The following is a 56366-nucleotide window of genomic DNA, read 5'->3' on the forward strand; positions in this document are numbered from 1 at the left end:
CCGCCATGCCTGCCCCCCGCCGCCCTTCCGCCCGCGCTCCGATCGACCGGACCGCACGCCGCCTGCGTCAGTGGCTGGCGATCGGCTGCGTGGCCCTGGCCGCCGCGCTGCCGGCGGCCGCGAATGCGGTCGAGATCGAGGGCGTGCGGCTCGACGAGGCGACGCGGCTCGGCGGCAAGGAGCTGCAGCTCAACGGCGCGGGCCTGCGCTCGGTGTTCATCGTCAAGGGCTATGTGGCCGCGCTGTATCTGCCCGAAAAGGTGCGCAACGCCGCGGTGGTGCTGGGCGCCAAGGGTCCGAAGCGGCTGCAGATCCGGCCGCTGCGCGAGGTGGAATCGAGCACCTTCGTCAAGGCGCTGAACGAAGGCATGCGCGAGAACCACAACGAGGCGCAGCTGGAGAAGTTCGCCGATCGCCTGCAACAGCTGGAGCAGGCCATGAACCAGGTCGGCACGGCGCGCAAGGGCGACGTGATCGACTTCGACTACACGCCGGACAGCGGCACGGTGATTGCCGTCAATGGCACGCCGCGCGGCAAGCCCATCCCCGGCGAGGATTTCTACCAGGCCGTGCTGCGTATCTTCCTGGGCGAACGCCCGGTCGATCGCGATCTGAAGCGCGGCCTGCTCGGCGGCTGATCGGGCCGCCGATGCATCGCGCCGGCGCGGACGGCCCTACCGGGCCCCTGGCCGGCATTTTCAGTTCTGGACGGACACTCTCCGTCCGGCTTCACGACGGGAGACACGATCTCATGCAAACCAAGCACATTGCCCTGGCCCTGGGTCTGGCCGCCTGCGCCTCGCTGGCACAGGCACAGAACAACTATCCGAACAAGCCGATCAAGCTGATCATTCCGTTCGCCCCGGGCGGCACCACCGACATCGTCGGCCGCGGCGCGGCGGACCAGATGAGCAAGATCCTCGGCCAGCCGGTGGTCGTCGAGAACCGCGCTGGCGGCGGCGGCTCCATCGGCGCCGACGCGATCGCCAAGGCGGCGCCGGACGGCTACACGATCGGCATCTCGACGGTGTCGACGATGGCGGTCAACCCCGCCTGCAATCCGAAGCTGTCGTACGACCCTATCAAGGACTTCAAGCCCATCACCAACCTGGCCAACGTCGCCAACGTGATCGCGGTCAACCCGAATTTCCCGGCCAAGGACTACAAGGAATTCCTGGCCACGCTGAAGGCCAACCCGGGCAAGTACTCGTACGCGTCGTCGGGCACCTGCGGCTTCGGCCATATGCTGGGCGAGCAGTTCAAGGTCTCGACCAAGACCTTCATGGTCCATATCCCCTACCGTGGCGCTGGCCCGGCGCTGAACGACGTGCTGGCCGGCCAGGTGCCGATCATGGTCGACAACCTGCCCTCGTCGATGCCGCATATCAAGGCCGGCAAGCTGCGCCCGATCGTGGTGGCCGCCGAGAAGCGCCTGGACTCGCTGCCCAACGTGCCGACCTTCGGCGAAATGGGCCTGAAGGAGCCGAACGATCCGGCCTGGTACGGCCTGGTGGCACCGGCCGGCACGCCCGACGACATCATCAAGAAGCTCAACGATGCCGCCGTCAAGGCGCTGCAGGACAAGGGCTTCCGCGAACGCCTGATCGCCGCCGGCGCCGAGCCGTCGGGCAACTCGCCGGCCCAGCACGCCGCCGAGATCAAGAAGGAGTTCGACAAGATGCGCAACCTGGTCAAGGTGCAGAACATCAAGCTCGAGCAGTGATGGGACGGTAGTTTGCCCGAGTAGTACTCCCCTCTCCCGCTCGCGGGAGAGGGGTTGGGGGAGAGGGCCCGGCGGTCGATGCACCGCCATCGATTTAACGAGCCCCGGCCCTCTCCCGCAAGCGGGAGAGGGAGCATCCCGGAACGATCACCAACGTCAGCCGCGCACTCGTCGCGGTTTTTTTTGGTCCTCGCGCCCGACGCACTAGAATCCGGTATCCGGATCGACCGTTGTCACGCCATGCATTCCCATCCGAATCCGTCCACGGATTCCCCGCCAGCGCCGCGCACCGACCACGACAGCAGTGCCGAGCTTCGCGACGCCAGGCTCGCCGCCCGCTTCGATGCCATCCTGGCCGCGCCGTTCGGCCGCATCGGCGTGCGTGCCGATGTGCAGTGCATCCACGCGATCCACTTCCTGCCCGAGCGTTTCGCGCTGCGCGAGTCCCACCTGCCGCCGATCCGGCAGCTGGCGGCGCAGCTCGAGGCCTACTACGCCGATCCCGACGCGCCGCTCGACGTGCCGCTCGCCGGCACGGGGACGGACTTCCAGCGCCGTGTCTGGCAGGCGATCCGCGCCGTGCGGTGCGGCCGCACCGCGACCTATGGCGAACTGGCGGCCAATATCGGCGGCACAGCGCGCGCGGTAGGCCAGGCCTGCGGCGACAACCCGTTTCCGCTGGTCGTACCCTGCCATCGTGTGGTCGGGGCCAAAGGCCTGGGCGGCTTCGCCCATCACGGCGAGGACGGCTTCCATCTCGAGGTCAAACGCTGGCTGCTGCGCCACGAACGGGTGATGCTGCTGTGAACGCGGGGCACGACACCACGGCGGCGCTCGCGGACCAGTCCGCGCCGCTTGACGACCGCACCGATGACGGCGAAGCGCAGCGCGAAGCCGGCATCGCCGCCGACCTGACGCTGGTCGACCGCTTCTGCGACGCCCTGTGGCTCGAAGACGGACTCGCGCGCAACACCATCGACGCCTACCGCCGTGACCTGGCGCTGCTGGCGCGCTGGCTGCGCGGCGAGCGCGGCGTGGCGCTGCTGGCCGCCGACGACGGCGCGCTGTCCGGCTACTTTGCCGCGCGCCATCCGGACACGCGCGCCTCGTCCGCCAACCGGCGGCTGGCGGTATTCCGGCGCTTCTACCGCTGGGCGCTGCGCGAGCATCTGGTCCAGGCCGACCCCTGCCTGCTGCTGCGCGCCGCCAAGCAGCCGCCGCGCTTTCCGAAGACGCTGAGCGAGGCCCAGGTCGAGGCGCTGCTGCAGGCGCCGGACATCGACACGCCGCTGGGCCTGCGCGATCGCACCATGCTCGAACTGATGTACGCCAGCGGCCTGCGCGTGTCCGAGCTGACGCAGATGAAAACGATCGAGGTCGGCCTGAACGAGGGCGTGGCGCGCGTGGTCAGCGGCAAGGGCAACAAGGAGCGGCTGGTGCCGTTCGGCGCCGAAGCCGGCGTCTGGCTGCGCCGCTATCTGGCCAGCGCCCGTCCCGCCCTGCTGGGCCAGCGCGGCAGCGACGCGCTGTTCGTGACCCAGCGCGGCGAGGCGATGACGCGCCAGGCCTTCTGGTATCTGATCAAGCGCTATGCGCGCCAGGCCGAAATCCACGCCCCGCTGTCGCCGCATACGCTGCGCCACGCGTTTGCCACGCATCTGCTGAACCACGGCGCGGATCTGCGCGTGGTGCAGCTGCTGCTCGGCCATGCCGACATCTCGACCACGCAGATCTACACGCACGTCGCGCGCGAACGGCTGCGCGTCCTGCATCAGCAGCATCATCCGCGCGGCTAGCCGCTCGAACGAACCACATGGGAAAGACCAAACACATCTCCGAAACCCCGGCCACGCAGATGCTGCGCCAGCACGGCATCGCCTTCGGCGAGCACCCCTACGACTATGTCGAGCACGGCGGCACCGAGGAATCGGCACGGCAGCTCGGCGTCGACGAGCATCACGTGGTCAAGACGCTGGTGATGGAAGACGACAAGGCGCAGCCGTTGATCGTGCTGATGCACGGCGACCGCACCGTCTCGACCAAGAACCTGGCGCGGCAGATCGGCCGCAAGAGCGTGCAGCCGTGCAAGCCCGAGGTGGCACAGCGCCACAGCGGCTATATGGTCGGCGGCACCTCGCCGTTCGGCACGCGCAAGCGGATGCCGGTCTATGTCGAGGAAGGCGTGCTGGCGCTCGAGCGCATCTATATCAATGGCGGCCGGCGCGGCTATCTGGTCAGCATCGATCCGGCCGTGCTGATCGCGCTGCTCGATGCCAGGCCGGTGCAATGCGGGCTGGCGGAAGGCTGAGCGCGCCTGCGCCCTGAGCCGGTGCGCACGCTCATGCCGGGTAATCACGCTCGTGAGCGCCACGCCGGCGCGCTACAATCGCGCCAGTTTTTTTGCTCCCGTTTCGGTTGTTCCCTCGCCTTTACCGCAGGCTCTTTCCCCGGATTCCTTCCCCGCCCATGGCCAATCTCGCCAATCTCGCCAATCTCGTCTTTGCCCTGCTCGCCTATCTGATCGGTTCGATCTCCTTCGCTGTCGTCGTCAGCAAGACGATGGGGCTGCCCGACCCGCATTCCTACGGCTCGGGCAATCCTGGCGCCACCAACGTGCTGCGCACCGGCAACAAGAAGGCGGCGCTGCTGACGCTGCTGGGCGACGGGCTCAAGGGATGGCTGGCGGTCTGGCTGGCGCAGCGCTTGGGGCCGGACTACGGCGTCGACCAGACCGGCATCGCGCTGGTCGCGGTGGCGGTGTTCCTCGGCCATCTGTTCCCGGTGTTCCACCGCTTCGCGGGCGGCAAGGGCGTGGCGACCGCCGCCGGCATCCTGTTCGCGATCCATCCGTGGCTGGGACTGGGCACGCTGGCGACCTGGCTGATCATCGCCTTCTTCTTCCGCTACTCGTCGCTGGCCGCGCTGGTATCGGCGATCTTCGCGCCATTCTTCTATGTGCTGATGTTCGGCACCGACGTGGTGGCCGTGGCGATCCTGGCGATCAGCGCGCTGCTGATCCTGCGCCATCGCCAGAACATCGCGAAGCTGCTGTCGGGGCAGGAAAGCCGGATCGGGGAAAAGAAAAAGCCGCAGCAGTAAGCTGCGGCTTCAACAACAGCCAGGTCACCGGCCCCCGCGTGCGCGGGGACGGCGAATAACTCAGGCCGCCTTGGCCAGCTGCGCGAACGGGAACACCATCTCGACGCGCAGGCCGCCCTCGGGCCGGTTGCCCAGGATCAGGCGGCCACCGGACTGGCGCACCAGCCGGTCGACGATGGCCAGCCCCAGGCCCGAATGCGCATTGCCGCCGCGCGCCGGGTCGAGCCGCACGAACGGCAGCGTGACCTTGTCGAAGGCATCTTCCGGAATGCCGCCACCCGCATCCTCGACCACCAGCTGCCAGCCGTCCGCCACGCGCGCGGTGCGGATGCTGACCGGCGGCGCGCCGTAGTGGTAGGCGTTGTCGACCAGGTTGCCGACGATGCGGTCCAGCTGCGTGGCGATCATCCGAAAGCCCTCGCCGGCCTCTAGCGACAGGTCCACCGGGCGCTCCTGTTCGGCCAGCGAGGCCGCCAGCTCCGCCATGCGGCGATCGACCGGCACCGGGCGCGCGGTCGGCTCGGCGCTCTGCGCGAAGGCCAGAAACTGCTCGACGATTGCCGACATCGATTCCACATCGCGCGTGACGCCGGCCGCCGCCTTCGGATCGGCCAGCATCTCGGCCCGCAGCCGCAGCCGCGCCAGCGGCGTCTTCAGATCGTGCGCGATGCCGGCCAGCATCGTGTTGCGCTCCTGATCGATGCGCGCGAGGTCCGCCACCATCCTGTTGAAGCGTTCGATCAGCTGACGCAGCTCCAGCGGGCCGCGCTCGCGCAGCGGCGTCACCGGCTGCTGGCGCGACAGCTGGCCGGCGGCATTGGCCATCTCGCGCACCGGCCGCTGGATCTGCCAGGCGATCAGCAGCGCAAAGACGATGGCCACGCTGACCACCAGCATCGCGCCCGGAATCAGCCGGTTGTCCAGCGGCGGGTTATGGACCCACAGGATCGGCATCGCGATCCAGTCCTGTCGCGTGGGCAGCTTGATCCAGATGCGCGGCGTGTCCTCGTCCTCGATGCGGACCTCGGTGCCGGGCGGCAGCCGGCTCGAGAAGCGTTCGACCAGCCGGCGCGAGCGGTCGGTGGGCGCGCGCGAATGTTCCTCGGCGCTCGCCTCGCCGGCGACCTCGACCAGGCTCGGCAGCTTCGCCGGCGGCCTGGCGTCGAGCGCGCGCTGGATGCTGTCGAGCTGGAACAGCATCTGCTCGACCGAATATTCCATGCGCTGCTCGCGGCGGTCCATGCGCAGGATCGCCAGCCACGAGAAATGGCTGATTACCAGCACTGCGGCGATCAGCAGCGCCATGCGGCCGAACAGGGTGTCGATGCGCAGCTTCATGAGGCGTCCAGGTCGGCCTGCGCGGCTTCATCCGGCACAAAGGTATAGCCGCGCCCGCGCACGGTCTGAATATAGCGGGGCCGCTGCGCATCCTCGTCGAGCAGCCGGCGCAGGCGCCAGATCTGCACGTCGATGCCGCGGTCGCTGACGCCGCTGGCCGCGCCGTACATCAGCTCGACGATGCGCTCGCGCGACAGCACTTCGAGCGGATGCATCAGCAGCAGCTTCAGCAGCGCGAATTCGGTGTCGCTGATCGGCAGCGTCTGCCCCGATCGCACCAGCGTGCGCTGGCGGAAGTCGACCTTGAACGGGCCGAAGGTTGCGCTGTCGCGGTCCTCGGGCGCGGCCGCCGGACGCGCCAGCTTGCGGCGCAGCACCGCGTTGATGCGGGCCAGCAGCTCGCGCGGGGAAAACGGCTTGCCCAGATAATCGTCGGCCCCGATTTCGAGGCCGACGATGCGGTCGATCTCGTCGCTGCGCGCGGTCAGCAGGATCACCGGAATGTCGTCGTTGCGCGCGCGCAGCTTGCGCAGCGCGGTCAGGCCGTCGACCTTGGGCATCATCAGGTCGAGCACGATCAGGGCCGGGCGTTCGCGTTCCAGGCGGGCCTGCAGGCCATCGCCGTCGTGCAGAACCGAAACGGCAAAGCCTTGCTGGGTCAGGTACTCGCGCAGCAGGTCGCGCAAGTCGGGGTCGTCGTCGACGACCAGAATCTGAGTGGGCTGATTGGGTCGCATAGCCGGATGATAATCAGGCACGCCGCCCGCGCCGCCGCAATGTTGTTTCGGCAAGTTACACCGGGCGCGCTGGTAATTATCTGTAATAAAGCCCTTCCTTACCGACATAGGTCTGCCCTCCCTCACGCCGTATCCTTGCCACGTCGCCGCAGGTGGGCCCCGCTCCGCATCCGCGGAAGACCCTGACCGTTGCGGCATACTTCTGCGTCTTTCCATCGACAAGCAAGGCCGCGCACCCCGGTGGGTGCGCTCCAGGACCCGCTCCAGGACCCGCTCCAGGACCCGCTTCAGGACCCAGTTAATGGCCAATCCCGACTCCAATCAGCCCGCCAAACCCAAGACCCACGGCGAGGATCATCCGATCGATGCCTCCACCGAGGCGCCCGCCGGCCGGCCCGTTTCCGACCGGGATCCCGACCCGCACCGCGGCCATCCGCGCGGCCCCGGTCCGCTCCCGCCCGCCGATGGCGCCCCCGCGCGGAGCCGCCGCGGCGTATGGATCGCGGGCCTGCTGGTGCTGCTGCTGGCCGGCGGCGGCTGGTACTGGTACAGCCACCGCGGCGCGTCCGATGCCGGCCAGGCGGGCCAGCCCGGCCCCGGCGGCCGCATCCCCGGCGGACCGGGCGGCCCAGGAGGCCCCGGCCGCGGCATGGGTGGCCCGGCCGCGCCGGTGGTGGTCAGCCCGGTCGTGCAGCGCGACATGGACGTGGTGCTCAATGGCCTGGGCAACGTGACCCCGGTCGCCAACGTCACGGTGCGCGCGCAGGTCTCCGGCCCGCTGCTGCGCGTGCTGTTCAAGGAAGGCCAGATGGTCAAGGCCGGCGACCTGCTGGCCGAGATCGATCCGCGTCCGTTCCAGGCCGCGCTCGACCAGGCGCTGGGCCAGCTGGCGCGCGATCAGGCGCTGCTGCAGAACGCGCGCATCGACCAGCAGCGCTATCGCACGCTGCTGGCGCAGGATTCGATCGCCAAGCAGCAGGTCGACACGCAGGACGCGCTGGTGCGCCAGTACGAAGGCGTGGTCAAGACCGACCAGGCCAATGTCGACAACGCCCGGCTGCAACTGAGCTACACCCGCATCAAGGCGCCGACCTCGGGCCGCATCGGCCTGCGCCAGGTCGACCCGGGCAATATCGTCAGCACCTCGGACGCCAACGGCATCGCGCTGATCACGCAGATCCAGCCAATCGCCGTGCTGTTCTCGATTCCGGAAGACAACCTGCCCAGCGTGCTCAGGCAGCTGAACGCCGGCCAGACGCTGCCGGTGCAGGCCTGGGACCGGCAGGCGCGCAACAAGCTGGCCGACGGCACGCTGCTGACCACCGACAACCAGATCGATACCACCACCGGCACCGTGCGGCTCAAGGCAGTGTTCCGCAACGACGACGGCATGCTGTTCCCGAACCAGTTCGTCAATGTGCGGATGCGCGTCGATACGCTGGCCGGCGCCACCGTGGTGCCGGTCGCCGCCGTTCAACGCGGCCAGCAGGGCACCTTCGTCTATGTGGTCGACCAGGACAACAAGGTCAAGGTGCAGACCGTCGCGCTGGGCCCCAGCGACGGCGAACAGACCGCGGTGCTGCGCGGCGTGCGGCCGGGCCAGCGGGTCGTGGTCGACGGCGCCGATCGCTTGCGCGAAGGCATGACGGTCCAGACCGTCGATCCGGCGGCGCGCGCCGCGGCGGTGGCGCCGGCCAGCGAGCCGCGCGCGCGCGGCCGCCGGATGCGTGCCGCCGGCGCGTCGGGCCCGGAGGCCGCTGGCGCCAGCGCGCCGGCAGAGGCAGCGGCCTCGGCATCGGCGGCGGCAGCCGGGCCCGCTCCGGCCCCGGCCCCGGCCGCGCCGGCGCCACGCCAATGAGCCCGCGCCGCAACGAGGACGCCGCATGAACCCGTCACGTATCTTCATCGAGCGGCCGGTCGCCACCGCGCTGCTGATGCTCGCGATCCTGCTGTCCGGGCTGGTCGCCTACCGGCTGCTGCCGCTGTCGGCGCTGCCCGAGGTCGATTACCCGACCATCCAGGTCACCACGCTGTATCCGGGCGCAAGCCCCGACGTGATGACCTCGGCGGTGACCGCGCCGCTGGAACGCCAGTTCGGCCAGATGCCGGGGCTCAAGCAGATGTCGTCGTCCTCGTCCGGCGGCGCGTCGGTGATCACGCTGCAGTTCGACCTGACGCTGCCGCTGGACGTCGCCGAGCAGGAAGTGCAGGCCGCGATCAATGCCGGCAGCAATCTGCTGCCGGGCGACCTGCCGATGCCGCCGGTCTACAGCAAGGTCAATCCGGCCGACGCGCCGATCCTGACGCTGGCGATGACCTCGGACACGCTGCCGCTGCCCAAGCTGCAGGATCTGGTCGATACCCGCGTCGCGCAGAAGATCTCGCAGATCCAGGGCGTGGGCCTGGTGACCATCAGCGGCGGCCAGCGTCCGGCCGTGCGCATCCAGGCCAATCCGACCGCGCTGGCCGCGCTCGGCATGTCGATCGACGACCTGCGCACCGCGATCGGCGCGGCCAACGTCAACGGCGCCAAGGGCAGCTTCGACGGGCCGGCGCGCGCTTCCACCATCGACGCCAACGACCAGCTGCGCTCGGCAGACGAATACCGCCAGATCATCATCGGCTACCAGAACGGCGCGCCGATCCGCATCACCGATGTGGCGACCATCGTCGATGGCCCGGAGAATTCGCGCCTGGCCGCCTGGGCCAACGGCAAGCCGGCCATCGTCGTCAATATCCAGCGCCAGCCCGGCGCCAACGTGATCGCGGTGGTCGACCGCATCAAGACCATGCTGCCGCAGCTGCAGGCCTCGCTGCCGGCCTCGGTCAAGGCCGAGGTGCTGACCGACCGCACCACCACCATCCGTGCCTCGGTGCGCGACGTCGAGTTCGAGCTGCTGCTGGCGATCGCGCTGGTGGTGATGGTGATCTTCGTCTTCCTGCGCAACGTGCCGGCGACGGTGATCCCGGGCGTGGCGGTGCCGCTGTCGCTGGTCGGCACCTTCGGCGTGATGTACCTGGCCGGCTTTTCGATCAACAACCTGACGCTGATGGCGCTGACCATCGCGACCGGCTTCGTCGTCGACGACGCCATCGTGATGATCGAAAACATCATGCGCTACATCGAGAAGGGCGAATCGCCGATGGCGGCAGCGCTCAAGGGCTCGAAGCAGATCGGCTTCACCATCATCTCGCTGACCTTCTCGCTGGTGGCGGTGCTGATCCCGCTGCTGTTCATGGGCGATGTGGTGGGCCGGCTGTTCCGCGAGTTCGCGGTCACGCTGGCGGTGTCGATCCTGATCTCGGCGGTGGTATCGCTGACGCTGACGCCGATGATGTGCGCGCGCATGCTGCGCCATGTGCCCGAGGACCAGCTGCCGCGCTTTCATCGCGCCACCGGCGCCTTCTTCGATCGCGTGATCGAGCGCTACGGCCACGCGCTGAACTGGGTGCTGGGCCGGCAGCGCGCGACGCTGCTGGTGGCGATCGGCACGCTGGCGCTGACGGTGGTGCTGTATCTGGCGATTCCGAAGGGCTTCTTCCCGGTGCAGGACACCGGCGTGATCCAGGGCGTCACCGAGGCCTCGCAGAGCATCTCGTTCCAGGCGATGGCGCAGAAGCAGCGCGCGGTGTCGGAAGTCGTGCTGAAGGACCCGGCGGTGCAGAGCGTGTCCGCCTTCATCGGCGTCGACGGCACCAACACCACGATGAACGCCGGCCGGATGCTGATCAACCTGAAGCCCAAGGGCGAGCGCGACGACATCGCCACGGTCACCGAGCGGCTGCAGGCGGCGGTGGAAGAGATGGGCGGTGTCTCGCTGTACATGCAGCCGGTGCAGGACCTGACCATCGAGGACCGCGTCTCGCGCACGCAGTACCAGTTCACGGTAGAGGATCCCGATCCCGAGACGCTGGCCACCTGGGTGCCGAAGCTGGTCGAGCGGCTGAAGGAGGAACCCGAATTCCGCGACGTCGCCACCGACCAGCAGAACAACGGCCTGCGGGTCTATGTCGATATCGACCGCGATGCGGCTGCGCGCTTCGGCATCACCACCGCGGTGATCGACAGCGCGCTGTACAGCGCCTATGGCCAGCGGCTGGTGTCGACGATCTTCACGCAGTCGAGCCAGTACCGCGTGGTGCTGGAAGCGATGCCGGAATTCCGCGACAACCCGCAGGCGGTGGCCGAGCTGCGGCTGCCCTCCTCGTCCGGCGGACAGGTGCCGCTGGGCGCGTTCGCCCGCATCAGCGAGCGCACCGGCCCGCTGGTGATCAACCACCAGGGCCAGTTCCCCGCCGCGACGATCTCGTTCAACCTGGCGCAGGGCGCATCGCTCGGCCACGCGGTCGACAAGATCAAGCAGGTCGAGCAGGAGATCGGCTTGCCGATCTCGATGCAGACCACGTTCCAGGGCGCGGCGCTGGCCTTCAGCGCGTCGCTGTCGAACACGCTGTGGCTGATCCTGGCCGCGGTGGTCACGATGTACATCGTGCTCGGCGTGCTGTACGAGAGCACCATCCATCCGGTCACGATCCTGTCGACGCTGCCGTCGGCCGGCGTCGGCGCGCTGCTGGCGCTGCTGCTGGCCGGCCATGACCTGGGCATCATCGCGATCATCGGCATCATCCTGCTGATTGGCATCGTCAAGAAGAACGCGATCATGATGATCGACTTCGCGCTGGAGGCCGAGCGCGAACGCGGCCTGGCGCCGCGCGACGCGATCTTCGAGGCGTGCCTGCTGCGCTTCCGGCCGATCCTGATGACGACGATGGCGGCGCTGCTGGCCGCGCTGCCGATGATGCTCGGCACCGGCATCGGCTCCGAGCTGCGCCGGCCGCTGGGCATCACGATGGTGGGCGGCCTGCTGGTCAGCCAGGTGCTGACGCTGTTCACCACGCCGGTGATCTACCTGGCGTTCGACCGTGTCGCCGGCCGGCTCAAGGGCTGGCGGCGCCGGCGCTTCGGCGATCCGGATGCGGACCTGGATGCGGACCGGGATGGAGGCTTCGGCCCCGGCGGCACGCCGGGCGCTCCCCCGGCCACCGACACCCCGAGGGCGCCATGAACCTGTCGGCCATCTTCATCCACCGGCCGGTCGCGACCGCGCTGCTGACGCTGGGCATCCTGCTGGCGGGGCTGGCCGCGCTGCGGATGCTGCCGGTGTCGCCGCTGCCGCAGGTCGACTATCCGACCATCTCGGTGTCGGCCTCGCTGCCCGGCGCGAGCCCGGAGACGATGGCCGCCACGGTGGCGACGCCGCTGGAGCGCGCGCTCGGCTCGATCGCCGGCGTCAACGAGATCACCTCGAGCAGCTCGCTGGGCTCGACGCGGATCGTGCTGCAGTTCGATCTGTCGCGCGACATCGACGGCGCCGCGCGCGACGTGCAGGCGGCGATCAACGCTTCGCGCGCGACGCTGCCGAGCAGCCTGCCGGGCAATCCGACCTATCGCAAGGTCAACCCGTCGGACGCGCCGATCATGATCATCGCGCTGACCTCGCCGACGATGACGCGCGGCCAGCTGTACGACGCCGCCTCGACCATCCTGGCGCAGAAGCTGTCGCAGATCGAGGGCGTCGGGCAGGTCACGATCGGCGGCGCCTCGCTGCCGGCGGTGCGGGTCTCGCTCAATCCCACCGCGCTGAACAAGTACGGCATCGCGCTGTCCGACGTGCGCAACGCGATCAGCGCGACCAATGCCAACCGGCCGCTGGGCGTGGTCGAGAACGACAGCAAGGCCTGGCAGATCTATGCCAACGACCAGGCGATGAAGGCGGAAGACTATATGCCGCTGATCATCCGTTATGCGACGCCGGGCAGCTATTCGACCACCACCGCCGGCGCGCTGATCGCCAGCACGTCAAGCGCGACCTCGGGCGGCACGGTGCGCACCACCACCGTCAACGGCGTGACCACGACCACGGTGACCGCGGGTGGCACGACGACCACCACGGTCAACAATGCGGCCGGCAGCAACGCGGCCACCAGCGGGCCGAATTCCTTCGCGGTGCCGGTGCGCCTGTCGGACGTCGCCACCGTGACCGACTCGGTGCAGGACGTGCGCAACGCCGGCTCCGCCAACGGCGAACCGTCGGTGCTGCTGGTGCTGAACCGCTCGCCCGGCGCCAACATCATCGAGACGGTCGACCGCGTCAACGAGATGCTGCCGACGCTGCGCCAGATGATCCCGGCCGCGATCTCGATGGACGTGATGATGGACCGCACGCCGACCATCCGCGCGTCGCTGCGCGAGGTCGAGCACACGCTGATCATCTCGGTGGCGCTGGTGATCATGGTGGTGTTCCTGTTCCTGCGCAATGTGCGCGCCACGCTGATTCCCAGCGTCGCGGTGCCGGTGTCGCTGATCGGCACCTTCACCGTGATGTACCTGGCCGGCTTCTCGCTGAACAATCTGTCGCTGATGGCGCTGACGATCGCCACCGGCTTCGTGGTCGACGATGCGATCGTGGTGCTGGAAAACATCTCGCGCCATCTGGAGGCCGGCATGCGGCCGGTGCAGGCGGCGCTGCGCGGCGCGCGCGAGGTCGGCTTCACGGTGATCTCGATGAGCCTGTCGCTGATCGCGGTGTTCATCCCGCTGCTGCTGATGGGCGGCATCATCGGCCGGCTGTTCCAGGAGTTCGCGATCACGCTGTCGGTGGCGATCCTGGTCTCGCTGGTGGTGTCGCTGACCACCACGCCGATGATGTGCGCGCGGCTGCTGCGCTCCCCCGAGCAACAGCGCCCGCCCGGCCGCTGGTATCGCGCCAGCGAGCGCGTGTTCACCTGGATGAACGAGCGCTATGCCCGCACGCTGTCGGTCGCGCTGCGGCACAGCCGGCTGGTCTGGCTGGTGCTGCTGGTGACCATCGGCCTGAACGTCTGGCTCTATGTGATCGTGCCGAAGGGCTTCTTCCCGCAGCAGGATACCGGCCGGCTGATCGGCTTCATCCGCGCGGATCAGGCCACCTCGTTCCAGGCGATGCGGCAGAAGCTCGACAGCTTCATCCGCATCGTGCAGTCCGACCCCGCGGTGGTCAACGTGACGGGCTTTACCGGCGGCTCGCAGCGCAATACCGGGCAGATGTTCGTCACGCTCAAGCCGCTGACCGAGCGGACCGAGACCGCCAACGAGGTGATCGCGCGGCTGCGCGGCAAGCTGGCGAAGGAGCCCGGTGCCAGCCTGTTCCTGGTGCCGGTGCAGGACATCCGCATCGGCGGGCGGCAGAGCAGTTCGCAATATCAGTTCACCCTGCGCTCGGATGACTTGGAGGTGCTGCGCACCTGGGAGCCGAAGGTTCGCAATGCGCTGTCGAACCTGAAGGAGCTCGAGGACATCGACACCGACACCAATGACAAGGGCCTGCAGACCTCGGTGATCGTCGATCGCGACACCGCATCGAAGCTCGGCGTCACGATGCAGCAGGTCGACTCGCTGCTGAACGATGCCTTCGGCCAGCGGCTGGTGTCGACGATCTACCATCCGCTGAATCAGTATCGCGTGGTGATGGAGCTGAGCCAGGAATATCTGCAGGGGCCGACCGCGCTGAAGGACATCTATGTGGTGACCGGCGCGGGCAACCGCGTGCCGCTGTCGGCGTTCGCGCGCGTGGTGCCGACCAATACGCCGCTGGGGGTCAACCATCAGGGCCAGTTCGCGGCGTCGACGATCTCGTTCAACCTCGCCGAAGGGGTGTCGCTGTCGCAGGCGACCGAGCGCATCCAGCACGAGATGGCGCGGATCGGCGCGCCAGAATCGCTGCAGGCCAATTTCGCCGGCACCGCCAGCGCGTTCCAGGAATCGCTGCGCAGCCAGCCGATCCTGATCCTGGCCGCGCTGATCACGATCTACATCGTGCTCGGTGTGCTGTACGAAAGCTATGTGCACCCGCTGACGATCCTGTCGACGCTGCCGTCGGCCGGCGTCGGCGCGCTGCTGGCGCTGCTGGCCTCGGGCACCGAGTTCAGCGTGATCGCGCTGATCGGCGTGATCCTGCTGATCGGCATCGTCAAGAAGAACGCGATCATGATGATCGACTTCGCCATCGATGCCGAACGCAGCGAAGGGCTGACGCCGCGCGAGGCGATCTATCGCGCCTGCCTGCTGCGTTTCCGCCCGATCCTGATGACGACGATGGCGGCGCTGCTCGGCGCGGTGCCGCTGGCGCTCGGCCGCGGCGACGGGGCCGAGCTGCGCGCGCCGCTCGGCATCTCGATCGTCGGCGGCCTGCTGGTCAGCCAGTTGCTGACCCTCTACACCACGCCGGTGGTCTACCTGACGCTGGACCGCTGGCGCCTGAAGTGGCAAGCCTGGCGCAACCGCCGCAACGCACGTCGCAACAGCGGCGGCGGCACGCCGACCGAGCCCACGCCCGCCGGATTCGATTCGTGATGATGACCCAGAAAGCGATGACCCGCCCCTCCTCCCTGCCCCGCTGCGTCGTGATGGCGTGCGCGCTGCTGCTCGGCGCCTGCGCGGTCGGCCCGGACTATCAGCGGCCCGATGCGCCCGTGACACCGACCTTCAAGGAAGCGCCGGCCGAATGGGGCCAATGGAAGCCGGCCGAGCCCGGCGACGCCAGCCAGCGCGGCGACTGGTGGACCGTGTTCGGCGATCCGCAGCTGGACGCGCTGATGGCGCAGGTGAAGATCTCCAACCAGACCATCGCCGCCGCCGAGGCCCAGTACCGGCAGGCCACCGCGATCCTGCGCGCCGCGCGCGCGGGCTACTTCCCGGTGGTCGGCGCCCAGGCCAGCGTGGACCGTTCGCGCAGCGGCAACGGCAATATCAGCAGCGGCCAGACGGCGACGCTGTCGGCCAGCTGGGAGGTCGATCTGTGGGGCCGCGTGCGGCGCCAGGTCGAGAGCAGCGAGGCCAGCGCGCAGGCCAGCGAAGCGGACCTCGCCTCGACGCTGCTGTCGACGCAGGCCACGCTGGCGCAGACCTATTTCCTGCTGCGCGTCGCCGATGCGCAGCAGGCCCTGCTGCAGCGGACGGTCGCCGACTACGAGAAGTCGCTGCAGCTGGTGCGCAACCAGTACCAGGCCGGCATCGCGCAGCGCTCGGACGTGCTGCAGTCCGAGACGCAACTCAAGAGCGCACAGGCACAGCTGATCGACATCCAGATCGAGCGCGCGCAGTACGAGCATGCGATTGCGGTGCTGACCGGGCGACCGCCCGCATCGTTCTCGCTGGCACCGAGCGACTTCACCGAGACGGTGCCGCGCGTGCCGGTCGCGGTGCCGTCGCAACTGCTCGAGCGCCGTCCGGACATCAGCGCGGCCGAGCGCCGCGTGGCTGCGGCCAATGCGCAGATCGGCGTGGCGCAGGCCGCGTATTACCCGACGCTGAGCCTGTCGGCCGCGGGCGGCTTTACCTCCAGCTCGCTGGAGCGCTGGCTGTCGCTGCCGAACCGCATCTGGTCGTTCGGCCCCGAACTGGCGATGACGCTGCTGGATTTCGGCGCGCGCAGCGCGGCCAAGGAACAGGCCATCGCAGTCTACGACCAGACCGTGGCCAACTACCGCCAGACGGTGCTGACGGCGTTCCAGGAAGTCGAGGACAACCTGGCCGCGGCGCGCCTGCTGGAACAGGAAGCGGTGGTACAGAACGAGGCGCTGCGCTCCGCGCGCGAAGCGCTGTCGCTGGTCAACAACCGCTATCGCGCCGGTACCGCGGGACTGCTCGACGTGCTGACGGCGCAGACCGCGGCCTACACTGCCGAACGCACCGCGCTGTCGATCGCCGGCCGGCAGCTGAGCGCGAGCGTGGTGTTGATCAAGGCGTTGGGCGGGGGATGGCAGGGAGCGGGGACGGCGATGGCGAAGGAGGCGGGGGACGGCGCGGCGGTGTCGCGCTGAGGCACGATCGCGCGTCGGCGGGATGCGGGGCGCCCGATGCCCTCCCCCCCGCCCCTCTCCCGCGAGCGGGAGAGGGGAGAAGAACGCCGCATCTACGCGAGTGATCGCCCATTGCAGCGATATCCCCCAACCCCTCTCCCGCTTGCGGGAGAGGGGTTGGGGGAGAGGGCAAGCGGCACCCGCAGACACCCTTGGTTCAACCACCCCCACGCCGCCGCGGCGCCGGCTGCGGCAGCGGCTGGTGGCTGACCCGTTCCTGCAGCCATGCGCCCGCCTTGCCGAGCGGGCGCTGCTTGTGCCAGACCAGTTCCATCGCCACCGGCCAGTCCTGATCGTCGAAGTCCAACTCGGGCGAGACCAGTTGGGCGGCGGCTGGCGAGTTGGCGGCGACATGCCACGGCACGAAGGCCCAGCCCAGTTCGCGCTTGACCAGCTCCACGATGACCCAGTGGCTCTCGACCCACCAGACCTCGGCGGCCACGCGCAGGCGCATCTTCTCTTCGCTGTCGCTGCGCACCGCGACCATCAGCTGACGATGGCGCTTCAGTTCTTCCCAGCCGACCCGCTGCTGCGCCGCCAGCGGATGATCGGGCGCGCAGATGATCTGCATCGGCACCCAACCCAGCCCGCGGAAGGCGAGCGCGGGCGGCAGCACCTCCTGCCGCCACATCAGGCCCAGATCGGCGCCGCCCTCCAGCACCAGCCGGCTGACGTCCTCCATCACCGGGAACAACAGCTCCAGCTCGACCGCGGGAAACCGGTGGGAAAACTCTTCCAACAGCACGCCCAGCGTCTCTTCCGGATACAGCTCGTCGACCGCCAGCACCAGCCGGCTTTCGACGCCCTCGCCCAGGCTCTTGGCGACGCCGCGGAAATGCTCGCAGCGCTCGAGAATCACGCGCGCCTCGACCAGCAGCCGTTCGCCGGCGGGCGTCAGCGCGGGATAGCGTCCGCTGCGGTCGAACAGCGCGTTGTCGAGATCGATTTCGAGATTGGAGACGGCGGTGCTGACCACCGACTGCGCCTTGCCCAGGCGGCGCGCCGCGGCCGAAAACGAACCGGTCTCGGCGGCGGCGACGAAGGCTTGCAGTTGTTCGAGGGACAGGCTCATGGCAATCCGTGAGTGGTCGGCAGAAAAGCCTCATGGTGCCACAGTCAGCGCCACCCATCTGAATAGACGATACTTCCCAACTTGTATCTGGTGCTCTACCCGATAGACTGGGCACCATGTCTTCAGGGAGCAGCACAATGCGCAGTACGCTCGACAGAATTCGTCATACCGTCGGCTTTGAAGTGATCGGCCTGCTGATCTTCGCCCCGCTGGGCAGCCTCGTGTTCGGTTACGCCCTGCACCAGATGGGCGTGATCGCCGCGGTGGCCTCGCTGGTCGCCGCGATCTGGAACTACATCTACAACCTGCTGTTCGACAAGGCCATGGTCCGTCTGACCGGCTCGGTACGCAAATCGCCGCGCGTGCGCGTAGTCCATGCGCTGTTGTTCGAGCTGGGTCTGCTGACGGTATTCCTGCCGGGGGTCGCGTGGTATCTGAAGATCAGCCTGCTCGACGCGCTGCTGATGGACCTCGCGGTGGCCGGCTTCTATGTGGTCTACGCCTTCGTCTACAACTGGGCCTACGACATCGTGTTTCCGGTGCCGCACCGTGTGGTCGCCAATGAAGCCTCGGGACGCGAGCCGGCCTGATCGGCAGCCGGCAACCGCAACAACGCCAGGCTGAAAGACGACGCCCCGGCCATCGGCCGGGGCGTCGTGCTTTGGTGCCAGCGATCGCGCCGCGGCAAAACCTGGTAAAACGCGGCGCCCTCGCGATCCTTACTTCTTCCTGTCGTCGGTCAACACATTGCCGACCACACCGCCCAACGCGGCGCCGCCCAGCGTGGCGCCCGGTCCGCCAATGATGGTCGCCCCGGCGACGCCGCCCACACCCGCACCGATGGCGGTGTTGCGCTGCTTGGGGGTCATGTCGGCGCAGCCCGCGGTGGCGAGCAGCGTGGCCAGCGCGAACGACAGGGTAAGGGTACGCATCGAAAGCTCCTTGTACAGGCGAGAGGTAGCTCGATTGTGCGGGGCGACCGCGCAGCCCCGGCAGACGGTGGCCACCTATGCCACTGTCAGATAAATCCCACACCGCCTCGGTGCGCCGACTGCCGGCCCGGCGCGATGCGACACCTTGTCATGGGTGCGCGTTAGACTTCGGGCGCGCCATTGCGAGCCCACCATGCTGCCGATTCCCGCCCTCCGCCCTTCGCTCTTCCGTCCGTTTGTCGCGGCCATGTTGCTGTTGTGCCTGACGCCGCCGGCATGGGCGGCGCGGCCTCTGGTGACCGATGACGCGCGCATCGTCGATCCGCAGTCGTGCCAGCTCGAATCGTGGCTGCGTTTCAATCGCGACGGCACCGAGCGCTGGGCCATGCCCGGCTGCAACTTCACCGGCAACTTCGAATGGACGCTCGGCGGCTCGGTGCAGCGCTACGGAGACGGCCCGGGCAACGCCATCACCGACCTGCAGTTCCAGGGCAAGACCGTGCTCAAGCCGGTCGAGACCAACGGCTACGGCGTCGCGCTGACGGTCGGCATCACGGAATACCCCAAGGCCCAACCGCGCAGGACCCCGGGCGGCCTCTACCTCAATCTGCCGCTGACGGTGTCGATGCGCGACGACCGGCTGCTGCTGCATGCGAACGTTGGTGCCACCCACGATCGGGCCGAACGGCAGACGCGCATGACCTGGGGCGTGGCCAGCGAAGCGATGATCAGCGAGCGCTGGGCCATGATCGCCGAGAGCTTCGGCGAGAGCGGCGACCGGCCGTGGATCCAGCTCGGCGCGCGGGTCTGGATCGTGCCGCAGCGGGTTCAGGTCGACATGACCTGGGGCACGCAGCTCAACCAGCCGCGCGAGACGCGCTTCGTATCGGTCGGCCTGCGGCTGCTGTCGCCGAGCTGGCGAAAGTGAGCGGCGCTCTGGTGCGCTGAATCCGCGTGCGGGCAAGACAAGTCACCCGTATCGCCCCGATCTTGCATGGTCCGGCGATTTAGTTATACTCCATAACAATTCGTCGCACACAGAGAGCGGGCCGCCCTTCGCGCGCAGGTCCGCCACAGGAGACACCATGCGCATCGCCATCGCAGGCGGGGGCATCGGCGGGCTGACGCTCGCGCTGCTCTGCCATCGTCACGGCATCGACGCCGAAGTCTGGGAAGCCAGCGAATCGCTGAAACCGCTTGGCGTCGGCATCAATCTGCTGCCCCATGCCGTGCGCGAACTGGCCGAGCTCGGCTTGCAGCCGGCGCTCGCGCAGATCGCGATCGAGACCAGTTCGCTGTCCTACTACAACAAGCTCGGCCAACGGATCTGGCACGAGCCGCGCGGACTGGCCGCGGGCTACCCGTATCCGCAGTTCTCGGTGCATCGCGGCGAGCTGCAGATGCTGCTTTACCGTGCCGCGGTCGAAAGGCTCGGCGTCGATCGCGTGCATACCGGCCATGCCTTCGAGACGGTGCACGATACCGGCGCACGCCCCGGCTCGCCGGTGCAGTTCACGCTGCGCCGGCGTGCGGACGGGGCCGAAGTGCAAGCCAGCGCCGATGTGCTGGTCGGCGCCGACGGCATCCATTCGGCGGTCCGGCGGCAGTTCTATCCGAGCGGCGACGCCCCGCGCTTTTCGCGGCGGATGCTGTGGCGGGCCGTCACCGAAGCGCCGCCCTATCTGGACGGACGCTCGATGTTCATGGCCGGCCATCAGGACCAGAAGTTCGTCGCCTATCCGATTTCCGAGCCGCTGCGCCAGCAGGGCCGCTCGCTGATCAACTGGATCGCCGAACTGCGCGTGCCCGACGACGCATCCGACACGCCGCCGCGCAGCGACTGGAACCGGCAGGTCGACAAGTCGGTGTTCCGCGAGGCCTTCGTCGACTGGCGCTGGGACTGGATCGATATTCCGTCGCTGATCGACGGCGCCGCCGCGATCTACGAATTCCCGATGGTCGACAAGGATCCGCTGCCGCGCTGGACCTTCGATCGCGTCACGCTGCTGGGGGACGCCGCGCACCCGATGTACCCGATCGGCTCGAACGGCAGCGCGCAGGCCATTGTCGATGCCCGCCATCTGGTCGATTGCCTCCTTGGCACGCCGGATACCGGCTACGCGTTGCGCGAATACGAAGCCGAACGCCTGCCGCGCACCGCCGGCATCGTGCTGCGCAACCGGCTCAATGGCCCCGAACAGGTGATGCAGCTGGCAGAGCTGCGCGCACCGCAGGGCTTCACCGATATCGAGCAGGTCATTCCGCGCACCGAGCTCGAAGCGATCGCATTGCGCTACAAGCAGCTGGCGGGATTCGATCGGCAGTCCGTGCAGGGCGCCACACCTTGACCGCCTGGAACATCATAAAAAAGGGAGACGATCGATGACACTTCGCCGCATCGCGCTTGCGCGCCTGACCCTGGCGCTGGCCGCCGCCGGCACGATTTCCGGCGCCGCGCTGGCCGACGTCACTGTGGGCGTCAGCATTTCCTCGACCGGGCCGTCGGCCTCGCTGGGCATTCCGCAGAAGCAGTCGCTGGGCTTGCTGCCGCAGCAGATCGCCGGCGAGACCATCCGCTATGTCGTGCTCGACGACGGCTCGGATCCGACCCAGGCCACCAAGGTCGCGCGCCGCTTCGTCAGCGAGGACAAGGTCGACATCATCCTCGGCTCTTCTGCCGTCGCCCCGTCGATCGCGATCGCCGAGGTCGCCGACGAGAGCAAGACCGTGCAGCTGGCGTTCTCGCCGATCGAGCTGAAACCCGGCCGCGGCGAATGGACCTACCGGCTGGCCCAGCCGATCAAGCTGATGGCGGAAGCCGTCGCCGCGACGGCCAAGGCGAATGGCGTCAAGACAGTCGGCTTTATCGGCTTTGCCGATGCCTATGGCGAGACCTGGCTGAAGGAATTCACCACCGCCGCGGCCGCAAGCGGCATTCGCCTCGTCGCCACCGAACGCTACGCGCGCTCGGATACCGCCGTCACCGCGCAAACGCTGAAGCTGATTTCGGCGCGCCCCGACGCGATGCTGATCGCCGGCGCCGGCACCGGTGCCGCGCTGCCCCACACCACGCTGCGCGAGCGCGGCTATCGCGGGCCGATCTATCACACGCATGGTGCGGCAACGAAGGACCTGATCCGCATCGGCGGCAAGGCGGTCGACGGCGCGATCCTGCCGGCCGGTCCCGTGATCGTGGCCGAACAACTCGCCGCGGACAGCGCGCCGAAAAAGCCGGGGCTCGATTACGTCAGCCGCTATGAAAAGCAGTACGGCCCCGAAAGCCGCACACAGTTCGGCGCGCATCCGTACGATGCCGGCCTGGTGCTGCAGCGGATCGTGCCGGTCGCGCTCAAGCGCGCCAAGCCCGGCACGCCGGAATTCCGTGCGGCACTGAAGGCCGCGCTCGAAAGCGAACGGGAGATCGTGGTCTCGCACGGCGTGCTCAACTACACCAGTCAGGACCACTTCGGCTTCGACCAGCGCGGCCGCGTGATGCTGACCATCGACAACGGCAACTGGAAGTTGCTGAAGTGACGATCGATCTCCCCCTGCCGACGCCGAAGCTCGAGCATGTGGCCGACTTCAGCTTTCGCCTGGATCCGGCAATCGCGGTCGGCACCAGCGCCGTGGGCCAGCGGCGTGTGATTCCGATTGTCGATGGCATCGTCGATGGCCCGCTGCTGCGCGGCCGGGTGCTGCCGGGCGGGGCGGATTTTCAACTGGTCCGTCCGGACCTGGGCGACGGCATCACGGTCGCCGAAATCGAAGCACGCTACGTCGTGGAGACCGACGACGGCGCGCGCATCTACATCGTCAACGCCGGGCTGCGCAGCGGCCCCGCCGACGTGCTGGCGCGCCTGTCTGCGGGCGAGACGGTCGATCCGTCGCTGATCTACTTCCGCACCGCGCCCCGCTTCGAAACCCAGGCACCCGGCTATCGCTGGCTGATGCAACACACCTTCGTCGCCACCGGCGCCCGTTTCCCGGACCGGGTGCAGATGCGATACTTTCGCGTCGCCTGAACGGATGGCGGGCGTGCATGCCCGCCATCCCCTGCTCCATGTCCGCTTCGTCGCCCTTGTCCCGATCTTCCCGTTCCCCCCGCAAGACCCGCGATACGCTCGCGCCCGACCCCGCCGCCGAAGTCGGCGGCTTCGATCCGCATCTGCCGGACGTCGACTATGGGGTGCTGGACGGTCTGATCGGCTACGCGATCCGCCGCGCGCAGATCCGGCTCTACGAGGATTTCGTGCGCGCGCTGGCGCCGTGGAACATCACGCCGCCACGCTTTTCGGCGCTGGTGCTGATATCCCGCAATCCGAACCTGAAGCTGACCGATCTGGCCCGGATCATGGGCATCGCCCGTTCGGGCGCCGTGCTGCTGGTCGATGCGCTGGAGGAGATGAAGCTGGTGGCGCGCCGGCCGGCAGAGAACGACCGCCGCGCGTTCAGCCTGGTGTTGACGGCGGCCGGGCGCAAGACCCTGGCGGAAGTAACCGAGGCGGTCTGCGAACATGACGCACGCATGTCGCGGCAGCTGTCGCCGGAACAGCGGAGCACTCTGGTGGAACTGCTCGGCAGGCTGTGTACGGCGCCGCCGTCATGATCCTGGCCAGGCCGGCATCGGTCAGAGGCGCGCCGCTCGACGCGCCGCCGCCTCACTGTCCTGAGCGTCCTAGACAATATTGCAGGGGAAGAACTGGCGCTCTTCCGGCTTCTTCCCGTTCCAGAAGAGACGGCAATACTCCTCTTCGACATCGGCCTCGTTTCGATAGCGGCCCAGGGGACCGATCCGCGAGTTCTCGACCCGCCGAGCGGTCATACAGACGAGATAGTGGATTCGCCCGGAATAGACAGAGAATCCCTTACGGATCCGTTCCAGCGTGACAGGATGACGCGAGACCCCCGGAGTCGGCGGCTCCATGTCGCGATGCCAGGGCATCAGGGGCGTAAAACAACCGATCTGATACCAGTCTTCCAGCTCGATGTCGGGCAGGTGCGAAACCGTTCCCTGTTTGTCCACGGCACGCGGGAAGTGTTTGGCCCAGAATCGGGTATCCGTCAGATCGCGTTGCCACATCGAGATGAAATCGTAGTCCTCGATGTCGATGACGCCGTTCATCAAGCCGATGATGGCCCAATCGTCGAGCATTAGCCAATTCATCAAATGGCACGGAATACCGAGCTTGAAGAGATCGTCGGTACGCCTTTCCGCTTGCGGCTTCTGCAACAGCTTTACCGTCTGCAGGAACTTCGACTTCGACAGCGTTCCGTTGATATAGCCGTTCGCCAAGGCCAGCAGCTTGACGGGCGCCACGTTCTTTTCGATTCCCGCCGGCAGCTTGATGTCGAATTGTTGATGCCGAATTGCCGAGGCGTCATCAGGATAGCCGACCGCCGAAGACGGAAAATCGGGGAGCGTCCAATCGGTCCGCCACGCCCATATCGACACGTCAGGCGGATTGCAATGACAGGATTGCACTACGTTTGCAGAGACGCGCGTCATCATTGGCTCCTGTTAGTGGCCGACTGCTTCGCTGGCCGGATGGGTTTCCCGCCCTAGGACCAGGACATAACTGCGTTCACAAGGGCGCTCGTCGTCAAGCATGATCTTGCCGCTTCTGGTATAGACCCACGACGTCTGGATTCTGTAGGCCGAACGCGCACTGTCGAGCCATGATTCCGCCGTCAGGCCGCGCAAATCATCATCCCGGACCACGGCGTTGATACGCGGCAATTCCATCGTGGCCGTAAATTGGAGAGTGCCGTCTGGCCGACGCGAACAGACATATTTGATGAGGTTGTCCTGGGGCAAGCTTCCCCGGGCGCTGTCGAACAGTTTGGGCTCTCCCCGGCCGAACGAGCCGAAATCCTCCATCGTCAAGGCGACGTACGCGCCGGTCTGAAACGCCTGGTTCATTTGCTGCGTCGCACGAAAAAGCCGCGCATGGTCGCCACCGCACAATGCAAGTAGCGACTGCATGAACCGATACAGCGCTGCGTTGTCGCTGGTTCGCACGATTGCTGCTTTCTCGGATTGTTTTGCGTCGCTCGCTTTGCGCGGGCCGCTCACGCGCGGCAGTTCGGCGTTGTTGACGTCTTTCATCGATAGCAATACGTTGCCCGCCTGCATTTCGCAACGCCCCACATCGACGGCCCACGCCTCCGCCACCGTGAACTGATGCGGCTTGCCCGTCGAGTCCTTGTATTGCGGGAAGACCAGCGTGGCACGCTCGCTCAGGCTTCCTTCCTTCGCGTAGATCGAATGCTGCTTGATTGCATCCAGCTGCGCTTCGGTCAGCGGCGCCTTCACCAGTCTCGCGCGATGAACGCCTTGGTCGTCCGTCACAAAGTACTCCGTACCAAGACTTCCGAGTATGTTGATGCGGTCCTTGGCTACTGACACCATCAAGCCGTATGCGTCCTTCAACGTTTTTTCAACCAGGCGTCGGTATTTCTGCAGGTCCACCGGCCGGCTTGTCATCGGCCGGCGGCTCTGTGCCGCCAGTTCACCGGCGAGGATGCCGTAGCTTGCGTTCCAGCGAATGATTTCATCGGACAGGGTGCCCACACTCGCGTTCGTCTTCTGGCGATCAACGAATGGCTTGACCGCGTCGGCGAGCCTGCCGACGGCGTGATGACACGCCATGAAGTCCGCCCGATGCATCTTGTCCTGCAGTGCCGCCATCGCTTTGGGTGTCAACTTCTCGCCGATCACGAAGCGGAACAAGCCCCGCAAATAGGTCAGCTCCCAATGCGTTCCCGGTGCCGCGGAGCCGGCCCGGTCTGATGTCGCCGCAACGGCGTCCTCCGTCCGGGCGAGCCGTTGAAGGGCGAGTCCGGAATCTGCAATGTCCTTGATCGTCCTTAGCAAGGCCGCTGGACTCGCAGGAGGATGCTGCAGTTGCCCCATCCCGCGCTGCAGCGCCTGGCCGAGCATGGCGATGTCGGGAATGGCGTGATGAACGCCGCCGCATTCCATCAGAAGCCTGCGCTGTGAATCGCTCAACTGATGCGCGATGCGGGTCAGAAATTGGAGCAGGCGGGCTACGGTGGCATCGTCGAGAATCGGCCCTTGCGAAGGCGTCGCGCCTTGCACGACAGCGAGGTGATTCAGAACGGCAATCAGCGTGTTGATCTGCTTCTGGTGATTACCGAATTGGCTATCGCGTAGTCGTGCGAATCCGGTTTCGTCGACAACGAACCGGTCGCAAATGGTCTTCGTCAGGACAGGCAGATTGTTTGCCTGTTCCGCTACGTCCGCGCGCACCGCACCGGCAAACTGCTCAATGGCCCGGTCGATGACGGCATACGCGTGACGCACGACGTCCGGCGTCAACGAGCCTTCTTTTGCATGGGTAACCAGGGCACCATACTGTTCCATTGCCAGGGACACAAGCTCGTCGACCTCGTTTTCGAGGAACGCGACGTTGTCCTTCAGTACGGCGGCGCTTCTTCCACTCGCATCGACCAATCGGGGCTGAAGAATGGCTTCCAGCCTGCCATGCAACGCTGCGAACCTGCTGACGTCTTCGGTCGAGAATGCCGGCGGCAACAGGTGTCTCTTCAGCGTGTCCCACCGCGAATAGGGTGCGATGCTCTCGAAGCGCCGGTCCTCAAAATGGCGCAAAGCCTGGTTGATCGCTGCAAAGCAGGGGACGGCAAAGGCGGCGCGAAGTTTGGCCTTGGACTGTCGAGCGCCTTCCGTATTGGCTTCGATCGACGCGACAACCGATCGCAGCTTCGATAACTCGCGCGCCGCAAACGCGTTGTTCTGGCCGATGCACTGCCGATATCTTGCGTCCGCTGCATCGCCTCGTTCACTCTCGAACCAGGCGTGCAACAGGGCGAGTTCGCGGTCTGGCCGCCGAATCAATACGCCCAGCACGGTATCGTTGTAGGCGTCGAGCGCTTTTTCCGATAGCGCCCGGCTTGCCGCTCCACAGGCGACGGCATTGTCCAGCGCCTCGCGTACGGCCTTGCGCGTCTCCGACGTACCTTTATCCTCGACGATGGCGTTAACCAATGCGCGGAGGGCCGTTTCGTATTCTCCGATATCAATCGGCGAGGTGCTTTGCCTGTTGTCGCCTGCTTCGGCTCGGACCAGTTCGCTCCGGAGCAGGTTGAGGTCGTCGGCCAGGATGGCCGCGGTGCGCTTGATCGTCGCATCGGAAGATCGATAGCGTTCCAACAGACCGGCTTCCATCTCGGTGCGGTACGCTCGGAGCAGATGCAGGCAATCGTGACGCTCATCACTGGACAAGTCGCGCACAAATTGCGATACCACATCGACGCGCGCGCGCTTTTCGAGGGCCGCCCCATGGTCTGCATGCGAAGCCGCGAGCAGGGATTCCAGAAGCCGCGCAGCGGCCTGTTGTCGCTCCTCCGCCGTCTCGGGCCGTTCCTTCGCACGACCTTCCGCCTTGCGCAGATCGATTCGTGCTCGGATCTGATCGCGGCGGCTCGACGCGGCAGTGGCAAAGCCGTTGCACAGCATGCCGAGCCTGGCCGTGAAGCTGTCGCGCGCCTCAGCGACGTTCGCGTCGGTGCGCCGCGGCGACGGGTCGACCGGCTTTCGGCTCCAGCAAGCGAGGTTCAATCCGGACATTGGGTTCCTTTCGGCAGGATGATTGCAGCGTGGCTGCATCGTGCCGGTCGGACACTGGAGAATCTTCTAATATCGAGGCCGCTTCTTTCGTTAACGGGTCCGCTCGTCGCACTACCGCGACATGTCTTCGACGCGGGCGTCGTGTGCTAGCATCCCGCGCATGTCGACCGCCCTGCGTGCATCCCTTTCCGCCGTCCCTGTTCTGATCCTCGGCATCGCGCTGGGACTGGGCGCTCCGATCGAAGCCGACGCAAGAACGCCGGTAAAGCGCGACAAGGTCCAGGCGCGCAAGCCAATCGTCAAGCCCGCCATCGCCGAACACCGGCTCGCGGCTGCCTCTGCCGGACTGCCGGAGGCTGTAACGCGGGCTCTTGCAGCGGCGAACGTTCCCCTGCAAGCCACCAGCTTCTACGTCGTCCGGCAAGGCGCGCCGACGGCCACCGCCAGCTGGAACGCCCAGACCCCGATGAACCCGGCTTCCACGATGAAGCTGATCACGACCTTCGCCGGCCTGCAACTGCTCGGCCCCAGCTACCGCTGGCAGACCTCGCTCTACGCGGACCGCGAGCCGGGCGCCGACGGCGTGGTCGGCAACGTCTATCTGCGGGGGCAAGGCGATCCGAAGCTGGTGCCGGAAGAAATGGCCAGGCTGGTGGCTGCGGCGCGGCGGGCCGGCGTGACGACGATCGCCGGCGACGTGGTGCTGGACCGCAGCTACTTCCAGCAGGGACTGGACAATGGCGGCACCATCGACGGCGAGTCCCATCGCGCCTACAACGTGGCACCCGATGCGTTGCTGTATTCCTTCAAGACTCTCTCTTTCACGCTGACGCCGGATACCGCCACGCAGACGGTCGGGGTCTCGGTCATGCCGCCGCTGGCGCAACTGCGCCTGGACAACCGGCTCGCCCTGACCAATGGCCGCTGCGGCGACTGGCGCGCCGGCGCGACGCCGACGCTGTCGCCGCAGGCGGACGGCACCGTGGTCGCGTCGTTCGACGGCAGCTACTCGGCCGACTGCGGCGAGCAGGTGCTGAACTTTGCCGCGCTCAGTCATGACGACTTCATCGGCGGCGGCTTTATCGCGCAATGGCTGGCGGCCGGCGGCACCTTCGCGAAGCCGCCGGCAATCCGGCGCGGCACCGTGCCGCGGCCGGCGTTCCGGCTGACGCGCCACTACGGCTTGCCGCTGGCCGACATCGTTCGCGACATCAACAAGTACTCCAACAACGTGATGGCGCGCCAGCTGTTCCTGACCATCGGCGCGGAGATCGATCGGCGCGGCCCTGCCAGCACGGCCCGCTCGTCCGCGGTGATCCGCCGCTGGCTGTCGCACCAGGGGCTGGACATGCCGGGGTTGATGCTGGACAACGGCTCGGGATTGTCGCGGCAGGAACGCATCAGCGCCTACGATCTTGCGCGCCTGCTGCAACAGGCGCTGGCCAGCGAGGCGGCGCCGATCTTCGTCGACTCGCTACCGGTACTCGGGGTCGATGGCACGTTGAGAAATCGGCTGACGCGCAGCAGTGCAGCCGGACACGGCTATCTGAAGACCGGCACGCTGGCCGACGTGCGGGCCATCGCCGGCTATGTCGATGCGGCCGATGGCAAGCGCTACGTGGTGGTCAGCGTGATCAATCACCCGAACGCCGCGCAGGCGCAGCAGGCGCATGACGCCCTGCTGGAATGGGTCTATCGAGGAGCGCGGGCCACGGCCGCGGAATAGCGCTGCCGCCGAAATCACGCCCAGGCGCCCGGGCCCCGCACGCTCAGTCCTGGAACGCCGCCGCGGCGCGCTGCAGCCGATCGCGCACGCCGGCCCACTCATGGCCTTCGGGCAGCGGTTCGACGTACAGCCGGGCAAAGCCCTCCTTGTCGAGCCGGCGCAGCAGCCGGTAGAGCTCTCGCGCATAGGCCCTGGCGTCCGCCGGGGCCTGCACCCATACGCAACGCGGATCGCTCGCCGGCGCGGCGGCGACCCAGGCCACGCGGGCATCGCCCGGCAGCGAAGCCAGATCCCGGGCGAGCGCCCGGGCATCGGCCAGATACAGCGGCGTGCGCGGCGCGTAGTGGGCCTTGAGCGTGCCGGAGGCCCGCGGTGCCGCGGCATCCGGCGGCAGCGGCGCGACGCCCAGCACGTCCGCCATCATCGCCGGCGTGATCGCGCCCGGGCGCAGCAGCACCGGGCCGATGCCCTGCTCCAGCCGCGACAGATCGACGATGGTCGACTCGATGCCGACCTCGATGCCATCGCCTTCGAGCACATAGACGCTGTCGCCGAATTCCTCGCGCACATGCTGCGCGGTGGTCGGGCTGACCTGGCCGAACTTGTTGGCCGACGGCGCCGCGATGCCGCCGCGGCCGCGCTTGAAGCGCGACAGCAGCGCCTGCGCGACCGGATGCGAGGGGCAGCGCAAGCCGATGCTGTCCTGCCCGCCCGCGACATCGGCGGGGATATGCGCGGCGCGCTTGAGGATCAGCGTCAGCGGCCCGGGCCAGAAGGCGTCGATCAGGCGCTGCGCGGCCTCGGGTACGTCGTCGGTCCAATGGCCGATGTCGGCACCGTCAACGACATGGACGATGATCGGATGGTTGGACGGCCGCCCCTTGGCCGCGAAGATGCGCGCCACCGCCTCCGGGTTCTCGGCATCGGCGCCGAGGCCATAGACGGTTTCGGTCGGAAACGCGACCAGCTGCCCGGCCTCGAGCAGGCGCGCGGCCTCGTCGAGTTCGGCGGCGGTCGGCATCCGGGAAGGATGGGAAGCGGCGGCCATCGTCATCACACTGTGCAGAAGATCAGGGCGCGATATGCAGGACCTGCAGCGCCGCGTCGAAGGCGCGCTGCGCGTCTTCGGCGCGCTCGCCGATGCAGTTGACGTGGCCCATCTTGCGTCCGGGGCGCGCGTCGCTCTTGCCGTACAGATGCAGCTTGGCGCCGGGCTGGCCGACCACCGCGTCCCACGCCGGCTCGCGCTCGAGCCCGTATTCGTACCAGACGTCGCCCAGCAGGTTCAGCATCTTGCCGGCCGAATGCTGGCGCGTGCTGCCCAGCGGCAGCCGGGCCATCGCCCGCACCTGCTGCTCGAACTGGCTGGTCTCGCACGCATCCATCGTGATATGGCCGGAGTTGTGCGGGCGCGGCGCCATCTCGTTGGCGACCAGGCTGCCGTCCTTGAGCACGAAGAACTCGATGCACAGCACGCCGACATAGCCCATCTCGCCGGCGATGATGGCCGCTGCCGCACGCGCGCGGTCGGCGATCTCGGCCGACACCTGGCGCGACGGCATCACGGTCGAGAACAGGATGCCGTCGCGATGGACGTTCTCGGCCAGCGGCCAGGTCGCGGTCGCGCCATCGGCGCCGCGCGCGGCCAGCACCGAGACCTCATAGGCGAGCGGCAGCATCTGTTCGAGCACGCAAGGCACATGCTGCATCGCGTTCCAAGCGGCGCGCACATCGTCGCGGGTCTTGACGCGGGCCTGGCCCTTGCCGTCGTAGCCCATGCGCGCGGTCTTCAGGATGCCGGGCAGCAATTGCTCGGGCAGCTGCTCGATATCGGCATCGTGCTGGATCACCCAGTGCGGGGCCGGCGACACGCCGGTGCGCTCGGCGCAGGCGGCAAAGAACTTCTTCTCGCCGATGCGGTTCTGCGCGATCGACACGCAGTGGCCGCGCGGCGCGACGAAGGCGCCGAGCTGTTCGAGCCGGTCCAGCGACATCGACGGCACGTTCTCGAATTCGGTCGAGACGGCCTGGCACAGCCGGGCCATCTCGGCCAGCGCCGCTTCGTCGGTATAGGTCGCGCACAGGTGCCTGTCGGCGACCGCGCCGGCCGGGCTGTCCTGGTCGGGATCGAGCACGCAGACCTTGTAGCCCATCGCCTGCGCCGCATGGGTGAACATGCGGCCAAGCTGGCCGCCGCCGAGCATGCCGAGCCAGGCACCGGGCAGGATCGGCGCGTTCGGGCCGCCGACGCCGAATTCGGCGCGCGACTCGGGCGTATGCGCTTCGATCAGATGGGGATGGATATCGGTGGGCATGCTCGTGCGGATTCCAGGGGAACGGTCGCGGCCGCCGGCGACGGCCGCGGTGGTGAATCAGTGAATCAGTGAATCAGTGAAGCGAATCGGCGTGGCCCATCACAGCGGCAACGTCATCGCGCGCGCCGCTTCGGTCTGGCGCGTGCGGAACGCTTCCAGCGCCGCGGCCAGCGCGTCGTCGGTGGCGGCCAGCGTGGCGATCGCATGCAGCGCGGCATTGGCCGCGCCCGCCTCGCCGATGGCGAAGGTGGCGACCGGCACGCCCTTGGGCATCTGCACGATCGACAGCAGCGAATCCTCGCCGCGCAGGTATTTGGACGGCACCGGCACGCCGAACACCGGCACGATGGTCTTGGCGGCGATCATGCCCGGCAGATGCGCGGCACCGCCGGCGCCGGCGATGATCGCGCGCAGTCCGCGCGAGCGCGCCGTCTCGGCGTAGCGGAACATCTCGTCTGCCATCCGATGCGCCGATACCACCTGGGCCTCGAACGGAACGTCGAAATCCTTGAGCATCGCCACAGCGTGCTGCATCACGTCCCAGTCCGAGCTGCTGCCCATCACGACGCCGACCAGCGGCTTGTTTGTCTGGCTCACTTCCAATCCTCGCTTGCGTGGCGTGCCCGCGGCCGCCCGGTTATTGCAGTTCCTGCCCGGTCAGCCGGGTCAGCGCCTCGCGGTACTTGGCCGCGGTCTTCTCGACCACATCGGCCGGCAGGGCTGGCGCCGGCGCGGTCTTGGGCCAGGGCTTGCCGTCGATGCGCACCGCCTCGAGCCAGTCGCGCACGAACTGCTTGTCGAACGATGGCGGATTGGTGCCGACCTGATAGGAATCGGCAGGCCAGAAGCGCGACGAATCGGCGGTCAGCACCTCGTCCATCAGCGTCAGCGTACCGTTCTCGTCCAGGCCGAACTCGAACTTGGTGTCGGCGATGAGGATGCCGCGCGTGGCGGCGTAGTCGGCCGCCTCCTGATACAGACGGATCGAGATGTCGCGCATCTGCGCGGCCAGCTCCTTGCCGATGCGCGCCTCGACTTCGGCGAAGCTGATGTTCTCGTCGTGCTCGCCCATCTCGGCCTTGGCGGCCGGCGTGAAGATCGGCTCGGGCAGCTTCTGCGCGTTCTGCAGACCGGCCGGCAGTTCGATGCCGCAAACCTTGCCCGTCGCCTGGTAGTCCTTCCAGCCGCTGCCGGCCAGATAGCCGCGCACCACCGCCTCGACCAGGATCGGCTTCAGACGCTTGACCACCACCGCGCGGCCGCGGACCTGCTCGACTTCGTCCGGCTGCACCACGGTCTCGGCGGCGATGCCGGTCTCGTGGTTCGGCACGATGTGAGCCAGCTTCTTGAACCAGAAATTGGCCATCTGGTTCAGCACGCGGCCCTTGCCCGGGATCGGCTCGCCGAGGATCACGTCGAACGCCGACAGGCGGTCGGTGGTCACGATCAGCAGCTTGTCGTCGCCGACGGCATAGTTGTCGCGCACCTTGCCATGGCCGAGCAGCGGCAGCGAGCGGATGGAGGACTGATAGAGAGCGTCAGACATAGAAATAGGTCGGCGAGCGGGAGAGAGGGAAAAACAATGAGGGGCTTCGTGCGGTGGCGAAGCCCCATCGGTCAATTCATGGCCATGGCGTCAGCCGGGGGCCGGTCCTCATGCGCTCGGCGCTGAAGACCGGCGGCAACGCCTTACTGCACCACCTGCGACAGCTTGCCCGACTTGTACTGCTCGGCGATTTCCTTCAGCGCGATCGGCTTGATCTTGCCGGCCTGGCCTTCGCAGCCGAACGCGACATAGCGCGCCTTGCAGACCTGCTTGGCGGCTTCGCGGGCCGGCTTCAGGTATTCGCGCGGGTCGAACTTGCTGGGGTTCTCGACGAAGAAGCGGCGGATCGCGCCGGTCATGGCCAGACGGATATCGGTGTCGATATTGATCTTGCGCACGCCGTACTTGATCGCTTCCTGGATTTCCTCGACCGGCACGCCGTAGGTTTCCTTCATGTCGCCGCCGAACTTGCGGATTTCTTCCAGCAGTTCCTGCGGGACCGACGACGAGCCGTGCATCACCAGGTGGGTGTTCGGGATGCGGGCGTGGATTTCCTTGATGCGGCTGATCGCCAGGATGTCGCCGGTCGGCTTGCGGGTGAATTTGTACGCGCCGTGCGAGGTGCCGATGGCGATCGCCAGGGCGTCCAGCTGGGTCGCCTTGACGAAGTCCGCGGCCTGCTCCGGGTCGGTCAGCAGCATCGAGTGGTCGAGCTTGCCTTCGGCGCCGATGCCGTCTTCCTCGCCCGCCTCACCGGTTTCCAGCGAGCCCAGGCAGCCCAGTTCGCCCTCGACGGTCACGCCGACCGCGTGGGCCATCTGCACGACCTTGCGGGTCACCTCGACGTTGTACTCGTACTCGGCCGGGGTCTTGCCGTCTTCGCGCAGCGAGCCGTCCATCATCACCGACGAGAAGCCCAGGTCGATCGCGCCCTGGCAGATCGCCGGCGATTGGCCGTGGTCCTGGTGCATCACGACCGGGATATGCGGATAGGCCTCGACCGCTGCCTCGATCAGGTGGCGCAGGAAGTGTTCGCCGGCGTATTTGCGGGCGCCGGCGGAAGCCTGCATGATCACCGGCGCATTCACTTCGTCGGCCGCCTGCATGATGGCCTGGACCTGCTCCAGGTTGTTGACGTTGAATGCCGGCAGACCGTAGCCGTTCTCGGCGGCGTGGTCGAGCAACTGGCGCATCGAAACGAGTGGCATGTCAGACTCCTAAGAAAAGAATGGGGTTCTCGGTATTGGAATGTTCTTCGGGCTGCCGGGCAGTCGCCACGGTCCGCCGCTATCGTGGCAAGTTTCCGTGGGCCGCGGCACCGGGCTGTGTTTCCCAGCGCACCGTGGCCGCCGTCATGGTTCGCATCATCGGCATCGCCTCCCGCTTCATGGTCAGCCTCATGGCCAGTGTCGCAGCCCCCGTCACAGGCCGACCCGGACGATCTTCAGCGTATTGGTGCCGCCCGGCTGCCCCATCGGCTCGCCGATCGTCAGCACGATGAAATCGCCGCGCTGCACCACGCCCTTGGCCAGCAGCAGCTCCTCCGCCTGTTCCAGCGCGGTATCGCGGTCGCTGCTCGATTCCAGCGGCAGTGCCACCACGTTGCGGTACAGCTGCATCTTGCGCTGCGAGGCCAGGTTCGGCGTCATCGCGTAGATCGGCACATGGATGCGGTGACGGCTCATCCACAAGGCGGTCGCGCCCGAATCGGTCAGCGCGGCAATGGCCTTCACTTGCAGATGATAGGCGGTGAACAGCGCGCCCATCGCGATCGACTGGTCGATGCGGGTGAAGGTCTGGTTCAGAAAGTCGGTGTCGAGCTGGACCACCTCGGATTTCTCGGCCTCGACGCAGACCGCGGCCATCGCCTCGACGGTCTCGACCGGATAGCGGCCGGCGGCGGTCTCGGCCGACAGCATCACGGCATCGGTGCCGTCCAGCACGGCGTTGGCCACGTCGGACACCTCGGCGCGCGTCGGCACCGGATTGACGATCATGCTTTCCATCATCTGCGTGGCGGTGATGGTCAGCTTGTTGGCTTCGCGCGCGAGCCGGATCATCCGTTTCTGCAGCGCGGGCACCGCGGCGTTGCCCACTTCGACGGCCAGATCGCCGCGCGCCACCATGATGCCGTCCGACGCCGCCAGGATTTCCTCGAGCACGCCCGGGCGGATCGCCTCGGCCCGCTCGATCTTGGCGATCATCCGCGCCTTGTGGCCGAACTGCTGGCCCGCCACCGCGGCAAGCTGGCGCGCCATTTCCATGTCGGTGGCGTTCTTCGGGAAACTGACCGCGATATAGTCGGCGCCCAGCGCCATCGCGGTCTTGATGTCTTCCATGTCCTTGGCCGTCAGCGCCGGCGCGGACAGGCCGCCGCCCTGGCGGTTGATGCCCTTGTTGTTGGACAGGTCGCCGCCGACCTTGACGGTGGTGAAGATCTCGTTGCCGATGACGCGGTCGACCACCAGCACGATCAGCCCGTCGTTGAGCAGCAGCAGATCGCCCGGACCGACATCGCGCGGCAGGTCGCGGTAATCGAGGCCGGCGCGCTCCTGGTTGCCGAGCTGGCAGTTGGCGTCGAGCACGAACGGGTCGCCGGCCTTCAGCGTGATCTTGCCGTTCTCGAACTTGCCGACGCGGATCTTCGGCCCCTGCAGGTCGGCCATGATCGCGACCTCGCGGCCGCAGGCCTGGGCAGCCTCGCGCACCAGGCGCGCGCGCTCGAGGTGGTCCTCGGCGGTGCCGTGCGAGAAATTGAGCCGCACCACGTCGACCCCGGCCGCAATCATGCGGGTCAGCATCTCGAGCGTGCTGGAGGCGGGGCCGATGGTGGCGACGATCTTGGTCGAACGGGTCATCTGGTTTCCTTGTCCTTGGCTTGGCGCAGCCGATTGCCGGCGTGCGCCGCTGCGGCGGCCGGCGAACGGCAAGCCGCAAACGGCGGGCGGTTCCGGCCCTCAGCCGGCGGCGCGCTGCTCCAGGACTTCGAAGGCCGGCAGCTTCTTGCCCTCGAGGAATTCGAGGAAGGCGCCGCCGCCGGTCGAGATATAGCCGACGCGGTCGGCGATGCCGTACTTGGCGATCGCGGCCAGCGTGTCGCCGCCGCCGGCGATCGAGAAGGCCTTCGATTCGGCGATCGCTTCGGCCAGCACCTTGGTGCCGTTGCCGAACTGGTCGAATTCGAACACGCCGACCGGGCCGTTCCAGACGATGGTGCCGGCCGCCTTCAGCTGCTCGGCCAGCATCGCCGCGGTGCGCGGACCGATGTCGAGAATCATGTCGTCGTCGGCCACGTCCTTGACGTCCTTGACGGTGGCCGCGGCGTTGGCGCTGAACTCCTTGGCGCAAACCACGTCGACGGGGATCGGCACCGAGGCGCCGCGGGCGGCCATCATGTCGATGATCGCCTTGGCCTCGCCCGCCAGATCCGGCTCGGCCAGCGACTTGCCGATCTTCAGGCCGGCGGCCAGCATGAACGTATTGGCGATGCCGCCGCCCACCACCAGGTTGTCGACCTTGTCGGCCAGCGACTTCAGGATGGTCAGCTTGGTCGAGACCTTGGAGCCGGCGACGATGGCCACCAGCGGCCGCGCCGGCTGGCCCAGCGCCTTGCCCAGCGCGTCGATCTCGGCGGCCAGCAGCGGGCCGGCACAGGCGATCGGCGCGTACCTGGCGATGCCGTGGGTGGTGGCCTCGGCGCGGTGCGCGGTGCCGAACGCGTCGTTGACGTAGATGTCGCACAGCCGGGCCATCTTCTGCGCCAGCTCGTCGCTGTTCTTCTTCTCGCCCTTGTTGACGCGGCAGTTCTCGAGCAGCACCACCTGGCCGGGCGCGACTTCGACGCCGTCGACCCAGTTCTGCACCAGCTTGACGTCCTTGCCCAGCAGTTCGGACAGGCGCTTGCCGATCGGCGCCAGCGAATCGGCCGGCTTGAATTCGCCCTCGGTCGGACGGCCCAGATGGGAGGTCACCATCACGGCGGCGCCGGCGGCCAGGCACGCCTGAATGGCGGGCACGGAGGCCCGGACGCGGGTGTCCTCGGTGATATTGCCCGCGTCATCCTGCGGCACGTTGAGGTCGGCGCGGATGAACACACGCTTGCCGGACAGTTTGCCTTGGGAAATCAGGTCGGATAGACGCAGGACAGAGGTCATGGCTCTTGCGGGAAAGATCGGAAAAACCGGCATTTTACCTGAACGGGGGGCCCCTTTTGCGCAATTGCAACGGGGTTGCGACGCCCAGAGCACAAAGCCGGGTGGAACGATGATCACATCCTGCTGACTACCCCGCCTCAAACCCGTACCATAGCTGCTCGGCCACCGCAGACGCCCCCGGCGCTGCCCTCGAGAAGCCGTCCGATCCCAATCAAGAAGAAAGAAGAAACAAGAAGGTCGAAGTCGACCGGGCCGTCACAAGAGACAAGAGCCCGGCGGCGCATTGCTTTGTCGTCGGAACCAGGGGAAGTCAATGAACCAACGGGAAGTCCATGGCGCGGACCATGGGCGGCGCCAGCCATGGCACGCGCCGCCCGGCCGCTGCCCCGCCATCGGTTCGAGCGGAGGCGGCAATGAACGATAGCGACATCCACGACACCATCCGCGGGCTCTACGAGGGCATCGTCGATCCCCAGGCGTGGCAGCGCAGCCTGCAGAATCTGCGTCGCGCCAGCGGCAGCGCCCAGATGGGGATGGTCGTGCTCGACAAGCGCAACGACCGCATGTCGGTAACCGAGCTCGCCAACCCGGTCGAAGGGCTGGCCCAGGCCTATCAGCAAACGTTTCAGGCGCTGGACCCCGGCCGCTCGTTCGCGCCGCGGTTGCCGCTCGGCAGCTGGTACATCGATGCGCGCGAGCTCGGTGTGGACGCCATTGCCCGGCACCCGTTCTATCGCGACTTCTTGCAACGCTACGGCATGCGCTCGGTAATGGCCTGCCTGGTCGATCGCCAGCCCTACTACGAGGTCTATTTCTCGCTGCAGCGGCCGCTGGATGGGCCGCTGTTCGCGCCGGAGGACGCGCGGGCCCTGGACTGGGCGATCCCGCACATCCGGCAGGCGATGGCCCTGCGCGAGCGCACCAGCGCGCTGACCGCGCTGCAGCGCCTGTCGATGCAGCTGCTGGACCAGCTGGCGTTCGGCGTCATCGTGTTCTCGGCCGATGCCCGCGTGCTGCTGCACAACAGCGAGGGGGAGGCCTGGGTGCGCCGGCTGCTGCCGAATCCGGCGGCGCCGCGCACGGCCACAGCCACAGGCGCAGGCGACGAATGGACGCTGTCGCGGCCGTTCGCCGCGATGGTGCGCGCCGCCTGCGACGCGAGCGCGCCGGTGGCGGCCCAGGCGGCGACGGCGCAATCGCGCCGGGGGGCGCGCGCCCAGGTCATCGTGCTGCCGCTGCCGCCATCGCATGCGATGGGCCAGGCCTGGCAGCAGCCGGCCGCGCTGGTCGCCATTCACGATACGCGCAGCGGCTCGCCGCTGCTGCTGCCGCAGGTGTTGCGCGATCTCTATGGACTGACGCCGGCGGAAACGCGGCTCGCCACGCTGCTGACCACCGGCATCGGCCTGCCCGAGGCGTGCGAGCAGCTGCAGATCGGCCGCGAGACCAGCCGGACCCAGCTGAAGGCGGTCTTCATCAAGACCGGCACCAACAGCCAGGCCCAGCTGTCGCACCTGCTGACGCAGCTGAGCGCCACGCTGAAGGCGCCGTCGGCGGCGCCGCACGGCGACGATGCCTGAATCGGCGAGGCTTCGCTTTCAGGCCAGCAGCCGCAGTGCGGTATAGACGGCCATGCCGACCGCGATCATGCCGAGCATCTTGCGCGTGGCCAGATAGAACAGCCCTGCGGCGATGCCGGCGATCAGCTTGTAGTTTTCCAGGCCGATGGTGAAATGGCCCTGCCAGGTCATCAGGTCCGGCAGGATGATGGCCGCCAGCGCGGCGGCGGGCGCGTAGCGCAGCGCCCGCTGCAGGCGGTCGGGCAGGCTGACGTGTTCGCCCGCCATCAGGAACAGCGCGCGCGTGACGATCGTCACCACGGCCATGCCGACCAGCGCGATCCAGATCTCCCAATGGCTCATGCCCGATCCTCCGCCGACGACGCGGCATGGCCGGGTTGACCGCCTGCCTTGTTATTGGCCTTTTCGTCGACCTGGTTGGCCACCGTCTCACGCGGCCGGCGACGTTCGATGCCGCGCAGCGTGGCGCGGGCCGCCAGCTGGTCGCTGGCCATGCCGGCCGCGATCGCGCCCACCACCGCGACCACCAGCCCCAGCCGGTAAGGCAGATCGAAAAAGAACAGCGCCAGCACGGCCGACACCGCGACCGCCATCAGCGTCGAGCGCGAATTGATGGTCGACACCATCACCGGGATCAGCGCCAGCGTGCCGGCCAGCGCCAGTCCCCAGCTGTCGGGGAACAGGCTGGCCAGCAGGATGCCGGCCAGCGACGAGACCTGCCACATCACGAAGTTGATCAGCGCCATGCCCCAGAAGTAGCCTTCCTTGCCGGCCTCGTACCCCGGCGCCTGGTAGCGCTGCATGAAGAAGACGAAATGCAGGTCGCCGTTGAACGACCCCAGCAGGGTCCGCCGCCACAGCGGCAGATAGCTGAAATGCGGCTGCAGCGCGGCGCTGAAGATCACGAAGCGCAGATTGACCACGGCGGCGGTCAGCCAGATCGTCCACAGCGGCATGCCGGCGGCGAACAGCGGCAGCACCGCCAGCTGGGCCGAGCCGGCATAGACCAGCAGGCTCATGCCGATCGCCTCGGGCACCGTCATCACGGACTTGCTCATCGCCACGCCGGTCACCAGCCCCCACGAAAACGTGGCCGGCAGCGAGGGCGCGAAACGGCGCGCGCCGGCCAGGAAGCCGCTGCGCTCGGCAGGTGGAAAGCGGGTCCAGAAACGGTGCAGGACGCCTTGCGTGGCACGATGCCAAAGGCGCAGCCAGGCCGGTGGCCGAGGGGAAGTCATGGAGCGGACGCGGTGAGGATTCCGGCCGATCGCGCGACGGCGATCACTGCGCCGCGCCGGCATCGCCGGATACCCCGCCGCGGGCGCGGCGGGCAAGGCGCCATTATAGGGCCTGACGCGGTTTGGGTAAGTGGCTGCTTAAATCCCGGAGCGCACGGCGAATGCGCCCCTGGGCAGGTTATTCGGCGCTCGCAACCTGCAGCGCGCCGCGCATAGCCTCGGCGTCTTTCGCCGGCGGCACACCGAACATGCGCCGGTATTCCCGCGTGAACTGCGGCACGCTTTCGTAGCCGACGGCGAAGGCTGCGCTGCTGGCGGTGGCGCCGTCGGCCAGCATCAGACGGCGCGCCTCGAGCAGCCGCAGCTGCTTCTGGAATTGCAGCGGCGACAGCGACGTGACGGCGCGAAAGTGCTGGTAGAACGAAGACGCGCTCATGCCGGCCGCCGCGGCGAGCCGCTCCATCGGCAGAGGGTTCATGAACTCCTCGCGCAGCACCGCCACGGCGCGCGCCACGCGTCGCGCATTGCCTTCGGGCCATCCCAGTTCGCGGATGGCGGCGCCATGCCGACCGGCCAGCAGCCAGTAATGCAGCTCCCTGACGCGCTGCGCGTGCAGCACCGGGACCGCTTCGGGCCGTTCCAGCAATCGGATCAGCCGCAGCGCCGCATCGGCGACCTCGGCGTCGGTCGGCTCGTACCGCACCGCCACGCCGTCGGGCGCCGGCAGCGACTGCATCTGCATGGCCAGATCGGCGATCACGGCCGGCTCGAGATCCAGCACCAGCGACAGGTACGGCGCCTCGGGGCTGGCGCGGGTGACCTGGCTGACCGTCGGCACGTCGGCGGTAATCAGCATCGAGTCGCCCGCCTCGAACGTGAAGGTCTGCGCGCCCATGGTGACCCGCTTGCTGCCTTGCAGGACCAGGCAGACCAGCGGCCGCGCGATGGCATGGACCAGTCCGCTCGGCGAAGTCGCCCGGATCGTGGTCAGGCCGGGCACGGGCGTTTGGGCAAGGCCGTCGGGATCCGCGCAGGTATCCGTGTACCGGCGGACGGCTTCAAGCAGGTCAGCGTTCATGCACGCAGCATAGCGTTCGTCTGGCGCCAACGCGAACCGGCTCGGAGATTCAGGCAAGAAACCGGGAGAAATTGACTAAGACTATCGCGATTTCAACTCCAATAATTCGGATTACCGACAACCGAATCAAGGAGTTTGACCATGAGCAAGATCGCCATCGTCACCGGTGCCAGCCGCGGACTGGGCCGGGCCACTGCCATCGCCATCGCCCGCAACGGCGGAGACGTCGTCGTGACCTACCAGCGCCGTGCCGACGAGGCCAACGCCGTCGTCGCCGAGATCGAGGCCCTGGGCCGCAAGGGCTGTGCGCTGCAGCTCGACACCGGCGATACCGGCGGCTTTGCGCGGTTTGCGCAAGCCCTGCGCGCCGCCCTGCGGCAGACCTGGCAGCGCGACACGTTCGACCATCTGGTCAACAACGCCGGCCACGGCGACTATGCGTTGATCGGCGACACCACCGAAGCGCAGTTCGACGCCCTGGTGAACGTGCATTTCAAGGGGGTCTTTTTCCTGACTCAGGCGCTGCTGCCGCTGATGGCCGACGGCGGGCGCATCGTCAACCTGTCCAGCGGGCTGACTCGCGTTTCGTTCCCCGGCTATGCGGCGTACGCCGCGGTCAAGGGCGCCGTGGAAGTGCTCACGCGGTATATGGCAAAGGAACTGGGGGCACGCGGCATCGCGGTCAATACCGTGGCGCCGGGCGCGATCGAAACCGACTTCGGCGGCGGCGCGGTCCGCGACAATCCCGAGATCAACAAGCTGTTCGCCGAAATGACCGCGCTGGGCCGCGCCGGCGTGCCAGACGATATCGGCCCGATGATCGCCGGCCTGCTGTCCGAGAGCCATCGCTGGGTCAACGCCCAGCGGATCGAGGTGTCGGGAGGCCAGGGAATCTGAGGCGGGCAGCCTTTGGCATCATGCGCGCTCGCCGGCCATTCCTTGCGCAAGCAGGCGAAAACCCGGCGTGCGCGCTGCGGCGGCATCAAACGTTGCGACCCAATCGCACGCTGCGGCGTGACACGTTCGTTCGATCAAGCAATCTGCAAAGTCGGCCGTGGATGTCCCATACGATTGCAGCGCCTTGCGGACCGTGTCGGCCGATTCGACTACGAGTTCGCGGGATTCCAACAAGCCTTGAACGATGTCGGCAATCCCGCTTCGCTTGACCCCGAAACGCCGCGTCATCACCCACACGAGCTCGACGAGCGCGACCATGGACACGTAGCCGCGCCGCTCCGGGCTGAGGCCCTCCAGCAAGGCACTGGCGATGGGAGACTGCAGTGGATCGTCCTGCGCGAAGTACCGGACCAGGACGTTGGTATCAATTCCGATCACCGGCCGACGCTCCCTGTTCCGCGATTGCCGCGTTCATGTCGTCGACCGAAACGGGTTTGTCCGGTTTGGGCACGACGCCCTTCAGCCGCTTGACCGACTGATGGGCGGGAATTACCTCGTAGTTGCCTGTGGTTTCGTTCATTACAAACTCCACGCGATCGCCAGCGGACAAACCCAACCTGTCCCGAACCTCAGCAGGAAGGGTGACTTGCCCCCTCGAAGTCATCGTGACCGATGTCATCTGCTTACCTCCTGTCGATCCGTTACCAACATTGGCATTGAACGCCAGTGGACCGCGGGCAGCAAGCGGGCGATTGTGGAGCCGGAATTGCCGTCCGGGCTTTCAGAAAAAACGGGGCTCCTCAGGAAACTGGCCCCGGCACAGGCGCCGCGGCCCGAAGTCCTAATCATCAATCGATCGACGCGCCCACCGTCTTGACGACGTTCGCCCACTTCTGGCGGTCGGCCTTCACCGTGGCGCGGAACTGATCGACCGTTTCGATGCGCGGCGTGTTGCCGGCTTCGACCAGCTTCTGGCGCACCGCCGGGGTTTCCAGCGCGACTCGCACCGCGTCGTTGACCTTGCGGGCGATCTGCGGGTCCAGGCCCTTGGGACCGAAGAAGCCGAACCAGATCGTGCTGTTGTAGTTCGGCACGCCGCTCTCGGCGATGGTCGGCACATCGGGGATCACCGGCACGCGCTTGGCGGTGGTCACGCCGAGCAGCCGCACCTTGCCGGCGCGGTATTGCGGCAGCACGCTCTGGACCTGGTTGAAGATGCAGCAGACCTCGCCCTTGAGCACGGCCTGCAGCGCGTCCGGGCCGCCCTTGTACGGCACGTGGACCATGTCGAGGCCGGCGCGCGCGTTGAATTCGGCGAAGGCCAGATGGGTGCCGGTGCCGTTGCCGGTCGAGGCGAAGTTGTACTTGCCGGGGTTGGCCTTGACCTTCTCGATGAATTCCTTGACCGACTTGACGTCGAGCACGGCCGGGTTGACGGTCAGCACGTTCGAGACCTCGACCAGCGGCGCGATCGGCGTGAAGTCGGCTTCGGCGTCGAACGGCAGGTTCTTGTACAGCGCCGGGTTGATGCCGTGCGTGGCGGCGGTGCCCAGCAGCAGCGTATAGCCGTCCGGCCTGGCGTGGGCGACCACTTCGGAGGCGACGTTGCCGCCGGCGCCCGGCCGGTAGTCGTAGAGGATGGTGGTCTTCAGCGACTTCTGCAGCGAGTCCTGCAGCGTGCGGCCGACCATGTCGACGCCCGAGCCGGCGGTAAAGCCCATCAGGATCGTGATCGGCTTGTTGTCGGGCCAGTTGTTCGGGCCCTGCGCGTGCGCGGACGGTGCCAGCGACAGGCAGGCGAGGCTGCCGAGGGTGGCCAGAGTGGCGGCGAGGCGGCGGGTCACGAGGCGGCGGGTCGAGGTGCGTGTCATGGCGGCGAAATCGGAAAACCAGGAATCGAAAGGCGGAACAAGGCTCGAACAAAGCCCGAACAAAGCCGAATAACGGCTCGGCCGGCGCGGCCCGCTGCCTGGCGTGCGCGGCGGGATCGGTTTGCAAAGCAAGTACGATACCAACGAACCGCCACTTTCCAAACGATTGAGTTCGCTTGAGCGTATGCCATGCCGATATAAGCGCGCCCGGCCAGGGGACGAATCGCCCCAATCGTCGGTCCGGCGCCGTCCCGGCGCCACCTCGCCGCGTTGGCACGGGGTGTGCCGGGGCTTACAATGTCGCCTTTGCACCTTTTTGACGTTTTGCGGGAGACGAACATGTCGATGGCCGATCGTGACGGAAAGATCTGGATGGATGGCAAGTTGATCGATTGGCGCGACGCCAAGATCCACGTGCTGACCCATACCCTGCACTACGGCATGGGCGTGTTCGAGGGCGTGCGCGCCTACAAGACGCCCGCCGGCACCGCAATCTTCCGGCTCAAGGAGCACACCCGCCGCCTGTTCAACTCGGCCAAGATCTTCCAGATGGAGATCCCGTTCGACCAGGCGACCCTGGAAGCGGCGCAGCGCGAGGTGGTCAAGGCCAATCAGCTCGAATCCTGCTATATCCGTCCGCTGGTCTGGATCGGCTCGGAAAAGCTCGGCGTCTCCGCGCGGGGCAACACCATCCACGTGGCGATTGCCGCCTGGCCCTGGGGCGCCTATCTGGGCGAGGAAGGCATGGAGCGCGGCATCCGCGTCAAGACGTCGTCGTTCACCCGCCATCACGTCAACGTGTCGCTGGTGCGCGCCAAGGCCAGCGGCTATTACATCAACTCGATCCTGGCCAACCAGGAGGCGACCAGCCTGGGCTACGACGAGGCGCTGCTGCTCGATACCGAGGGCTATGTCAGCGAAGGCTCCGGCGAAAACGTCTTCGTGGTCCGCAACGGCGTGATCTACACCCCGGATCTGGCCTCCTGCCTGGACGGCATCACGCGCGACGCGACGCTGACGATTGCGCGCGACCTGGGCATCGAAGTCCGCGAGAAGCGCATCACCCGCGACGAGGTCTATTGCGCCGACGAAGCATTCTTCACCGGCACCGCGGCCGAAGTCACGCCGATCCGCGAACTCGACGACCGCGTGATCGGCGAAGGCCGCCGCGGCCCGATCACCAAGCAGATCCAGGACGCCTTCTTCGCCGCCGTCGGCGGCACCAACGAGAAATACCAGCACTGGCTGACCCTGGTCTGATGCCGGCGGCCCGGCCGCCATCAGCGCCGGGCCTGCCGCCGCACCACCAGCCAGAACTCCCCTTCTGACAAGACTGACCCCGCAACACCATGACGCAAACCGCAAACGTCGTCGAAATCGGCGCCGAAGACCTTCCGCTGCACTGCCCCACGCCCAATACGCCGACCTGGAATTACCATCCGCGCGTGTTCCTCGACGTGGCGGACACCGGCATGGCCAAGTGCCCGTACTGCGGCACCGTCTACCAGCTCAAGCCGGGCACCGTGCTGAAGGGCCACCACTGATCGCCCGCTCGACCGTTCCCGGGCGCGGCCACCCAGGCGTGGCCGCGCATGCGCCGAAACCAGCGCCAACCCGATTGCCGGCCCGGACTGCGGTACCGGCCGGGTCCGCTTCGCACTCCGGCGCCGAACGCCCCGTTTCGCTCTCGCCGCTCTGCCGCCTGCGCCGTCCTCGGGGCGGCACGGCGGCGCCTTGCCTATGAACAAAGCCCTCGTCATCGCGCCCAACTGGATCGGCGACGCCCTGATGGCGCAGCCGCTGTTCGCGCTGCTCAAGCAACGCCATCCGCGCCTGACCATCGATGCGCTCGCGCCGAAATGGGTCGCGCCCGTGCTGGCGCGCATGCCGGAGATCGCCCGCGTGTTTCCGAGCGACCTGGCGCACGGCAAGCTGCAGCTGTCCGCCCGGCTGATGTTTGCCCAGCAGTTGAAGAACGAAGGCTACGACGTCGCGTACGTACTGCCGAACTCGCTGAAATCCGCGCTGATCCCGTGGCTGGCCGGCATTCCGCTGCGGGTCGGCTATCGCGGCGAGGCGCGCTTCGGGCTGCTCAACATCCGCCACGCCAATCCGCCGAAGGACAAGCGTCCGCCGATGGTCGAGCACTATGCGCGGCTGGCGCTCAAACCCGGCGCACGGCTGCCCGAGGCCCTGCCCGAGCCGCGGCTGCGCGTCGATCCGGCTCGTGTGGTCAAGACCGCGGAGCGCTTCGACATCGCGCCGCAGACCCGGCTGATCGCCTTCTGCCCCGGCGCGGAATACGGTCCGGCCAAGCGCTGGCCCGCGGCGCATTTTGCCGAGCTGGCGCAGATGCTGCGCCGCTCGTATCCGTACGCGCAGATCGTGACGCTTGGCTCGGCCAAGGACGGCGAGATCGCCGCCGAGATCTGCGCCGGCGCGCCGTTCGTGCGCAATCTGTGCGGCCAGACCTCGCTGGACGACGCGGTCGACCTGCTGGCGCTGGCCGAGGCGGCAGTCTGCAACGACTCCGGGCTGATGCATGTGACCGCCGCGCTGAACCGGCCGCAGGTCGCGGTGTTCGGCTCCAGCGATCCTCGCCATACGCCCCCGCTGTCACAGGCAGCGAGTATCATGTGGCTCCAGCTCGAGTGCAGCCCCTGTTTCCAGCGCGAATGCCCGCTCGGCCATCTGCGCTGCCTGCGGGAGATCGAGCCGGAAATGGTGTTCGTGGAGCTGCGCAAGCTGCTGCACCGGCCCTGATTGAATAGCTGAATAGCTGAGCAGCCAAGTAGCTGAACAGTCTGCGCCGACCCGGCGCCGCCCGGTGCGCCCGGCGCGCCGTTGATTGACCCGCGATGGCCGTCCCCGCAGAGACCGACCGACACCGGCACCTGGGACGGCTTCGATTCATGGCCCGGCCTGCCGGCGGGGCCCACCGACCGATCCCGCCATGCCTCGCTTCGCCCGCCTGTTCGATTCCGCCGAAGACATCCTGGAAGCCTTTCGCGAGGCATTGAAGCTGCGCGATGCGGAAGGCGCGCTGAAGCTGTGGCTGGACGAGGATTCGATTACCTGCGTGATGCCCGACGGCCAGCGGCTGATCGGCCACGATCATTTGCGCCAGGCCTTTCTGCAACTGCTGGACCGCCAGCCGGTGCTGATCGACGTGCTGGAAAGCAGCAGCCACGCGACGCTGGGCGTATCGATCTTCGACGTGACCGAGGCGCTGCGCTTTGCGGCCGACCGCGTCGAGGCCGACCTGTACGTGCACACCACCTACGTGCTGATGCAGAACCACGAAGGCTGGCGCCTCGCGCATATCCATTGCAGCCCGGCCAACGCCGCGCAGGTTGCGATCTCGACCGCAACGGCCAAGCAGGCGCTGCACTGAACGGACTGCCACCGATCGGGAAAGCGCCCGGCATCGAACCGCCCGCCGACATGTCCCGCCCCGCCGATCCGATCCGACATCCCCTGTCGTCGCCGGACGATCCGCACGGTTTCGACGCACACGCGCGCATGCCATGGTGGCTGCGCGACGGCCATAGCCAGACCATCATCCCGGCCCGGCTGACACGCCGGACGCGCGTGCGCTTCCGCCGCGAGCGCTGGGACACGCCCGACGGCGACTTCATCGATCTGGACTGGACCACGCATCCGGTCGCGCCCGGCGCTCCGCTGCTGGTGCTGTTCCACGGGCTGGAGGGCAACTCGGCCAGCCACTACGCGCAGTCGATGATGGCCGCGCTGCGCGAGCGCGGCTGGCAAGGCGTGATTCCGCATTTCCGCGGCTGCTCCGGCGAGCTGAATCTGGCGCCGCGCTTCTACCATTCCGGCGACTACGTCGAGATCGACTGGGTGCTGCGGCGCCTGCACGAGCGCCATGCGGCCGACGGCCGGCGGCTGTACGCGCTGGGCATCTCGCTCGGCGGCAATGCGCTGCTGCGCTATCTGGGCGAGGCGCAGTCGAGCGCCGGCTTCCTGGCCGGCGCGGCGTCGGTGTCCGCCCCGCTCGATCTGGCCGGCGGCGGCGCGGCGCTGTCGCGCGGCTTCAATCGCGTCTATACGCAGATGTTCCTGCAGACGCTCAAGCGCAAGTCGCTGCAGAAGCTGGCCCAGTATCCGGGGCTGTTCGACCGCGATGCACTGCTGGCGAGCCGCGACCTCTATGCCTTCGACAACGTGGTCACCGCCCCGCTGCACGGCTTTCGCGATACCGACGACTATTGGGCGCGCGCCGCCAGCAAACCGGTGCTGCGCCATATCGCCGTGCCCACGCTGGTACTGAACGCGCGCAACGATCCGTTCCTGCCGGCGCACTATCTGCCGGGCGCGCGCGAGGTCAGCGGCCAGGTGCTGCTGGACCAGCCGGAACATGGCGGCCACGTCGGCTTTCTGGCGCCGCCGCGCGACTGGCGGCGCCATCTGCCGCTGTCGTCGCTGCTGCCGGGCGGCGGCCATGCCGACTGGCTGCCGGCGCGCGTGCTGCGATTCTTCGATAGCCTGGCCTGACAGGTTCTACGCTGAAAGCGGCATGCCGCGGTGGCAAGGAGTTCAACAGGAGAGACGAGCATGGACGAGATCGTCAAGCAGGCGATGGCCCGCTGGCCCAATGTCCCCTACTGCTATGGCTGGCTAGCGCTGGACCGGCGCGGGCAATGGCGCCTGCGCAACGAATACGCGCAGCAGCATGGCCTGTCCGGCGACCCGCTGCGGCATCCCGCACTGGTCGGCTTTATCGAACGCAACTATCTGCGCGACGAGCATGGCGCCTGGTTCTTCCAGAACGGGCCGCAGCGCGTGTTCGTCGAGCTCGCCTATGCGCCCTGGGTCGTGCGGCTGCATCAGCGGCAGTTCCACACCACCTCGCAGCGCGCCTTCGTGCCGCGCTCGTGCCATGCCGACGAGCACGGCAATGTGTTGCTGGCCGGCGAGATCGACGGCGAGGACGGTATCCACGTCGCGCTGCTGCACGACCACGATCTCGACGCGTTCAGCGGCAGTTGCGACTGGCACGGCGAGGCCTGCGGCACGGACCTTGGCGTCTTCCACTTCGACGGCCGCGATCTGCCGATCGAACCGATCGCCGAGGCCGAGGTGCCGCGGCGCTTCGGCTTCGTGCGGCGGCCGCAGCCCCAGCAGGCATCGCAGCAGCAGGCCCCGGAACCGCCGCCGTCCCGCTGACGCGCGTGCGCGAGCGCGAGCGCGGGTGCGCGACCGCGCCGGCCACGCCAGCTGCGGCGCCTCAGTTGGGCATGCCCTTGTTGTCCTGCCGTTCTTCCCGATACTGGCGCTCGAGCTGATGCAGCCGCGCATCGACCTCGGACAGCGTATAGAAGTCGCCATCGCCGGCCTTGCGGGCGATCTGCAGTTGTTCGATGGCGGCCTGATAGGCGCCATCGCGCGCGTATTTCTCGGCCAGCGCCTGATGCTGCTGCACCCGCTTGCCCTGCGCCGCGTAGGCGCGCGCCAACAGTTCCCACCACTCGGCGCGGGCGCCTTCCTCGCGGGTGCGGGAACGCAGGAACGTCACCAGTTCGTCCGAGCGGCCCGCGCCCAGCAGCGTTTCGGCATACGACAGCGCAACCGCGTGCGACAACGGAAAGGTCTTCATCGACGCCAGAGCCTGACGGACGGCGTCCGGCACGCGGCCCTGCGCGCGCGCCAGTTCGATCGCCATCACGTCCAGCATCGGGCTGCCCGACGACGCGCCCGGAATATTGCCGTACAGCCGGCGCGCCTCGGCCAGCGCCTGTTCGGCCTGGACCAGCCGGCCCAGCCGCTGCTCGGCGAAGGCGATGCCATAGTAAAGCGCCGGCACTCGCATCGGCGGCGCGCTCGACAGTTGCGCCTGCAGCGCCGCGCGCGCGTTGTGGATGTCGGTGGGATTGGCTTCCTGCAGGATGCGAGCGCGCGCCCGCGCGAATTCGTATTCCGGGGTACTCGGCACCTTGCGCACCGGAATATGGCTGGCGCGGTCCTGCATGTCGGCGATCCGTTCCGAGGTCAGCGGGTGGGTCCGTACATAGGACGGTACCGAGCTCTCCGAGATGCCGGTGACGCGCTGCAGCCGGCGGAAAAAGTCCGGCATGCCCTGCGGATCGAAGCCCGCCGCCGACAGGATCTGGAAGCCGACCCGGTCGGCCTCGCGCTCGGCGCCGCGCGAGAACGACAGCTGGTTGGCCAGCGCCGCGCCCTGTCCGCCCATCGCCAGCGCGGCGGCGGCGTCAGGGCTGCGGGTCGCCGCCAGCCCGGCGAGCACCATCGAGGCCAGCGCGATCCACATCGACTGGTCCTGGCTGGTGATGCCGCGCGCGATATGCCGCTGTGTGACGTGGCCGATCTCGTGGCCGAGCACCGACGCCAGTTCCGACTCGGTCTCCGACTGCACCAGCAGGCCGGTATGCACGCCGATATAGCCGCCGGGCAGCGCGAACGCGTTGATCGTGCGATCGCGCACGGCGAACAGCTCGAAGCCCGTGGCAAAGGTGCCGCCGCCGGTCGTGCCCGCAAGATTTTGTCGGCGCGCGGCCTGGATCAGCTTGTAGCCCAGCGCGTTCAGATAGTCGGCCAGCAGCGCATCGGTGACGTACTGCGGATCGCGGCGGATATCGCGCATGATGCGGTCGCCCAGCCGCTTCTCCATATCCGGCGACAGCGCCGCGGTCGACGGGTCGCCCATGTCCGGCAGCTGGATGCCGTTGCTCTCGACCACGGGGTTGCCGCTGCGCAGGCCGAAGTCGGACTTCTGCCCGGCCTTCACGCTGCGGTTCAGATTGTCGTAGACCTGATCGCTGGCGTCGCCGGGCAAACCGAGCAGCGGCGGCGCCATCGTCGGCACGGCGGTACCGGCCGGCGCCGATGCGGCCTGGGGCCAGGCCGGGGTGGCGAGCGCAAGCATCAGCAGCGCAGCCAGCGGGCGGCGCAGTACGGCAAGCCGGGACACCCGATGCGGCGCTGCGGGCGTCCGGCGCGAGCCGCTGGCAGCGCGGCGATCGGCGAGCGCAACAGGCTGGGCAACGGGCTGGGCAACGGGCCGGACGACGGGGCGGGAAATCAGCATGTTGCTATGATAGCGGCCTGGCGCGACCGTTCCGCGCCCGGCCCGCCGCTGACCGCGGGCCCGGGCAGCGCCAACTTCCCTGTCCGGCTTTTCCGATTTCCCTCGATCCCCTCCACACTCCGACGCCTACCCTGCGACGCCAACCATGAGCAAGCTCACTCACTTCGATACCGCCGGCCAGGCCCATATGGTGGATGTCGGCGGCAAGGACGCCACCCACCGCGTGGCGATCGCCACCGGCACCATCACGATGGCGCCGGAGACCTTCGCGCTGGTGCGCGACGGCACCGCGAAGAAGGGCGACGTGCTCGGCATCGCCCGCATCGCCGGAATCATGGCCACCAAGCGCACCGCCGACCTGATTCCGCTATGCCATCCGCTGGCGCTGACCAAGGTCGCGCTCGACTTCGCGCTGGACGAGGCGGCCAGTACGGTGCGCTGCACCGTTCGCGCCGAGACGCGGGGCCAGACCGGCGTCGAGATGGAAGCGCTGACCGGCGTGCAGGTCGCGCTGCTGACGATCTACGACATGTGCAAGGCCGCCGACCGCGGCATGGTGATGGGCGATATCCGCCTGCTGGAGAAGCACGGCGGCAAATCGGGGGATTGGGTGGCGCAGTAGGTCCCGGCAGGCCGGCGGGCTCAGGCCGTCCGCTGCGTTAGTGGTACAGGCCGGCGGCGGCGTGGCGCCCGCCCGAGGGCAGATTGGCCGCGGCGAGCAGCGCGTCGGCCAGCAGGTCCTGCCCTTCGGGGCTCAGATGGATGTCATCGAGGTAGGCAACGTTGCGTGCGCGGCGCTCGGCGTCGCGCATGCTGACGATCGGCACCTCGTATTCCTCGCACAGCCGGGAGAAGGCCTGCAGGCCGGCAGGGAGGCCGGCGCCGTCCAGTTCGTCGCGCTCGTAGTGCTGCACCAGCCGGACCTGCACACCGGCGCGCTTTGCCATCACGATCAGTTCGGCCAGATCCCGCAGCGAGGCGGCGCGGTCGGCGTCGGTCGATTCCCGCGGCGGTCCCGACGATTGGTCCAGTCCCAGGTAGGCGGGCAGATAGCGGGTGGCGCCCTCCACCAGCGCCGACAGCGGCGGCTCCGACGGATGGGTGTCCGGCCGCAGCGGCGCGAACGTCGGCACATCGCCATAGTCGGCACCATTGACGACGATGATCGCGGTGTCGGCGTCGAGGAAGCCGAAGCGCCGTGCATAGGCCAGCCAGTTGCCCGGGCCCCAGCTGAACGCCGCCACATTGCCCACCGTCGCCGCCTGCCCGTCCTTGCCCAGCCGTGCCCGCAACTGCTCGGTGGCCAGTCGCCCCTGATCGACCTGCGCGCCGCCGTTGACGACGGAATCGCCGAACACCAGCACGCGCCGCTCGCCGGGGGCGCGCTTCTTCGGCTCGAAGTCTTCCGAGCGCATGCCGAAGCGGTTGACCACATAGCGGTGGCCGAAGCGCTTGACGCGCTGGTTGGGCTTGAGCAGATACTCGATTTCCGGGTCGGTCTGATAGAGCGGCGGATCGCCCAGCCCGAGGCCGGCGCGCGCCAGCACCTCGGTGGTAATGATGGCGATCAGCCCGAGGACAGCCGCCGTCAGGATCCTTCGCTTGCCAGTCCGCATTCGTCTCTCCCGTGTGACACAGGCACCGGGCGAGTCTATGGGCCGGAACTGGCGTGACAAATCGTGCCGACGGATGAAATGCCGCAGACGCGCGCTTCCCCGGAAACGTTAACACTCGCGGCTTGCCGCAGCGCGGCAATCCGCCTTCCGGCTACCGCCCTACCGTGGTATCGGCCTACCGTGGTATCGGCCTACCGTGTAGAGGCCGCCGTGCTACCGGTCTGACGAGGCGCGTCCGTGTCGGCGCGGCGCCGCTGGATCCACTCGCAGAATTCGTTCGGCCGCCTGGCAGCGTCGACGCCGTCGCAATAGCCGGCGACCCGGGCGAACTGCGCCGCTTCGTCGCCGCGATAGTAGTACCGCAGCCGCTCGAGCCATTCGCGGCCCTGTTCGGGCTCCCCATTCAGCGCCAGCAGCCAGGCCCCGCGCGCGATCATCGTGGGGGTGGGCAACAGGTGGATGGCGACGATATGCGGCGGCAGCCAGGCATCGGCGCCGTCGGCGGTCAGCGGAGCCAGTTCGGCGCGGTGCGCCTCAGCGTGCTGGCCGAACCACAGCTTCGGTGCCGGCAATGTGTCGACCCGCGCCGGGCTCGCGTACTCGCGCGCCTCGACGCGGCGGTAGTCGTGCCACATCGTCGCGAGGACCATGGCCGCCGCCAGTCCCACCACCGCCGTCCCGGCCGTGGCTAGCCAGCGCGGCATCCGGTCGACCGTCAGCGCCGCCGGCTCGAGCCACCCCAGCAGGAAACAGAACGGCAACAGGAAATACAGATAGTGCAGCGGATATTCGAGCATCGAATGCGCGCACAGCATGGCCAGCCAGGTCAGCGCCGCCGCGGTACGCGCGCGCTCCGCCGTATCGGCACGCCACAGCCGCGTCCGCACCACGCGCCACAGCCAGGCGGCCAGAAACAGCGCGACACCGGCGGTGCCCACGATCCCGGTCTTGGCCAGCAGGTCCAGCACGGCGTTATGGGCGTGCAGCGACATCTCGACGATGACGCCAAGCCGCGCCATCTGTTCGAACTGCGCCCAGCCGAACTCGCCCCAGCCGACGCCGAACCAGGGATGCGCGACGAACATCGCCCACGCATGCGCCCACAGCGCGCCGCGCGCGGAGATCTGGTCGCCGGCCTGCAATTGCGCCATGGTGTCGAACAGCGACCAGCCGAAGGTCTGCCCCGCGGCCTTGATGGCGGGCTGCAGCAACATCAGCATGGCTACCAGCGCCGCCGCGGCGAAGATCAGCCCGGCTGGAGCGCGCAGGGTCCAGCGTTCGACTGCCGCGAGCTGCTGCGCGGAGCGCGCGAGCCATGCGGCCACCAGCGCGTAGCAGGCGGCCAGACCGACGTGCAGCACGCCGGTGCGCGAGCCCGACAGCACGACGCCGCTTTCGATCAGCGCCACCGCGACGATCCAGGGCAGCGCGCGCAGCTTGCCGCGCGAGGCCAGCCAGACCGACGCCGCCAGCGCCAGCCCATGCACCGTCGCCTGGTGGTTGGGCTGGTTCAGATTTCCCCATAGCCGGCGATTGGCGTCGTAGAAATAGTCGGACACGAGCCCGAAGCTGTCGCCCTCGAGCCGGAACAATTGCACCCATTGCGCGAGCGTGCCGAACAGCCCGGCGGCCACCCAGGCGGTGGCAAACGCGGTCAGCACCGCGTCGGCGTCGAGCGCCCGACGATAGCGGTGGCCGGCCCAGATCGCACCGGTGCCGAGCAGCAACGCGGCCAGCGTCAGGCTGCGGCTGCCGGTCACGTCGGGCTGGCCTGCCAGCGTGGCGCCTGCGCCCAGGGCGATCAGCCACAGGCAGAACGCCGCCACCAGCGGCACGCCGCTGCCGGCCGCGCGCAGCCGGGCCGAGCACAGCACCAGCACGACGAAAGCCAGCGCCGACGCCCACTCGCCGTAGAAGGTGGCCAGCGGCAACGTATGTTTCGAGACCAGCGGCGGCAATGCGACGGCCATGGCCAACAACGGGCACGCCGCTTCCAGCGCAACGTTCCTGCGCAAATTCACATTCGATTCCCAACGAAGGCGAAGCGCCAAAGGGCGTGTCGCCGAGATGATCCCTGCGCAGTCCGGCACGGCGGGCGACGCCGGCTACGACACCGGCCCCGATACCGGACTACGTCCTCGCCTGCGATGTATCGGCCGGCGACTGGCTGTTCCTGAGCACGTACTGCCTGGCCACCGCATTGTCGATCGTGGTGGCGATCTCCCAGCTGACCGAGGTCGCGTTGACCGATGGCCGCAGCGTGATCTCCTTGCCGTCGACGCCGGCGCCGAGCCCGCTGGCGGCCAGCGTCAGCGTGATGACGCCCGGACCGGTGACGCTGGCCTGGGCAATCTCGCGGTTCGGCGCGAACGGCGGAATCGCGGCGGCGGCATGGTCGTCGTTGCACTCGTTGAGCACGCCGCCCGCTTCCTGCGCGCACAGGCTGACTGCCATCTTCAACGGCGCGGCCGCCGTCAATACGCTCGACAGCCTGGCCCGAATTGTATCGTCCCGATATTGCGGTACCGCGATGGCGGCGAGGATGCCGATGATGGCGACCACCACCATCAGCTCGATCAGCGTGAAACCACGATGGGCGCAATGGGCGCAATGGGCGCAATGGCCCCGCGGCGGCCGTGCAGCAACTGACATGGAGCGGCTCCCGAACGATGCGAAGGCCGACAGTATCGAGCCGGCAGAACCCGCTTCGCCGTCCCTTCACAAAATTTGGCATCGAAGCGTGGTTCGTGACCGGGCAGGCGCGCATGAAAAAGCCCGGCAACGCTGCGGGCGTGCCGGGCTTGGTCTGCATGGCCGCGTCCGTCCGAGGGACGGCGGCCGGACGGGACGTCAGGCGGTCTGCGCGCTGCGCTTCTGCATCAGCTTGCCGATCACGACCACCAGGATCGCGCCGACCGCACCGAACACCAGGTGGGCATGCGGCACGTGGACTTCGAACCAGGCGGCGTCGACCGGATCGCTGACCAGCATCTCGCCGGCCAGATAGCCGAGCAGCGCAGCACCGGCGACGATGATCACCGGGAAGCGTTCCATCACCTTCAGCAGCAGCGTGCTGCCGAACACGATCAGCGGAATCGACAGGCCCAGGCCGACGATCAGCAGCAGGAACTGGCTGCCCTCCGGGCCCTTCTGCGCGGCGGCGGCCACCGCCACCACGTTGTCCAGCGACATCACCAGGTCGGCGATCAGAATGGTGCGGATCGCGGCCCAGATATTGTCCTTGGCATCATGGCCTTCCTCGCCATCGCCGCCGGTCAGCAGCTGCACGCCGATATAGACCAGCAGGATCGCGCCGACGATCTTCAGGTAAGGCAGGCTCAGCAGCTTGACGGCGGCGACGGTCAGCACCACGCGCATGATGATCGCGGCGGCGCTGCCCCAGAAGATCGCACGCTTCTGCTGCGCGGGCGGCAGGTTGCGCGAGGCCAGCGCGATCACGACGGCGTTGTCGCCGGACAGCACGATATTGGTCAGGATGATGGATCCCAGTGCGATCCAGAACGTGGTGGATGACAGCAATTCCACTGCGTGGCTCCTCGAAGTCGATATTGGAATTGGAATGAGGGGGTGTCAGGGGCGCCAAGGTCTATCGGCAGTGCAGCGCCCCGAGGGCTCGTCCGCAGCGTGACTGCGGCGTTTCGGATGTCTGACGCCCAAGACATGAAGATGTACCGCAGCAACCTTTCGATTTGATTTCAGCAAATCTGCCAATACATCAGAGAATGATCTATTGGGCGCTCCCGTGGCGCCAAAACGACAATGCCCTCGCGCGAAGCGAGGGCATTGCAGGGGCGCCGCGGCGGAGCGCGGCGCCGGCCGACAGACCGGCAGCGCCGGCGTCGAACCGTA

General features: G+C 67.8%; 50 protein-coding genes. 26 read left to right on the forward strand and 24 right to left on the reverse strand.

What is annotated here, in order from left to right; all coding sequences use genetic code 11:
* Positions 1 to 5 precede the first annotated feature (5 nt).
* The 6 genes from HTY53_RS00005 (at position 6) to plsY (ending at position 4822) form a co-directional block, all read left to right on the forward strand.
* On the forward strand, positions 6 to 638 hold the full coding sequence (locus HTY53_RS00005) for a chalcone isomerase family protein (RefSeq protein ID WP_174104659.1): 633 nt from the start codon (positions 6 to 8) through the stop codon (positions 636 to 638).
* A 113-nt stretch (positions 639 to 751) separates the two neighbouring features.
* Positions 752 to 1723, forward strand: a complete 972-nt coding sequence (locus HTY53_RS00010; RefSeq protein ID WP_174104362.1) for a tripartite tricarboxylate transporter substrate binding protein BugE — start codon at positions 752 to 754, stop codon at positions 1721 to 1723.
* 240 nt (positions 1724 to 1963) lie between these two features.
* Positions 1964 to 2530: a methylated-DNA--[protein]-cysteine S-methyltransferase gene (locus tag HTY53_RS00015; RefSeq protein WP_254599722.1), complete on the forward strand. Its 567-nt coding sequence runs from the start codon at positions 1964 to 1966 to the stop codon at positions 2528 to 2530.
* Between the two features lie 92 nt (positions 2531 to 2622).
* Positions 2623 to 3519 (forward strand): site-specific tyrosine recombinase XerD, encoded by an 897-nt coding sequence (gene xerD / locus HTY53_RS00020; protein WP_174104661.1) that lies wholly within the window; start codon positions 2623 to 2625, stop codon positions 3517 to 3519.
* Positions 3520 to 3536: 17 nt separating this feature from the next.
* Positions 3537 to 4031, forward strand: coding sequence for a Cys-tRNA(Pro) deacylase (ybaK, locus tag HTY53_RS00025; RefSeq protein ID WP_174104363.1), 495 nt, complete (start codon positions 3537 to 3539; stop codon positions 4029 to 4031).
* A gap of 158 nt (positions 4032 to 4189) precedes the next feature.
* Positions 4190 to 4822, forward strand: coding sequence for a glycerol-3-phosphate 1-O-acyltransferase PlsY (gene plsY, locus HTY53_RS00030; RefSeq protein ID WP_174104364.1), 633 nt, complete (start codon positions 4190 to 4192; stop codon positions 4820 to 4822).
* A 60-nt stretch (positions 4823 to 4882) separates the two neighbouring features.
* On the opposite strand, the gene HTY53_RS00035 is transcribed toward plsY, so the two are convergent.
* Both HTY53_RS00035 and HTY53_RS00040 read right to left on the reverse strand, forming a co-directional pair.
* Positions 4883 to 6160 carry an ATP-binding protein gene (locus HTY53_RS00035; RefSeq protein ID WP_174104365.1) on the reverse strand — a complete coding sequence of 426 codons (1278 nt, stop codon included), beginning with the start codon at positions 6158 to 6160 and terminating at the stop codon, positions 4883 to 4885.
* Positions 6157 to 6897, reverse strand: a complete 741-nt coding sequence (locus tag HTY53_RS00040) for a response regulator (RefSeq protein ID WP_174104366.1) — start codon at positions 6895 to 6897, stop codon at positions 6157 to 6159. Before HTY53_RS00040 ends, HTY53_RS00035 begins: the two co-directional genes overlap by 4 nt.
* A gap of 301 nt (positions 6898 to 7198) precedes the next feature.
* Between HTY53_RS00040 and HTY53_RS00045 the strand changes: the two genes are divergently transcribed.
* From HTY53_RS00045 to HTY53_RS00060, 4 genes are read left to right on the forward strand one after another with little or no spacing between them, the layout of a single operon-like run.
* Positions 7199 to 8755, forward strand: coding sequence for an MdtA/MuxA family multidrug efflux RND transporter periplasmic adaptor subunit (locus HTY53_RS00045; RefSeq protein ID WP_174104367.1), 1557 nt, complete (start codon positions 7199 to 7201; stop codon positions 8753 to 8755).
* 25 nt (positions 8756 to 8780) lie between these two features.
* Positions 8781 to 11963: an MdtB/MuxB family multidrug efflux RND transporter permease subunit gene (locus tag HTY53_RS00050; RefSeq protein WP_174104368.1), complete on the forward strand. Its 3183-nt coding sequence runs from the start codon at positions 8781 to 8783 to the stop codon at positions 11961 to 11963.
* Positions 11960 to 15289, forward strand: a complete 3330-nt coding sequence (locus tag HTY53_RS00055; RefSeq protein ID WP_174104369.1) for an efflux RND transporter permease subunit — start codon at positions 11960 to 11962, stop codon at positions 15287 to 15289. The genes HTY53_RS00050 and HTY53_RS00055 overlap by 4 nt, the downstream gene beginning before the upstream one ends.
* A gap of 2 nt (positions 15290 to 15291) precedes the next feature.
* Positions 15292 to 16758 carry an efflux transporter outer membrane subunit gene (locus HTY53_RS00060; RefSeq protein WP_438820914.1) on the forward strand — a complete coding sequence of 489 codons (1467 nt, stop codon included), beginning with the start codon at positions 15292 to 15294 and terminating at the stop codon, positions 16756 to 16758.
* Between the two features lie 196 nt (positions 16759 to 16954).
* Here HTY53_RS00060 and HTY53_RS00065 read toward each other — a convergent pair whose 3' ends face one another.
* A complete protein-coding gene (locus HTY53_RS00065; RefSeq protein WP_174104370.1) occupies positions 16955 to 17869 on the reverse strand; it encodes a LysR family transcriptional regulator in 915 nt (304 codons plus the stop codon).
* 137 nt (positions 17870 to 18006) lie between these two features.
* On the opposite strand from HTY53_RS00065, the gene HTY53_RS00070 reads away from it, so the two are divergent.
* Positions 18007 to 18459 carry a PACE efflux transporter gene (locus HTY53_RS00070; RefSeq protein WP_174104371.1) on the forward strand — a complete coding sequence of 151 codons (453 nt, stop codon included), beginning with the start codon at positions 18007 to 18009 and terminating at the stop codon, positions 18457 to 18459.
* 129 nt (positions 18460 to 18588) lie between these two features.
* On the opposite strand, the gene HTY53_RS00075 is transcribed toward HTY53_RS00070, so the two are convergent.
* A complete protein-coding gene (locus HTY53_RS00075; RefSeq protein WP_174104372.1) occupies positions 18589 to 18801 on the reverse strand; it encodes a glycine zipper 2TM domain-containing protein in 213 nt (70 codons plus the stop codon).
* A 247-nt stretch (positions 18802 to 19048) separates the two neighbouring features.
* Here HTY53_RS00075 and HTY53_RS00080 point away from each other — a divergent pair, with 247 nt between their 5' ends.
* From HTY53_RS00080 to HTY53_RS00100, 5 genes are all read left to right on the forward strand, one after another.
* Entirely contained in the window at positions 19049 to 19729 is a 681-nt protein-coding gene (locus HTY53_RS00080) for a hypothetical protein (protein WP_254599724.1), read from the forward strand.
* 157 nt (positions 19730 to 19886) lie between these two features.
* Positions 19887 to 21149, forward strand: coding sequence for a flavin-dependent oxidoreductase (locus HTY53_RS00085; RefSeq protein ID WP_174104374.1), 1263 nt, complete (start codon positions 19887 to 19889; stop codon positions 21147 to 21149).
* A gap of 34 nt (positions 21150 to 21183) precedes the next feature.
* Positions 21184 to 22335 (forward strand): ABC transporter substrate-binding protein, encoded by a 1152-nt coding sequence (locus HTY53_RS00090; RefSeq protein ID WP_174104375.1) that lies wholly within the window; start codon positions 21184 to 21186, stop codon positions 22333 to 22335.
* On the forward strand, positions 22332 to 22823 hold the full coding sequence (locus HTY53_RS00095; protein WP_368040881.1) for a DUF3237 domain-containing protein: 492 nt from the start codon (positions 22332 to 22334) through the stop codon (positions 22821 to 22823). The genes HTY53_RS00090 and HTY53_RS00095 overlap by 4 nt, the downstream gene beginning before the upstream one ends.
* A gap of 38 nt (positions 22824 to 22861) precedes the next feature.
* Positions 22862 to 23407 carry a MarR family winged helix-turn-helix transcriptional regulator gene (locus HTY53_RS00100; protein WP_238512731.1) on the forward strand — a complete coding sequence of 182 codons (546 nt, stop codon included), beginning with the start codon at positions 22862 to 22864 and terminating at the stop codon, positions 23405 to 23407.
* Between the two features lie 69 nt (positions 23408 to 23476).
* On the opposite strand, the gene HTY53_RS00105 is transcribed toward HTY53_RS00100, so the two are convergent.
* Entirely contained in the window at positions 23477 to 24310 is an 834-nt protein-coding gene (locus tag HTY53_RS00105; RefSeq protein WP_174104377.1) for a hypothetical protein, read from the reverse strand.
* Positions 24311 to 24319: 9 nt separating this feature from the next.
* Complete coding sequence (locus HTY53_RS00110; protein ID WP_174104378.1) at positions 24320 to 27409, reverse strand: hypothetical protein; 3090 nt, start codon at positions 27407 to 27409, stop codon at positions 24320 to 24322.
* A gap of 160 nt (positions 27410 to 27569) precedes the next feature.
* On the opposite strand from HTY53_RS00110, the gene dacB reads away from it, so the two are divergent.
* The gene (gene dacB, locus HTY53_RS00115; RefSeq protein ID WP_254599725.1) at positions 27570 to 29135 is read left to right on the forward strand and encodes a D-alanyl-D-alanine carboxypeptidase/D-alanyl-D-alanine endopeptidase; all 1566 of its coding nucleotides are present in this window, start codon (positions 27570 to 27572) and stop codon (positions 29133 to 29135) included.
* A 43-nt stretch (positions 29136 to 29178) separates the two neighbouring features.
* On the opposite strand, the gene HTY53_RS00120 is transcribed toward dacB, so the two are convergent.
* From HTY53_RS00120 to HTY53_RS00150, 7 genes are all read right to left on the reverse strand, one after another.
* A complete protein-coding gene (locus HTY53_RS00120) occupies positions 29179 to 30156 on the reverse strand; it encodes an L-threonylcarbamoyladenylate synthase (protein ID WP_174104664.1) in 978 nt (325 codons plus the stop codon).
* A gap of 49 nt (positions 30157 to 30205) precedes the next feature.
* Entirely contained in the window at positions 30206 to 31450 is a 1245-nt protein-coding gene (locus HTY53_RS00125) for a 5-(carboxyamino)imidazole ribonucleotide synthase (RefSeq protein WP_174104380.1), read from the reverse strand.
* A 99-nt stretch (positions 31451 to 31549) separates the two neighbouring features.
* Positions 31550 to 32047: a 5-(carboxyamino)imidazole ribonucleotide mutase gene (purE, locus tag HTY53_RS00130; RefSeq protein WP_174104381.1), complete on the reverse strand. Its 498-nt coding sequence runs from the start codon at positions 32045 to 32047 to the stop codon at positions 31550 to 31552.
* A 40-nt stretch (positions 32048 to 32087) separates the two neighbouring features.
* Positions 32088 to 32996, reverse strand: a complete 909-nt coding sequence (locus tag HTY53_RS00135; protein WP_174104382.1) for a phosphoribosylaminoimidazolesuccinocarboxamide synthase — start codon at positions 32994 to 32996, stop codon at positions 32088 to 32090.
* A 143-nt stretch (positions 32997 to 33139) separates the two neighbouring features.
* Complete coding sequence (gene fba / locus HTY53_RS00140) at positions 33140 to 34204, reverse strand: class II fructose-bisphosphate aldolase (RefSeq protein WP_174104383.1); 1065 nt, start codon at positions 34202 to 34204, stop codon at positions 33140 to 33142.
* A gap of 213 nt (positions 34205 to 34417) precedes the next feature.
* Positions 34418 to 35854, reverse strand: a complete 1437-nt coding sequence (pyk, locus tag HTY53_RS00145; RefSeq protein WP_174104384.1) for a pyruvate kinase — start codon at positions 35852 to 35854, stop codon at positions 34418 to 34420.
* A 99-nt stretch (positions 35855 to 35953) separates the two neighbouring features.
* Positions 35954 to 37150, reverse strand: coding sequence for a phosphoglycerate kinase (locus HTY53_RS00150; protein ID WP_174104385.1), 1197 nt, complete (start codon positions 37148 to 37150; stop codon positions 35954 to 35956).
* A 413-nt stretch (positions 37151 to 37563) separates the two neighbouring features.
* On the opposite strand from HTY53_RS00150, the gene HTY53_RS00155 reads away from it, so the two are divergent.
* Positions 37564 to 38730, forward strand: a complete 1167-nt coding sequence (locus HTY53_RS00155) for a helix-turn-helix transcriptional regulator (protein WP_174104386.1) — start codon at positions 37564 to 37566, stop codon at positions 38728 to 38730.
* Positions 38731 to 38748: 18 nt separating this feature from the next.
* Here the strand turns inward: HTY53_RS00155 and HTY53_RS00160 are convergent, their stop codons facing one another.
* The 3 genes from HTY53_RS00160 to HTY53_RS00170 form a co-directional block, all read right to left on the reverse strand.
* Positions 38749 to 39072, reverse strand: coding sequence for an AzlD domain-containing protein (locus tag HTY53_RS00160; protein WP_174104387.1), 324 nt, complete (start codon positions 39070 to 39072; stop codon positions 38749 to 38751).
* Positions 39069 to 39968, reverse strand: coding sequence for an AzlC family ABC transporter permease (locus HTY53_RS00165; protein WP_254599726.1), 900 nt, complete (start codon positions 39966 to 39968; stop codon positions 39069 to 39071). The genes HTY53_RS00160 and HTY53_RS00165 overlap by 4 nt, the downstream gene beginning before the upstream one ends.
* Before the next feature lie 178 nt (positions 39969 to 40146).
* Positions 40147 to 41046: an AraC family transcriptional regulator gene (locus HTY53_RS00170; RefSeq protein WP_174104388.1), complete on the reverse strand. Its 900-nt coding sequence runs from the start codon at positions 41044 to 41046 to the stop codon at positions 40147 to 40149.
* A 141-nt stretch (positions 41047 to 41187) separates the two neighbouring features.
* On the opposite strand from HTY53_RS00170, the gene HTY53_RS00175 reads away from it, so the two are divergent.
* The gene (locus tag HTY53_RS00175; RefSeq protein WP_174104389.1) at positions 41188 to 41943 is read left to right on the forward strand and encodes an SDR family NAD(P)-dependent oxidoreductase; all 756 of its coding nucleotides are present in this window, start codon (positions 41188 to 41190) and stop codon (positions 41941 to 41943) included.
* A gap of 18 nt (positions 41944 to 41961) precedes the next feature.
* Here HTY53_RS00175 and HTY53_RS00180 read toward each other — a convergent pair whose 3' ends face one another.
* From HTY53_RS00180 to HTY53_RS00190, 3 genes are all read right to left on the reverse strand, one after another.
* Positions 41962 to 42381, reverse strand: coding sequence for a PIN domain-containing protein (locus HTY53_RS00180; RefSeq protein ID WP_174104390.1), 420 nt, complete (start codon positions 42379 to 42381; stop codon positions 41962 to 41964).
* Positions 42368 to 42622 (reverse strand): AbrB/MazE/SpoVT family DNA-binding domain-containing protein, encoded by a 255-nt coding sequence (locus tag HTY53_RS00185; RefSeq protein ID WP_174104391.1) that lies wholly within the window; start codon positions 42620 to 42622, stop codon positions 42368 to 42370. The genes HTY53_RS00180 and HTY53_RS00185 overlap by 14 nt, the downstream gene beginning before the upstream one ends.
* A 169-nt stretch (positions 42623 to 42791) precedes the next feature.
* On the reverse strand, positions 42792 to 43814 hold the full coding sequence (locus HTY53_RS00190) for a Bug family tripartite tricarboxylate transporter substrate binding protein (RefSeq protein WP_174104392.1): 1023 nt from the start codon (positions 43812 to 43814) through the stop codon (positions 42792 to 42794).
* Between the two features lie 339 nt (positions 43815 to 44153).
* On the opposite strand from HTY53_RS00190, the gene HTY53_RS00195 reads away from it, so the two are divergent.
* From HTY53_RS00195 to HTY53_RS00220, 6 genes are all read left to right on the forward strand, one after another.
* The gene (locus tag HTY53_RS00195; RefSeq protein ID WP_174104393.1) at positions 44154 to 45074 is read left to right on the forward strand and encodes a branched-chain amino acid transaminase; all 921 of its coding nucleotides are present in this window, start codon (positions 44154 to 44156) and stop codon (positions 45072 to 45074) included.
* A gap of 89 nt (positions 45075 to 45163) precedes the next feature.
* Positions 45164 to 45358, forward strand: a complete 195-nt coding sequence (locus tag HTY53_RS00200) for a zinc-finger domain-containing protein (protein ID WP_174104394.1) — start codon at positions 45164 to 45166, stop codon at positions 45356 to 45358.
* A 196-nt stretch (positions 45359 to 45554) separates the two neighbouring features.
* The gene (waaF, locus tag HTY53_RS00205) at positions 45555 to 46577 is read left to right on the forward strand and encodes a lipopolysaccharide heptosyltransferase II (protein WP_174104395.1); all 1023 of its coding nucleotides are present in this window, start codon (positions 45555 to 45557) and stop codon (positions 46575 to 46577) included.
* Positions 46578 to 46767: 190 nt separating this feature from the next.
* Entirely contained in the window at positions 46768 to 47208 is a 441-nt protein-coding gene (locus HTY53_RS00210) for a YybH family protein (protein WP_174104396.1), read from the forward strand.
* Positions 47209 to 47258: 50 nt separating this feature from the next.
* A complete protein-coding gene (locus HTY53_RS00215) occupies positions 47259 to 48329 on the forward strand; it encodes an alpha/beta fold hydrolase (RefSeq protein WP_174104397.1) in 1071 nt (356 codons plus the stop codon).
* Between the two features lie 60 nt (positions 48330 to 48389).
* The gene (locus HTY53_RS00220) at positions 48390 to 49001 is read left to right on the forward strand and encodes a DUF2946 family protein (RefSeq protein WP_174104398.1); all 612 of its coding nucleotides are present in this window, start codon (positions 48390 to 48392) and stop codon (positions 48999 to 49001) included.
* Between the two features lie 61 nt (positions 49002 to 49062).
* Here the strand turns inward: HTY53_RS00220 and HTY53_RS00225 are convergent, their stop codons facing one another.
* Positions 49063 to 50880 (reverse strand): M48 family metalloprotease, encoded by a 1818-nt coding sequence (locus tag HTY53_RS00225; protein WP_174104399.1) that lies wholly within the window; start codon positions 50878 to 50880, stop codon positions 49063 to 49065.
* A 145-nt stretch (positions 50881 to 51025) separates the two neighbouring features.
* On the opposite strand from HTY53_RS00225, the gene moaC reads away from it, so the two are divergent.
* Positions 51026 to 51502: a cyclic pyranopterin monophosphate synthase MoaC gene (moaC, locus tag HTY53_RS00230; RefSeq protein ID WP_174104400.1), complete on the forward strand. Its 477-nt coding sequence runs from the start codon at positions 51026 to 51028 to the stop codon at positions 51500 to 51502.
* Positions 51503 to 51539: 37 nt separating this feature from the next.
* Here the strand turns inward: moaC and HTY53_RS00235 are convergent, their stop codons facing one another.
* The 4 genes from HTY53_RS00235 to HTY53_RS00250 form a co-directional block, all read right to left on the reverse strand.
* A complete protein-coding gene (locus HTY53_RS00235) occupies positions 51540 to 52496 on the reverse strand; it encodes a hypothetical protein (RefSeq protein WP_174104401.1) in 957 nt (318 codons plus the stop codon).
* 191 nt (positions 52497 to 52687) lie between these two features.
* Positions 52688 to 54466 carry a PglL family O-oligosaccharyltransferase gene (locus HTY53_RS00240; protein WP_174104402.1) on the reverse strand — a complete coding sequence of 593 codons (1779 nt, stop codon included), beginning with the start codon at positions 54464 to 54466 and terminating at the stop codon, positions 52688 to 52690.
* 160 nt (positions 54467 to 54626) lie between these two features.
* The gene (locus tag HTY53_RS24875) at positions 54627 to 55148 is read right to left on the reverse strand and encodes a pilin (protein WP_174104403.1); all 522 of its coding nucleotides are present in this window, start codon (positions 55146 to 55148) and stop codon (positions 54627 to 54629) included.
* A 198-nt stretch (positions 55149 to 55346) separates the two neighbouring features.
* A complete protein-coding gene (locus tag HTY53_RS00250) occupies positions 55347 to 56042 on the reverse strand; it encodes a TerC family protein (RefSeq protein WP_174104404.1) in 696 nt (231 codons plus the stop codon).
* Positions 56043 to 56366 lie beyond the last annotated feature (324 nt).

It is taken from the genome of Cupriavidus gilardii, from assembly GCF_013314895.1.
Lineage (GTDB): Bacteria > Pseudomonadota > Gammaproteobacteria > Burkholderiales > Burkholderiaceae > Cupriavidus > Cupriavidus gilardii_C.

What these genes read in the sequence shown, in the direction of transcription:
- HTY53_RS00225 (WP_174104399.1), bottom strand. Translation starts at nt 50,880, where the DNA reads ATGCTGATTTCCCGCCCCGTCGTCCGGCCCGTTGCCCAGCCCGTTGCC.
- HTY53_RS00210 (WP_174104396.1), top strand. Translation starts at nt 46,768, where the DNA reads ATGCCTCGCTTCGCCCGCCTGTTCGATTCCGCCGAAGACATCCTGGAA.
- HTY53_RS00085 (WP_174104374.1), top strand. Translation starts at nt 19,887, where the DNA reads ATGCGCATCGCCATCGCAGGCGGGGGCATCGGCGGGCTGACGCTCGCG.
- HTY53_RS00035 (WP_174104365.1), bottom strand. Translation starts at nt 6,160, where the DNA reads ATGAAGCTGCGCATCGACACCCTGTTCGGCCGCATGGCGCTGCTGATC.
- HTY53_RS00060 (WP_438820914.1), top strand. Translation starts at nt 15,292, where the DNA reads ATGACCCAGAAAGCGATGACCCGCCCCTCCTCCCTGCCCCGCTGCGTC.
- pyk (WP_174104384.1), bottom strand. Translation starts at nt 35,854, where the DNA reads ATGACCCGTTCGACCAAGATCGTCGCCACCATCGGCCCCGCCTCCAGC.
- HTY53_RS00010 (WP_174104362.1), top strand. Translation starts at nt 752, where the DNA reads ATGCAAACCAAGCACATTGCCCTGGCCCTGGGTCTGGCCGCCTGCGCC.
- HTY53_RS00170 (WP_174104388.1), bottom strand. Translation starts at nt 41,046, where the DNA reads ATGAACGCTGACCTGCTTGAAGCCGTCCGCCGGTACACGGATACCTGC.
- HTY53_RS00075 (WP_174104372.1), bottom strand. Translation starts at nt 18,801, where the DNA reads ATGCGTACCCTTACCCTGTCGTTCGCGCTGGCCACGCTGCTCGCCACC.
- HTY53_RS00240 (WP_174104402.1), bottom strand. Translation starts at nt 54,466, where the DNA reads ATGGCCGTCGCATTGCCGCCGCTGGTCTCGAAACATACGTTGCCGCTG.
- HTY53_RS00160 (WP_174104387.1), bottom strand. Translation starts at nt 39,072, where the DNA reads ATGAGCCATTGGGAGATCTGGATCGCGCTGGTCGGCATGGCCGTGGTG.
- ybaK (WP_174104363.1), top strand. Translation starts at nt 3,537, where the DNA reads ATGGGAAAGACCAAACACATCTCCGAAACCCCGGCCACGCAGATGCTG.
- fba (WP_174104383.1), bottom strand. Translation starts at nt 34,204, where the DNA reads ATGCCACTCGTTTCGATGCGCCAGTTGCTCGACCACGCCGCCGAGAAC.
- HTY53_RS00015 (WP_254599722.1), top strand. Translation starts at nt 1,964, where the DNA reads ATGCATTCCCATCCGAATCCGTCCACGGATTCCCCGCCAGCGCCGCGC.
- HTY53_RS00195 (WP_174104393.1), top strand. Translation starts at nt 44,154, where the DNA reads ATGTCGATGGCCGATCGTGACGGAAAGATCTGGATGGATGGCAAGTTG.
- HTY53_RS00220 (WP_174104398.1), top strand. Translation starts at nt 48,390, where the DNA reads ATGGACGAGATCGTCAAGCAGGCGATGGCCCGCTGGCCCAATGTCCCC.
- HTY53_RS24875 (WP_174104403.1), bottom strand. Translation starts at nt 55,148, where the DNA reads ATGTCAGTTGCTGCACGGCCGCCGCGGGGCCATTGCGCCCATTGCGCC.
- HTY53_RS00235 (WP_174104401.1), bottom strand. Translation starts at nt 52,496, where the DNA reads ATGCGGACTGGCAAGCGAAGGATCCTGACGGCGGCTGTCCTCGGGCTG.
- HTY53_RS00125 (WP_174104380.1), bottom strand. Translation starts at nt 31,450, where the DNA reads ATGCCCACCGATATCCATCCCCATCTGATCGAAGCGCATACGCCCGAG.
- HTY53_RS00200 (WP_174104394.1), top strand. Translation starts at nt 45,164, where the DNA reads ATGACGCAAACCGCAAACGTCGTCGAAATCGGCGCCGAAGACCTTCCG.
- waaF (WP_174104395.1), top strand. Translation starts at nt 45,555, where the DNA reads ATGAACAAAGCCCTCGTCATCGCGCCCAACTGGATCGGCGACGCCCTG.
- HTY53_RS00040 (WP_174104366.1), bottom strand. Translation starts at nt 6,897, where the DNA reads ATGCGACCCAATCAGCCCACTCAGATTCTGGTCGTCGACGACGACCCC.
- HTY53_RS00175 (WP_174104389.1), top strand. Translation starts at nt 41,188, where the DNA reads ATGAGCAAGATCGCCATCGTCACCGGTGCCAGCCGCGGACTGGGCCGG.
- HTY53_RS00165 (WP_254599726.1), bottom strand. Translation starts at nt 39,968, where the DNA reads ATGACTTCCCCTCGGCCACCGGCCTGGCTGCGCCTTTGGCATCGTGCC.
- HTY53_RS00005 (WP_174104659.1), top strand. Translation starts at nt 6, where the DNA reads ATGCCTGCCCCCCGCCGCCCTTCCGCCCGCGCTCCGATCGACCGGACC.
- HTY53_RS00045 (WP_174104367.1), top strand. Translation starts at nt 7,199, where the DNA reads ATGGCCAATCCCGACTCCAATCAGCCCGCCAAACCCAAGACCCACGGC.
- HTY53_RS00105 (WP_174104377.1), bottom strand. Translation starts at nt 24,310, where the DNA reads ATGATGACGCGCGTCTCTGCAAACGTAGTGCAATCCTGTCATTGCAAT.
- HTY53_RS00110 (WP_174104378.1), bottom strand. Translation starts at nt 27,409, where the DNA reads ATGTCCGGATTGAACCTCGCTTGCTGGAGCCGAAAGCCGGTCGACCCG.
- HTY53_RS00100 (WP_238512731.1), top strand. Translation starts at nt 22,862, where the DNA reads ATGTCCGCTTCGTCGCCCTTGTCCCGATCTTCCCGTTCCCCCCGCAAG.
- moaC (WP_174104400.1), top strand. Translation starts at nt 51,026, where the DNA reads ATGAGCAAGCTCACTCACTTCGATACCGCCGGCCAGGCCCATATGGTG.
- HTY53_RS00070 (WP_174104371.1), top strand. Translation starts at nt 18,007, where the DNA reads ATGCGCAGTACGCTCGACAGAATTCGTCATACCGTCGGCTTTGAAGTG.
- plsY (WP_174104364.1), top strand. Translation starts at nt 4,190, where the DNA reads ATGGCCAATCTCGCCAATCTCGCCAATCTCGTCTTTGCCCTGCTCGCC.
- HTY53_RS00080 (WP_254599724.1), top strand. Translation starts at nt 19,049, where the DNA reads ATGTTGCTGTTGTGCCTGACGCCGCCGGCATGGGCGGCGCGGCCTCTG.
- HTY53_RS00120 (WP_174104664.1), bottom strand. Translation starts at nt 30,156, where the DNA reads ATGCCGACCGCCGCCGAACTCGACGAGGCCGCGCGCCTGCTCGAGGCC.
- HTY53_RS00215 (WP_174104397.1), top strand. Translation starts at nt 47,259, where the DNA reads ATGTCCCGCCCCGCCGATCCGATCCGACATCCCCTGTCGTCGCCGGAC.
- HTY53_RS00090 (WP_174104375.1), top strand. Translation starts at nt 21,184, where the DNA reads ATGACACTTCGCCGCATCGCGCTTGCGCGCCTGACCCTGGCGCTGGCC.
- HTY53_RS00190 (WP_174104392.1), bottom strand. Translation starts at nt 43,814, where the DNA reads ATGACACGCACCTCGACCCGCCGCCTCGTGACCCGCCGCCTCGCCGCC.
- HTY53_RS00150 (WP_174104385.1), bottom strand. Translation starts at nt 37,150, where the DNA reads ATGACCTCTGTCCTGCGTCTATCCGACCTGATTTCCCAAGGCAAACTG.
- HTY53_RS00050 (WP_174104368.1), top strand. Translation starts at nt 8,781, where the DNA reads ATGAACCCGTCACGTATCTTCATCGAGCGGCCGGTCGCCACCGCGCTG.
- HTY53_RS00055 (WP_174104369.1), top strand. Translation starts at nt 11,960, where the DNA reads ATGAACCTGTCGGCCATCTTCATCCACCGGCCGGTCGCGACCGCGCTG.
- dacB (WP_254599725.1), top strand. Translation starts at nt 27,570, where the DNA reads ATGTCGACCGCCCTGCGTGCATCCCTTTCCGCCGTCCCTGTTCTGATC.
- HTY53_RS00135 (WP_174104382.1), bottom strand. Translation starts at nt 32,996, where the DNA reads ATGTCTGACGCTCTCTATCAGTCCTCCATCCGCTCGCTGCCGCTGCTC.
- HTY53_RS00065 (WP_174104370.1), bottom strand. Translation starts at nt 17,869, where the DNA reads ATGAGCCTGTCCCTCGAACAACTGCAAGCCTTCGTCGCCGCCGCCGAG.
- HTY53_RS00155 (WP_174104386.1), top strand. Translation starts at nt 37,564, where the DNA reads ATGAACGATAGCGACATCCACGACACCATCCGCGGGCTCTACGAGGGC.
- HTY53_RS00185 (WP_174104391.1), bottom strand. Translation starts at nt 42,622, where the DNA reads ATGACATCGGTCACGATGACTTCGAGGGGGCAAGTCACCCTTCCTGCT.